44 protein-coding genes are annotated in these 52,561 nt (G+C 68.8%); 12 read left to right on the forward strand and 32 right to left on the reverse strand.

All coding sequences use genetic code 11. The annotated features are described in order from the left end of the window. Positions 1–926: 926 nt before the first annotated feature. Complete coding sequence (locus tag AB0K73_RS20040; RefSeq protein WP_360519259.1) at positions 927–1,973, forward strand: ImmA/IrrE family metallo-endopeptidase; 1,047 nt, start codon at positions 927–929, stop codon at positions 1,971–1,973. Positions 1,974–2,081: 108 nt separating this feature from the next. Here the strand turns inward: AB0K73_RS20040 and nrdF are convergent, their stop codons facing one another. The 4 genes from nrdF to nrdH form a co-directional block, all read right to left on the reverse strand. Beyond that, positions 2,082–3,104, reverse strand: coding sequence for a class 1b ribonucleoside-diphosphate reductase subunit beta (gene nrdF, locus AB0K73_RS20045; RefSeq protein WP_360519256.1), 1,023 nt, complete (start codon positions 3,102–3,104; stop codon positions 2,082–2,084). 45 nt (positions 3,105–3,149) lie between these two features. Beyond that, the gene (gene nrdE / locus AB0K73_RS20050) at positions 3,150–5,282 is read right to left on the reverse strand and encodes a class 1b ribonucleoside-diphosphate reductase subunit alpha (protein WP_360519253.1); all 2,133 of its coding nucleotides are present in this window, start codon (positions 5,280–5,282) and stop codon (positions 3,150–3,152) included. A gap of 5 nt (positions 5,283–5,287) precedes the next feature. Then, positions 5,288–5,719, reverse strand: coding sequence for a class Ib ribonucleoside-diphosphate reductase assembly flavoprotein NrdI (gene nrdI / locus AB0K73_RS20055; protein ID WP_360519250.1), 432 nt, complete (start codon positions 5,717–5,719; stop codon positions 5,288–5,290). Between the two features lie 141 nt (positions 5,720–5,860). Continuing rightward, complete coding sequence (nrdH, locus tag AB0K73_RS20060) at positions 5,861–6,094, reverse strand: glutaredoxin-like protein NrdH (RefSeq protein ID WP_360519247.1); 234 nt, start codon at positions 6,092–6,094, stop codon at positions 5,861–5,863. A gap of 504 nt (positions 6,095–6,598) precedes the next feature. Between nrdH and AB0K73_RS20065 the strand changes: the two genes are divergently transcribed. From AB0K73_RS20065 to AB0K73_RS20080, 4 genes are all read left to right on the forward strand, one after another. Then, a complete protein-coding gene (locus AB0K73_RS20065) occupies positions 6,599–7,396 on the forward strand; it encodes an alpha/beta hydrolase (protein WP_360519244.1) in 798 nt (265 codons plus the stop codon). 85 nt (positions 7,397–7,481) lie between these two features. Next, positions 7,482–7,826, forward strand: a complete 345-nt coding sequence (locus AB0K73_RS20070) for a metalloregulator ArsR/SmtB family transcription factor (protein WP_360519241.1) — start codon at positions 7,482–7,484, stop codon at positions 7,824–7,826. After that, positions 7,826–8,332, forward strand: a complete 507-nt coding sequence (locus AB0K73_RS20075) for an SRPBCC family protein (RefSeq protein ID WP_360519238.1) — start codon at positions 7,826–7,828, stop codon at positions 8,330–8,332. Before AB0K73_RS20070 ends, AB0K73_RS20075 begins: the two co-directional genes overlap by 1 nt. Further along, on the forward strand, positions 8,332–8,952 hold the full coding sequence (locus tag AB0K73_RS20080) for a dihydrofolate reductase family protein (RefSeq protein ID WP_360519235.1): 621 nt from the start codon (positions 8,332–8,334) through the stop codon (positions 8,950–8,952). Before AB0K73_RS20075 ends, AB0K73_RS20080 begins: the two co-directional genes overlap by 1 nt. Before the next feature lie 20 nt (positions 8,953–8,972). On the opposite strand, the gene AB0K73_RS20085 is transcribed toward AB0K73_RS20080, so the two are convergent. From AB0K73_RS20085 to AB0K73_RS20115, 7 genes are all read right to left on the reverse strand, one after another. Next, positions 8,973–10,013 carry a LacI family DNA-binding transcriptional regulator gene (locus tag AB0K73_RS20085; protein WP_360519232.1) on the reverse strand — a complete coding sequence of 347 codons (1,041 nt, stop codon included), beginning with the start codon at positions 10,011–10,013 and terminating at the stop codon, positions 8,973–8,975. Between the two features lie 97 nt (positions 10,014–10,110). After that, positions 10,111–11,061 carry a galactofuranose ABC transporter, permease protein YjfF gene (yjfF, locus tag AB0K73_RS20090; protein ID WP_360519274.1) on the reverse strand — a complete coding sequence of 317 codons (951 nt, stop codon included), beginning with the start codon at positions 11,059–11,061 and terminating at the stop codon, positions 10,111–10,113. A gap of 122 nt (positions 11,062–11,183) precedes the next feature. Beyond that, the gene (locus AB0K73_RS20095) at positions 11,184–12,230 is read right to left on the reverse strand and encodes an ABC transporter permease (protein WP_360519229.1); all 1,047 of its coding nucleotides are present in this window, start codon (positions 12,228–12,230) and stop codon (positions 11,184–11,186) included. Further along, positions 12,227–13,855, reverse strand: coding sequence for a sugar ABC transporter ATP-binding protein (locus AB0K73_RS20100; protein ID WP_360519271.1), 1,629 nt, complete (start codon positions 13,853–13,855; stop codon positions 12,227–12,229). The genes AB0K73_RS20095 and AB0K73_RS20100 overlap by 4 nt, the downstream gene beginning before the upstream one ends. Before the next feature lie 181 nt (positions 13,856–14,036). After that, positions 14,037–15,017, reverse strand: coding sequence for an ABC transporter substrate-binding protein (locus AB0K73_RS20105; protein WP_360519226.1), 981 nt, complete (start codon positions 15,015–15,017; stop codon positions 14,037–14,039). 301 nt (positions 15,018–15,318) lie between these two features. Beyond that, the gene (locus AB0K73_RS20110) at positions 15,319–15,900 is read right to left on the reverse strand and encodes an HhH-GPD-type base excision DNA repair protein (protein ID WP_360519223.1); all 582 of its coding nucleotides are present in this window, start codon (positions 15,898–15,900) and stop codon (positions 15,319–15,321) included. Between the two features lie 23 nt (positions 15,901–15,923). After that, positions 15,924–16,853: an LLM class F420-dependent oxidoreductase gene (locus tag AB0K73_RS20115; RefSeq protein WP_360519220.1), complete on the reverse strand. Its 930-nt coding sequence runs from the start codon at positions 16,851–16,853 to the stop codon at positions 15,924–15,926. A 90-nt stretch (positions 16,854–16,943) separates the two neighbouring features. On the opposite strand from AB0K73_RS20115, the gene AB0K73_RS20120 reads away from it, so the two are divergent. Beyond that, a complete protein-coding gene (locus AB0K73_RS20120) occupies positions 16,944–17,345 on the forward strand; it encodes a VOC family protein (RefSeq protein WP_360519217.1) in 402 nt (133 codons plus the stop codon). 230 nt (positions 17,346–17,575) lie between these two features. Here the strand turns inward: AB0K73_RS20120 and mmsB are convergent, their stop codons facing one another. The 8 genes from mmsB to AB0K73_RS20160 form a co-directional block, all read right to left on the reverse strand. After that, a complete protein-coding gene (gene mmsB / locus AB0K73_RS20125) occupies positions 17,576–18,820 on the reverse strand; it encodes a multiple monosaccharide ABC transporter permease (protein ID WP_360519214.1) in 1,245 nt (414 codons plus the stop codon). Positions 18,821–18,867: 47 nt separating this feature from the next. Beyond that, positions 18,868–20,397, reverse strand: a complete 1,530-nt coding sequence (gene mmsA / locus AB0K73_RS20130; RefSeq protein ID WP_360519211.1) for a multiple monosaccharide ABC transporter ATP-binding protein — start codon at positions 20,395–20,397, stop codon at positions 18,868–18,870. 104 nt (positions 20,398–20,501) lie between these two features. Next, the gene (gene chvE, locus AB0K73_RS20135; protein ID WP_360519268.1) at positions 20,502–21,575 is read right to left on the reverse strand and encodes a multiple monosaccharide ABC transporter substrate-binding protein; all 1,074 of its coding nucleotides are present in this window, start codon (positions 21,573–21,575) and stop codon (positions 20,502–20,504) included. 252 nt (positions 21,576–21,827) lie between these two features. Further along, positions 21,828–23,351 (reverse strand): L-arabinose isomerase, encoded by a 1,524-nt coding sequence (gene araA, locus AB0K73_RS20140; RefSeq protein ID WP_360519208.1) that lies wholly within the window; start codon positions 23,349–23,351, stop codon positions 21,828–21,830. Beyond that, positions 23,348–24,172, reverse strand: a complete 825-nt coding sequence (locus AB0K73_RS20145; protein ID WP_360519205.1) for an L-ribulose-5-phosphate 4-epimerase — start codon at positions 24,170–24,172, stop codon at positions 23,348–23,350. The genes araA and AB0K73_RS20145 overlap by 4 nt, the downstream gene beginning before the upstream one ends. After that, complete coding sequence (gene araB / locus AB0K73_RS20150) at positions 24,169–25,881, reverse strand: ribulokinase (RefSeq protein ID WP_360519265.1); 1,713 nt, start codon at positions 25,879–25,881, stop codon at positions 24,169–24,171. The genes AB0K73_RS20145 and araB overlap by 4 nt, the downstream gene beginning before the upstream one ends. A gap of 313 nt (positions 25,882–26,194) precedes the next feature. Continuing rightward, positions 26,195–27,214, reverse strand: a complete 1,020-nt coding sequence (locus AB0K73_RS20155) for a LacI family DNA-binding transcriptional regulator (protein WP_360519202.1) — start codon at positions 27,212–27,214, stop codon at positions 26,195–26,197. 359 nt (positions 27,215–27,573) lie between these two features. Further along, a complete protein-coding gene (locus tag AB0K73_RS20160; RefSeq protein ID WP_360519200.1) occupies positions 27,574–28,986 on the reverse strand; it encodes an MFS transporter in 1,413 nt (470 codons plus the stop codon). A gap of 99 nt (positions 28,987–29,085) precedes the next feature. Between AB0K73_RS20160 and AB0K73_RS20165 the strand changes: the two genes are divergently transcribed. After that, the gene (locus tag AB0K73_RS20165) at positions 29,086–31,680 is read left to right on the forward strand and encodes a cation-transporting P-type ATPase (RefSeq protein WP_360519198.1); all 2,595 of its coding nucleotides are present in this window, start codon (positions 29,086–29,088) and stop codon (positions 31,678–31,680) included. Between the two features lie 24 nt (positions 31,681–31,704). On the opposite strand, the gene AB0K73_RS20170 is transcribed toward AB0K73_RS20165, so the two are convergent. The 7 genes from AB0K73_RS20170 to AB0K73_RS20200 all read right to left on the reverse strand — a co-directional run bounded on the left by AB0K73_RS20170 (position 31,705) and on the right by AB0K73_RS20200 (position 40,309). After that, entirely contained in the window at positions 31,705–32,535 is an 831-nt protein-coding gene (locus tag AB0K73_RS20170; RefSeq protein ID WP_360519196.1) for an aldo/keto reductase, read from the reverse strand. A 100-nt stretch (positions 32,536–32,635) separates the two neighbouring features. Next, positions 32,636–33,601, reverse strand: a complete 966-nt coding sequence (locus AB0K73_RS20175) for a zinc-binding dehydrogenase (protein ID WP_360519193.1) — start codon at positions 33,599–33,601, stop codon at positions 32,636–32,638. Between the two features lie 49 nt (positions 33,602–33,650). Further along, on the reverse strand, positions 33,651–35,069 hold the full coding sequence (locus AB0K73_RS20180) for an MFS transporter (protein ID WP_360519190.1): 1,419 nt from the start codon (positions 35,067–35,069) through the stop codon (positions 33,651–33,653). Between the two features lie 82 nt (positions 35,070–35,151). Beyond that, a complete protein-coding gene (locus AB0K73_RS20185; RefSeq protein WP_360519187.1) occupies positions 35,152–36,102 on the reverse strand; it encodes a cyclase family protein in 951 nt (316 codons plus the stop codon). Beyond that, positions 36,099–37,472, reverse strand: a complete 1,374-nt coding sequence (locus AB0K73_RS20190; protein WP_360519184.1) for an amino acid permease — start codon at positions 37,470–37,472, stop codon at positions 36,099–36,101. Before AB0K73_RS20190 ends, AB0K73_RS20185 begins: the two co-directional genes overlap by 4 nt. A gap of 191 nt (positions 37,473–37,663) precedes the next feature. Beyond that, positions 37,664–38,824, reverse strand: coding sequence for a cystathionine gamma-synthase (locus AB0K73_RS20195; protein WP_360519262.1), 1,161 nt, complete (start codon positions 38,822–38,824; stop codon positions 37,664–37,666). 117 nt (positions 38,825–38,941) lie between these two features. Next, positions 38,942–40,309 carry a cystathionine beta-synthase gene (locus AB0K73_RS20200; protein ID WP_360519181.1) on the reverse strand — a complete coding sequence of 456 codons (1,368 nt, stop codon included), beginning with the start codon at positions 40,307–40,309 and terminating at the stop codon, positions 38,942–38,944. A 296-nt stretch (positions 40,310–40,605) separates the two neighbouring features. On the opposite strand from AB0K73_RS20200, the gene AB0K73_RS20205 reads away from it, so the two are divergent. Together AB0K73_RS20205 and AB0K73_RS20210 are read left to right on the forward strand one after the other, a co-directional pair. Continuing rightward, a complete protein-coding gene (locus tag AB0K73_RS20205) occupies positions 40,606–41,298 on the forward strand; it encodes a DUF3105 domain-containing protein (RefSeq protein WP_360519178.1) in 693 nt (230 codons plus the stop codon). After that, entirely contained in the window at positions 41,295–42,041 is a 747-nt protein-coding gene (locus AB0K73_RS20210; protein ID WP_360519175.1) for a DUF305 domain-containing protein, read from the forward strand. Before AB0K73_RS20205 ends, AB0K73_RS20210 begins: the two co-directional genes overlap by 4 nt. Here AB0K73_RS20210 and AB0K73_RS20215 read toward each other — a convergent pair. The 3 genes from AB0K73_RS20215 to AB0K73_RS20225 all read right to left on the reverse strand — a co-directional run bounded on the left by AB0K73_RS20215 (position 42,038) and on the right by AB0K73_RS20225 (position 45,367). Then, a complete protein-coding gene (locus AB0K73_RS20215; RefSeq protein WP_360519172.1) occupies positions 42,038–42,886 on the reverse strand; it encodes a BBE domain-containing protein in 849 nt (282 codons plus the stop codon). The two genes, AB0K73_RS20210 and AB0K73_RS20215, sit on opposite strands and share 4 nt — an antisense overlap. Positions 42,887–42,922: 36 nt before the next feature. Next, complete coding sequence (locus tag AB0K73_RS20220; RefSeq protein ID WP_360519169.1) at positions 42,923–43,372, reverse strand: FAD-dependent oxidoreductase; 450 nt, start codon at positions 43,370–43,372, stop codon at positions 42,923–42,925. A 63-nt stretch (positions 43,373–43,435) separates the two neighbouring features. Then, the gene (locus AB0K73_RS20225) at positions 43,436–45,367 is read right to left on the reverse strand and encodes an ABC transporter ATP-binding protein (protein ID WP_360519166.1); all 1,932 of its coding nucleotides are present in this window, start codon (positions 45,365–45,367) and stop codon (positions 43,436–43,438) included. Between the two features lie 130 nt (positions 45,368–45,497). Here AB0K73_RS20225 and AB0K73_RS20230 point away from each other — a divergent pair, with 130 nt between their 5' ends. Continuing rightward, the gene (locus tag AB0K73_RS20230) at positions 45,498–46,697 is read left to right on the forward strand and encodes a hypothetical protein (RefSeq protein WP_360519163.1); all 1,200 of its coding nucleotides are present in this window, start codon (positions 45,498–45,500) and stop codon (positions 46,695–46,697) included. A 37-nt stretch (positions 46,698–46,734) separates the two neighbouring features. Here the strand turns inward: AB0K73_RS20230 and AB0K73_RS20235 are convergent, their stop codons facing one another. From AB0K73_RS20235 to AB0K73_RS20245, 3 genes are read right to left on the reverse strand one after another with little or no spacing between them, the layout of a single operon-like run. Further along, a complete protein-coding gene (locus AB0K73_RS20235) occupies positions 46,735–47,238 on the reverse strand; it encodes a GNAT family N-acetyltransferase (RefSeq protein WP_360519160.1) in 504 nt (167 codons plus the stop codon). Positions 47,239–47,247: 9 nt separating this feature from the next. After that, positions 47,248–47,829, reverse strand: coding sequence for a hypothetical protein (locus AB0K73_RS20240; RefSeq protein ID WP_360519157.1), 582 nt, complete (start codon positions 47,827–47,829; stop codon positions 47,248–47,250). Further along, the gene (locus tag AB0K73_RS20245) at positions 47,826–48,449 is read right to left on the reverse strand and encodes a TetR/AcrR family transcriptional regulator (RefSeq protein ID WP_360519154.1); all 624 of its coding nucleotides are present in this window, start codon (positions 48,447–48,449) and stop codon (positions 47,826–47,828) included. The genes AB0K73_RS20240 and AB0K73_RS20245 overlap by 4 nt, the downstream gene beginning before the upstream one ends. A gap of 141 nt (positions 48,450–48,590) precedes the next feature. On the opposite strand from AB0K73_RS20245, the gene AB0K73_RS20250 reads away from it, so the two are divergent. Together AB0K73_RS20250 and AB0K73_RS20255 are read left to right on the forward strand one after the other, a co-directional pair. Then, positions 48,591–50,114 carry a LuxR C-terminal-related transcriptional regulator gene (locus AB0K73_RS20250; RefSeq protein ID WP_360519151.1) on the forward strand — a complete coding sequence of 508 codons (1,524 nt, stop codon included), beginning with the start codon at positions 48,591–48,593 and terminating at the stop codon, positions 50,112–50,114. A gap of 380 nt (positions 50,115–50,494) precedes the next feature. Continuing rightward, positions 50,495–52,333 (forward strand): hypothetical protein, encoded by a 1,839-nt coding sequence (locus AB0K73_RS20255; RefSeq protein ID WP_360519148.1) that lies wholly within the window; start codon positions 50,495–50,497, stop codon positions 52,331–52,333. The last annotated feature ends 228 nt before the right edge of the window (positions 52,334–52,561 follow it).

Raw genomic sequence — 52,561 nt, forward strand, 5'->3', positions numbered from 1 at the left:
CTCACCCCCGTCGAGTTTGAGATGATCTACGTGACCGCAGAAGCGGCCTAATCACTGCAAACCCCGAGCGTCAACCAGACCGGGGGCCGACCCTCTGAGGCATGGCTCTCGCACGCAGGAGATGACGTGTCTGTCGGCCAACTTTGGCTGCTCTCATGGAACGGCGAAGCTCTCGCTCTCGGCGTTATTGCCGGCGTGGCAGATACATTCGTACTCGTTTGGCCAGCCACGCTGCCATCGGAACCAAGCTTCCCCCCAGCACTTGCTGTGCCAACCTCGCCGTTGGGCATTGAGGTTTCAGTCTGGCCAACGCGCGAGACCGGGGTCGGTCGGCACCTACTTCATCGCAACTTCGGCGCCTTACTACTCCCTGCAGCAGTCCGGGCGGCAGAGCATGCCCTTGAAGCTGGCGGCCAATTGCCCCTGCAATGGGTGAGTTCCAACATCGAACAAGCGGATCTCGAGAGCGCCAGCGACGCGATGGTGGACCGCTGGGAGTCAATCTGCCTCAACGTTTGGCCCGCGCCGCAGGTCGGTTTCTCGCCGTTGGATCCTGAGAGTCTTCGAAGCGTGGGCGTAGGGGTCGGGGACATATCTCGTTTGCTTAACTTGGGGACTCCGGATGCGGTAATGCTCTTCTCAGGAGAAGCAGCCCCGACCGAACAACAGCTCAACTGCATAGCGGACTGGGCTGATGTCGACCCCTCGACGCTCCTTTCGGCAGGAGGCGATGAGGCTACGACGGCTCTCTTGTCACCAAGCGTGAAAGACGACTTGGTGGCGATCTCGTCCATGTATGGCGTCTCCGAAGCAGAGGCGCGCGCACTGGTGCAGCGAGAGTTCGCACTGGCTGCAAGATCGGATGGCACGATTCCTGCGCGGCTGGGAGCCGCAATTCATAGAACGCTAATGGGGCGGGCGGCCCGATGATGGCAGAGGAATCTTGGTTTCGATCGCACCTGGTAGCCCGCAACTACCGCGCAATCGCAGTTGAACTCGTTCGCTGGGAGGCGGAGCGAGGCCTGGTCTCAATTCCGGCGCTGGGCAACGATCCTGAGCGGGCGCTCGAAGAGCACCCGGAGGTTCGGGTCGAATATGACACTTCGCCGAAGGCTGGATGCTCAGTTTTTGGTTATTATCGGCCGAGCCTCGGCGGTCAGGCGATTATCTTCATCCATCCCGCTCTAACAGCAGAGCGGGATGCGTTCACCATCGTTCACGAATATGGGCATCATGTGCAGCGTCAACATGCGCAATGGGCAAGTGTTCGTCACTCTCTGACAACACGCGAGGGCACCAAGGTGGAAGAAAGGGTGGCCGACGCCTTCGCAGCCGAAGTTCTCATTCCCGCGACGGCGATTGGTGAAGGCTCCCTTACCGCCGCAGCGTTGTCGGAACTCTACAGCGCAGTGCGAGCGTCTCGCGCCGCCGTCGCAATGCGTGCAGCCGAGATCGTCGCAAGCGACGAGCAGGCTACGCTAGTCGTCCTCGATCGTCGTGGCGTTGTAACCTTTGCGCGAGCCTGTGGGGACGACGTATTCGTACCTGCGCGCGGTCGGGTACAGCATGACCTTGCGCTAATGGTGTCCGAAGCGGCTTCGCGTGACGGACGCGCGTCAGGAAGGTTGGCGGGCGGGCTGCAGTTCGCGTCGGGGTGGGCGCAACAGGATCTTCGCGCCGAGGTCGCCCTCGACGAGACCGGGACGTATGCGTTCGGCGTAATTCGCCCCGTGCAGCGTTTCGGACGAAAGCCCGTCTGGGAGCGCGTCGAGTGGGAATGCGCGCGGACTGCCTGCGGACTCGTCTTCGTAGTTGACGAGACCATCGAACACTGTGACCGATGCGACGCCCCCAAATGCCCGGACTGTTCAACGTGCCAATGTGAGCCTCCACAAGCTGCTGTGTGCAATGGGTGCTTCATGGAACTCTCATCGGCGGAACGGGACGATCCTTCCCTCCACGACTGCGTGTGATTCCTGCATCGGGGTTGCGATGTGTGGTGCGATGCGAGTTCGTTGCCTCAGGAGACGCCTGATCGCGACCAGGGCGGCCTTTCCGGAGCGCCCCTACATTCTCTCTACCTAGAAGTCCCAGTCCTCGTCCTCCGTGTTCACGGCCTTGCCGATCACGTACGAGCTCCCCGACCCCGAGAAGAAGTCGTGGTTCTCGTCCGCGTTCGGCGAGAGCGCCGAGAGGATCGCCGGGTTCACGTCGGTGACCGACTTCGGGAACATCGGCTCGTACCCCAAATTCATGAGGGCCTTGTTCGCGTTGTAGTGCAGGAACTTTTTCACGTCTTCGGTCAAGCCGACGCCGTCGTAGAGGTCCTGCGTGTACTGCGCCTCGTTGTCGTAGAGCTCGTAGAGCAGCGAGAACGTGTAGTCCTTGATCTCGTCGCGCTTGGCCTGGTCGACGAGCTCGAGCCCCCGCTGGAACTTGTAGCCGATGTAGTAGCCGTGCACGGCCTCGTCGCGGATGATGAGGCGGATGAGGTCGGCCGTGTTGGTGAGCTTCGCGTGCGACGACCAGTACATCGGCAGGTAGAAGCCAGAGTAGAAGAGGAACGACTCGAGCAGCGTCGAGGCGACCTTGCGCTTCAGGGGCTCGTCGCCACGGTAGTACTCCATGACGATCGCGGCCTTCTTCTGCAGGTTCTCGTTCTCGACCGACCAGCGGAAGGCGTCGTCGATCTCCTTCGTCGAGCTCAGCGTCGAGAAGATCGACGAGTAGCTCTTCGCGTGCACCGACTCCATGAACGCGATGTTGGTGTACACCGCCTCCTCGTGCGGGGTCAGCGAGTCGGGAATCAGCGAGACCGCGCCCACCGTGCCCTGGATCGTGTCGAGCAGCGTGAGTCCCGTGAACACCCGCATCGTGAGGGTCCGCTCCTCAGGCGTGAGGGTGGCCCACGACTGCACGTCGTTCGACAGCGGCACCTTCTCGGGCAGCCAGAAGTTGTTCACGAGGCGGTTCCACACCTCGAGGTCCTTGTCGTCCTGGATGCGGTTCCAGTTGATCGCGTTGACGTGATCGACGAGCTTCAGCTTGCCGCCGGTGTGTGCCGGGTCGTTCTGGGCCGAGTTGACCGGGTCAGTGAGGGTCATCCGTCTAATCCTTCGTTCGAGACATCCGAAAGTGAGAAATACTCACTAGAGCGTGCAGCTGACGCACATATCGAGCTCCGTGCCCTCGAGGGCCATCTGCCGGAGGCGGATGTAGTAGATCGTCTTGATCCCCTTCTTCCACGCGTAGATCTGCGCCTTGTTGATGTCGCGGGTCGTCGCCGTGTCCTTGAAGAAGAGCGTGAGCGAGAGGCCCTGGTCGACGTGCTGCGTCGCCGCGGCGTAGGTGTCGATGACCTTCTCGTAGCCGATCTCGTACGCGTCCTGGTAGTACTCGAGGTTGTCGTTCGTCATGAACGCCGCCGGGTAGTAGACGCGGCCGATCTTGCCTTCCTTGCGGATCTCGATCTTCGACGCGATCGGGTGGATCGAGGCCGTCGAGTTGTTGATGTACGAGATCGAGCCGGTGGGCGGCACCGCCTGCAGGTTCTGGTTGTAGATGCCGTGCTCCTGGATGGAGGCCTTGAGCTCCTGCCAGTCGTGCTGCGTGGGGATGTGCACGCCGGCGTCGGCGAAGAGCTCGGTGACCTTCGCCGTGGCGGGCACCCACGGGGCATCCGTGTACTTGTCGAAGAACTCACCCGACGCATACTTGGAGTCTTCGAAGCCCTCGAAGGTCTCACCGCGCTCGATGGCGATGGTGTTCGACGCACGCAGCGCGTGGAACAGCACCGTGTAGAAGTACATGTTCGTGAAGTCGATGCCCTCTTCGCTGCCATAGAAGATGCGCTCGCGGGCGAGGTAGCCGTGCAGGTTCATCTGGCCGAGCCCGATGGCGTGCGACTTGTCGTTGCCGTCTTCGATCGAACGCACCGACGAGATGTGCGACATGTTCGACACCGCGGTGAGTCCGCGGATCGCCGTCTCGACGCTCTTGCCGAAGTCGGGGCCGTCCATCGTCAGCGCGATGTTCAGCGAACCGAGGTTGCAGCTGATGTCCTTGCCGATCTGGTTGTACGACAGGTCTTCGTTGTACGTGGTCGGCGTGTTCACCTGCAGGATCTCGCTGCAGAGGTTCGACATGTTGATGCGGCCCTTGATGGGGTTGGCCTTGTTCACCGTGTCCTCGAACACGATGTAGGGGTATCCGCTCTCGAACTGGATCTCGGCGAGCGTCTGGAAGAACTGGCGCGCGTTGATCTTCGTCTTCTTGATGCGCGGGTCGTCGACCATGGCGCGGTAGTTCTCGGTGAGCGGCACGTCGCCGAACGGCTTGCCGTAGACGCGCTCGACGTCATACGGCGAGAACAGGTACATGTCCTCGTTGTTCTTCGCGAGCTCGAACGTGATGTCGGGGATGACCACACCGAGCGACAGCGTCTTGATGCGGATCTTCTCATCGGCGTTCTCGCGCTTGGTGTCGAGGAACCGCATGATGTCGGGGTGGTGCGCGCTGAGGTACACGGCGCCGGCGCCCTGGCGAGCGCCGAGCTGGTTGGCGTACGAGAACGAGTCCTCGAGGAGCTTCATCACGGGGATGATGCCCGACGACTGGTTCTCGATCTGCTTGATCGGCGCACCCGACTCGCGGATGTTGCTGAGCGAGAGCGCCACGCCGCCGCCGCGCTTCGACAGCTGCAGCGCCGAGTTGATGCCGCGGGCGATCGACTCCATGTTGTCTTCGATACGCAGCAGGAAGCATGAGACGAGCTCGCCGCGCTGCGCCTTGCCCGTGTTGAGGAAGGTGGGCGTGGCCGGCTGGAAACGGCCGCCGATGATCTCTTCCACCAGGTCGACCGCGAGCTGCTCGTCGCCCTGGGCGAGGCCGAGCGCGGTCATCACCACTCGGTCTTCGAAGCGCTCGAGGTATCGCTTGCCATCGAAGGTCTTCAGCGTGTAGCTCGTGTAGTACTTGAACGCGCCGAGGAAGGTCTCGAAGCGGAACTTCTTCGAGTACGCGAGGTCGTTGAGCTTCTGGATGAACTCGAACGAGTACAGGTCGAGGAGTTCCTTCTCGTAGTACTCCTTCTCGACGAGGTAGTCGAGGCGCTCGCGCAGCGAGTGGAAGAAGACGGTGTTCTGGTTGACGTGCTGCAGGAAGTACTCGCGCGCGGCCTCTTTGTCTTTCTCGAACTGGATCTCGCCGTTGGGCCCATAGAGGTTGAGCATCGCGTTGAGCGAGTGGTAATCCATCGCCACGCTCGTGCGCGGTGCCTCCATGAGCGCTACGCCGTCAGTTGCTGCGTCTGCTGCGGTGCTTGTCGTGACCAAAATGCGTCCAATCCATCGTTGACGGCGCGAACGTCGTCGGGTGTTCCGAATACTTCGAAGCGGTACAGGTGCGGCACCCCGGTCTTCCCGGCGATGATGTCGCCGGCGAGTCCGTAGGCCGTACCGAAGTTGGTGTTGCCCGCGGCGATGACGCCACGGATGAGCGAGCGGTTGTGCGGGTCGTTCAGGAACTTGATGACCTGCTTGGGAACCGCGCCCTTGCCGTCGCCGCCACCGTAGGTGGGAACGACAAGCACGTACGGCTCCTCGACGCGCAGCGGCTCGTCACTCGCGTGCAGCGGGATGCGTGCCGCGGGGCGGCCGAGCTTCTCGATGAAGCGCTCGGTGTTGCCCGAGACGCTCGAGAAGTAGACGAGATTCGTCATGATGCATCCTTCGCCGGGATCCCGCAGTGGTGGGGGTGCTGCCGATCGAGGAGGGGTGTGGTGCGGGGATCGTCTGCGCTGGTGTTGTCCGCCGGCCTGATCTCGAGGACGGTGCCGCTCGAGGTCAGGCCGACGTCGTTCTCAGGCGAGACGCGAGGCGAGCTCGGCGATCTTGTCGGGGCGGAAGCCCGACCAGTGGTCTTCGTCGGTGATGACCACCGGCGCCTGGAGGTAGCCAAGCTCCTTGACCTGCGCGAGGGCATGTTCGTCGGACGTGACGTCGAGCACTTCGTACTCGATGCCCTTGCTGTCGAGCGCCCGGTACGTGGCGTTGCACTGGACGCAGGAAGGCTTGGTGTAGACCGTGACCGTCATGGTTTCCCCTCGTTGTTCTCGAGCTCGGAGGAGCCCGCCCCCGGTGTTGCTGATTCGCTTCTTCAATACTACATCTAGTGGCTGCGGAACTGAACGGCCACAACATGATGTAGTTACATCCGTGTAGTTATCCACCGGTCTTTCCACCGGTTGTGGATGACGGATGTCGCGGCGATCGGCGGATTCTCGCGAATGACACCCGTGTTATCCACAGCCTGTGAGATCGCGATCTCGTTGGCCTGTGGACGGATGTCGGGCGTGTCGCGGCGTGTCGCACGGATGCCGCTGCACGAACCCTTGGGGCGAAGCGCCCCACCGACCCCTACATATGGTGTTGTGACCTCAACCCTGCCACCACCCACTGACATCGGCGGGCGGCCGAGCGCGTGTCGGAGCGGCGGGTGGATGCCCCAGATCGGGGGCCGCGGCATCCGCTCGCGAGGCTCGACGTCTGGAGGGATGTCGGGCGACGCGCGTAGCCTGTGGGCGAGGCAAGGGGGCCACATGAGCGAGTTCGTGACATCCGCCGACGGCACGCGCATCGCGTACGACGTCGAGGGCGCGGGGCCGCCGGTGATCCTCGTCGGCGGTGCGATGCAGTTCCGCGGGTTCGACCCCGTGACGGTCGAGATGGCGCACCACCTCGCCGAGCACGGGTTCACCGTCGTCAACTACGACCGCCGCGGGCGCGGCGAGAGCCCGGCGGATGCCCCGATCACCCTCGCCCAGACGATCGACGACCTGCGCGCACTCACCGACGAGCTCACCGAGGGCGCCGACGACGCGGTCGCGCTGTTCGGCAACTCCTCGGGCGGGTCGATCGCGCTCGCGGCCGCGGCGGCGGGACTGCCGGTGTCGAAGCTCGTGTTCTTCGAGGTGCCGCTCGACCCCGAGGAAGGCCACGAGGGCGGCGTGTTCCTCGAGGAGCTCCGCGAACGCATCGCAGCCGGCGACCGTGAGGGCACGCTCGAGGTCTACATGGCCGACATGCCGCCCGAGTGGCTCGAGGGCGCAAAGCAGAGCCCGGCCTGGCAGACGATGCTCGACATCGCACCGAGCCTCGAGCCCGACGCCGAATCGCTCGCCTGGACGCAGTCCGCGCCGCGCGCCGAGCTCTTCGCGGGCATCGTGCAGCCGACGCTCGCGCTGGTGGGCGACGAGACGCTGCCCATCATGACGTCGGCCGCGGCATCCCTCGTCGACACCATGCCGAACGCCGAGACCCGCACCATCGCGGCCGCCGAGCATCGGTGGGAGCCGCGCACCATGGCGCTCGCGATCGCCGGGTTCCTCGTCGACTGAGCAACTGAGCGGATGCCACGGAGACGGGCCACCCGGCGATCAACCATTACTTGACGCGTGCCCATATGGGTATATGATCGTCACCATGGCACGAGCAGCGACGACGTCGGACGTCTTCAACGCGATCGCCGAGCCGCGGCGCCGGGAGATCCTGGTGCTGCTGCGGGCGGGTGAGCGGCCGGTGACCGAGTTGGCCCAGGAGTTGGGGATACCCCAGCCGGGGGCGTCCAAGCACCTGCGTGTGCTTCGGGAGGTCGGGCTGGTGCGAGACCGCAAGGCAGGCAAGCAGCGGCTGTACGGCCTCGACGCCCGCGGGCTGCGAGCGGTTCACGAGTGGACCGGCGGGTTCGAGCGGTTCTGGAGCGAGAGCTTCGACCGGCTCGACGCGTATGTGCAAGAGCTGAAGCAGGAACGACAAGAGGAGAACTGATGGGTACGACGGAACGAGGAGCACTGGCGCAGCCCGCCACGGCCGACCGGGAGATCGTCATCTCTCGAGTCATCGACGCCCCACGTGAGCTGGTGTTCGAGGCGTTCACGGAGGTACGGCACCTGTCGCAGTGGTGGGGGCCGGAGGGATTCACCACGACCACGCGGTCGTTCGAGTTCCGCGTCGGCGGCGACTGGGACTTCGTGATGCACGGACCCGACGGGACGGACTACCAGGAGTGGATCACCTGGACTGAGATCACCCCACCCGAGCGGATCGCGATGCTGCACGGTGAGTCACGGGACGACCCGGACGCCTTCGAGTCGGTCTTGACGTTCGAGCGCGACGGCGCGACGACCCGGCTCGAGATGCGCACGCTGTTCCCCACGAAGGAACTGCGCGACGAGGCGGTCGAGAAGTACCACGCGATCGAGGGCGGCCGGCAGACCCTGGCCAACCTGGCTGCGTACGTCGCCGAGCTCGCTCGGACGGGAGCGGACGACTGATGGCCGGCAAGGTGTTCTTCAGCGTGACGATGTCGCTCGACGGGTTCATCGCGCCGGGCTCTGCCGGGGAACTGATGGGGCAGCAGTGGATGGAACTGCAGCGGTGGGCATTCCGGCAGCGCTTCTTCCGCGAGAACCTGAAGCTCGGCACGGGCGGCGAGGACGGGCGCGACAACGACATCGCGAGAGAGACGTTCGAGCGCACCGGCGCGAGCGTCATGGGCAAGCGCATGTTCGACGCCGGAGAGCAGATGTGGCCCGAGGAGGCGCCGTTCCACACGCCGGTCTTCGTCGTCACGCACGAACAGCGTGACCCCTGGGAGCGGCCGGGCGGGACCACCTTCCACTTCGTCAACGATGGCATCGAGTCGGCGCTCGACCAGGCCCGCGAGGCCGCCGGCGACCGCGACGTCCGCATCGCGGGCGGCGGGGCGACGATCCTGGAGTACGTGAACGCCGGCCTGGTCGACGAGTTCTCGATCGCGCTCTCACCCGTGCTGTTCGGCGCCGGAATCCGCCTGTTCGAGGGCGTGGACGCGGGCCGCGTGGCACTGGAGCAGGTCCGCGCGGAACCTTCGCCGATGGTGACGCACGTCACGTACGCCGTGCGGCAGCGGTAGCCGCGGAGGCGGCGCACGCCTCAGCGCCCGAGCGCCACCCGGTCGCGGCTCGGCGCCGCCGTGCTCGTGCGCACCACGAGGTCGGGCACCCGCGGCGGCGGCATCAGCCGCTCGTCGTCGCCGAGCACGGCGAGCACGCCGGCCATCGCGTCACGGCCGAGCGCGTCGAAGTCCTGGCGCACGGTCGTGAGCGGCGGGGCGAAGTACTCCGCCTCGGGGATGTCGTCGAAGCCGACCACGCTCACGTCGCCGGGCACCGAGAGCCCCGCCTCGGTGAGCGCATGCATGACGCCCAGCGCCATCTGGTCGTTCGACACGAACACGGCGGTCATCTCGGCGTCGCGAGCCAGGGCGCGGCCGTGCACGTAGCCGCTCCCGGGCGACCAGTCCCCCACGAGTGGTTGGCCGGCGGGCAGGTCGAGCTCGGCGAGCGCGGCCGTCCAACCTCGCACGCGTTCCGCACCGTCCATCGAGTTGGCGGGGCCGCTGACATGGCGGATCTCGCGATGCCCGAGCCCGATGAGGTGCTCGACGGCGAGTCGGGCCCCCGCGTACTGGTCGAGCCAGACGCGGTGCATCTCGCCGCGATCCTCGGACGCGACGGCCACGATCGGCACGCCGAGCTCGATCCCGTCGAGCGCGTCGAGCGCCTCCCGTTGCGCGGCGATGAGCACGATGGCCTCGACGTTCTGGCGCACGAGGAGCTCGGCCGCCGAACGCAGGCTCGGGGCATCCGTCTCGAGCATGCTCGCCGTGATGACCGCATAGCGAGCGTCACGCGCGGCCTCGTTGAAGTGCAGGGCCGTCGACGACGGGCCGTAGTCGGGGGCGCCGGTGACGATGAGGCCGAGCGTGCGGGTGCGGCGGGTGACGAGGGCCCGGGCCGCGGGCGACGGCACGTACCGCAGCTGCTTGATCGCCTGCTCGACGCGCGCACGCGTCGCGGGCCGCACGTTCGGCAGGTCGTTGAGCACGCGCGAGACGGTCTGGTGCGACACGCCGGCCAACCTTGCGACGTCGAAGATCGTCGCGACCCGCGCCTTGTCGTCTCGGTCGCCCACTCGCGCCGCGCTCCTGTCTCGCGCCGCCGGCGCGATCGTTCCCCGTCGATTATCCCGCCCGGCGATGCTCCGGCCCGGCAGGCTCAGCTCCGAAGCCTCAGCGCCGCCTGGCCGTGAGCACCTTCTGCAGGATGATGAAGACGAGCAGCAGCACGCCGATGAAGATCCTCGTCCACCACGACGACAGCGTGCCCTCGAACGTGATGATCGTCTGGATCACGCCGAGCACCAGCACGCCGAGCACCGACCCGAGCACGAACCCGTAGCCGCCGGTGAGCAGCGTGCCGCCGATGACGACCGCGGCGATCGCGTCGAGCTCGGTGCCGATCGCCGTGAGCGGGTAGCCCGAGAGCGTGTAGAAGGTGAACAGCACGCCCGCGAGGCCCGAGCAGAAGCCCGAGATCACGTAGACGAGCACCTTCGTGCGTGCCACCGGCAGGCCCATCAGCAGACCGGATGTCTCGCCGCCGCCGATCGCGTACACGGTGCGCCCGAAGCGCGTCGCGTGCAGCACCCACACGGCGAGCGCGACGACGACGAGCGCGATGATGACGCTCGGCGTGATCGACAGGCCGCCGCCGAGCGGGATGCGCGCGACGGCGAGCTGCACGAACGTCGGATCGGTGATCGAGATCGAGCTCTGGCTGATCACGTAGCAGAGGCCGCGCGCGAGGAACATCGCCGCGAGCGTCGCGATGAACGGCTGCACCTTGAACACGTGGATCATGAGGCCCACGAGCAGGCCGAGCACGCTCGTGAGCACCAGGATGAGCGGGATGACCGTCGCCGGCGACCAGCCCGACTGCAGCAGGCTCGCCGCGATCATGCCGCTCAGCGCCACGACCGCACCCACCGAGAGGTCGATGCCGCCCGTGAGGATCACGAACGTCATGCCCACCGCGAGCACGATGAGGTACGAGTTGTCGACGAGCAGGTTGAGGAACACCTGCCCCGAGAAGAACCCGCGGTAGCGCACGCCGCCGATGACGAACACGGCGACGAAGAGCACCGCGGTCACCATGACCGGGCCGTACTTCGGGCTGGTCATCAGGTTCCGGATGCCGCTGCCGAGGTTGCGGCCGGATGCCCCGGGGCCGGTGCCGCTGCCGCGCCGACCCCTGCCCGGGCCCGCGGGCTGCTCCGGCCTGGCCGGAGCCTCGATGAGCTTCGTCATGACGCCGCCACCCCCTTGCCGGCGCGCACGGCGAGCCTTCGTCGGAACCCGCTGAACGCGTCGGCCGTGGTCGGCGACTGCAGCAGGCACACGACGGTCACGACCGCGGCCTTGAACACCATCGTCGCGATCGGCGGGATGCCGACCGTGTACACCGTGGTCACGAGCGTCTGGATCACGAGCGCTCCGACGAGCGTGCCGAGCAGCGAGTACCGGCCGCCGGCGAGCGAGGTGCCACCGATCACGACCGCGAGGATCGCGTCGAGCTCGATGAACAGGCCCGTGTTGTTCGCATCCGCAGCGGCCGTATTGGCGGTGAGGATGAGCCCGGCGATCGCCGCGCAGAACGCGCAGAACGTGTACACGACGAAGAGCAACCCTCGCGCCCGCACGCCCGACTGGCGGCTCGCCTCGGGGTTGATGCCGACCGACTCGATGAACATGCCGAGTGCCGTGCGCCGGGTGATGAGCGCGGCCACGCCGAAGACCACCGCGGCGATGATCACCGCGATCGGCACGCCGAGCCAGAAGCCCGAGCCGAGGAACTTGAACGGCGGACTGTTCACGGTGAGGATCTGCCCCTCGGTGATGAGCATCGCCACGCCCCGGCCCGCCGTCATCAGGATGAGGGTCGCGATGATCGGCTGGATGCCGATGACCGCCACGAGGAATCCGTTCCACACGCCGAGCACGAGCGAGATGAGGAGCGCGACCGTCACCGCCGTGGCGACCGTGGCGAGGCTGCCGGGCTCGGGCGATCCGAGGATGATCGAGCACGCCACCGCCCCCGAGATCGCCGCGACCGCGCCGACCGAGAGGTCGATGCCGCGCGTGGCGATCACGAGCGTCATGCCCACCGCGATGATGAGCGTCGGCGCGCCGTTGCGCAGGATGTCGATGAGGCTGCCGAACAGATGCCCGTCGCGCACGCTGACCGTGAAGAATCCGGGGAACGCGACCAGGTTGATCACGAGCAGCACCACGAGCATCACGACCGGCCAGAACAGCCGGTGCGCGACGATGCGGGCGAGCAGGGCGCTCATCGGGCGCCTCCTTCGATGGTGGGGTTGGTGGGGTCGGTGGGTGGTTGCGAGCGATCGTGCCCTGAGCCCGTCGAAGGGCCGGCTGCCGCGACGGATGCCCCGGCTGCGACATCCGGAACCGGCTCGTCGCTCTCGACCGAGCCGTCGGCGATGAGCGCGAGGAGCGAGTCGACGGTGAGCCCGTCGTTCTCGAGGTCGGCGACCACGTGCCGATCGCGGAGCACCACGATGCGATGGCTGAGGCGCAGCACCTCCTCGAGCTCGGCCGAGATGAACAGCACGCTCATGCCGTTCTCGGCGAGGTTGAAGACGAGCTTCTGGATCTCGGCCTTCGCGCCGATGTCGATGCCGCGCGTCGGCTCGTCGAGGATGAGGAGCCGGGGTGCGATGGCCAGCCACCGGGCGAGCAGCACCTTCTGCTGGTTGCCGCCCGACAGGTTGCGCACGAGCGCGTCGGGATTGCCCGGGCGGATGTTGAGGGCCTGGATGTAGCTCTGCGCGAGCTCGTCCTGCCGCTTCTTCGGGATCGGCCGGAACCAGCCGCGGTCGGCCTGCAGGGCGAGCACGATGTTGTCGCGCACCGTGAGGTCGCCGACGACGCCCTCGTCGCGGCGGTTCTCCGACGAGAATGCGATGCGATGCGAGATGGCCTGGCGCGGGGTGCGGAGCTTCGTCGGCGTGCCGCCGATGGTGAGCTCGCCCGTGTCGGCCCGGTCGATGCCGCCGAGGAGCCGGGCGAACTCGGTGCGGCCCGATCCGAGCAGGCCCGCGAGGCCCACGACCTCGCCCGCCGCGATCGGCAGGTCGGCCGGATTGATGGCACCGCGACGCCCGAGCCCTGCCGCATTCACGAACACCGCGGCATCCGAGTCGTCGACGACGACCGAGCGGGCGCGCTGCTCGAGGTCGTCGAGTGTGGTGAGCTCCTTGCCGATCATCTTCTGCACGAGGTCGATGCGCAGCAGCTCGTCGACGAGGTACTCCCCCACGAGCTTGCCGTTGCGCAGCACCGTGAGGCGGTCGCAGATCTCGTAGACCTGGTCGAGGAAGTGCGAGACGAAGAGGATCGCGACGCCCTGCTCCTTGAGCGAGCGGATGACGCGGAAGAGTTCGGCGACCTCGTCGGCGTCGAGGCTCGAGGTGGGTTCGTCGAGGATGAGCACCTTCGCCTGCACGTCGATCGCACGCGCGATGGCGACCAGCTGCTGCACGGCGAGCGAATGGTCGCCGAGGAGCGAGCCCGGATCGATGTCGAGGTTGAGGCCCGCGAGCAGCTCGGTCGCGCGTCGGCGCATCGCGCGCCAGTCGATCGAGCCGAACCGGCGCGGCTCACGGCCGAGCATGATGTTCTCGGCGACCGACAGGTTCGGCAGGAGGTTCACCTCCTGGTACACCGTCGAGATCCCGGCGGCCTGCGCCTGCGCCGGCCCCGAGAACGACACCCGGTCGCCCGCGAGCGTGATCGTGCCGGCGTCGATGCCGTAGACGCCCGTGAGCGCCTTGATGAGCGTGGACTTGCCGGCGCCGTTCTCGCCCATGAGCGAGTGCACCTCGCCGGGGAACATCCGGAAGTCGACGCCGTCGAGCGCCTTCACGCCCGGGAAGCTGATCGAGATGTCTCGCATCTCGACGACCGGGGTTGGGGGTGCCTGGTTCACGTGTCTCTCCATCGAGCTGGTGGTGCTGCGTATCGCGGGTGGAGCCCGGGTTCGGACCTCGGAGGCGGGTGCGCGGCATGGACGACCGCGCACCCGCCGAGGCGTTCGGTAAGCGGATGCCGCAGCCGCGACATCCGCTCACCGGAACTCAGTACTGGCGGTCGGGAAGCGCCTCGATCGCCTGCTCCTGCGTGAAGGTGGTCTCCTCGGTGATGATGCGCTTCTGGGGAGTCTCACCGTCGTTGACCTGCTTGATGATCTCGATCAGCTGCTTGCCGAGCAAGGGCGAGCACTCGACGATGAAGTTGATCTTGCCATCGGCGAGGGCCTGCATGCCGTCCTTCACCGCGTCGACCGTGACGATCTTGATGTCGACGCCGGGCTTCAGGCCCGCCGCCTCGATCGCCTCGATCGCGCCGAGGCCCATGTCGTCGTTGTGGGCGTAGATCAGGTCGACGCCCGGGTTCGACTTCAGGAGCGCCTCGGTGACCTGCTTGCCGCCGGCGCGAGTGAAGTCGCCGGTCTGGCTGGCGACCACCTCGAGGTTCGGGTTGTCGGCGATGACCTCGGCGAAGCCCTCGGCACGGTCGATCGCGGGAGCCGCACCCGTGGTGCCCTCGAGCTGGATGATCTCGACCGGCTCGGTGGTGTCGGCGTACTCGTCGAGCACCCACTGACCGGCCTTCTTGCCCTCCTCCACGAAGTCGGAGCCGAGGAACGACACGTAGAGCGATTCGTCCTTCGAGTCGACCGCGCGGTCGGTGAGCACCACGGGGATGCCCGCGGCCTTCGCCTCGTTGAGCACGGCGTCCCACCCGGTCTCGACGACCGGCGAGAAGGCGATCACATCGACCTGCTGCTGGATGTACGAGCGGATCGCCTTGATCTGGTTCTCCTGCTTCTGCTGGGCGTCGGAGAACTTCAGCTCGATGCCGGCGTCCTTGAACGCGGCCTGGATGTCCTTCGTGTTGGCGGTGCGCCAGCCGCTCTCCGCGCCGACCTGCGCGAATCCGACGACGAGTTCGTCGAGGGGCTTGGGGCCCTCGGCGGCACCGCCGCCCTCGCTTGCGCAACCGGCCAGGGCGACGAGCATCGCGCCGGCCGCGGCGAGTCCGATGAGCTTCTTCATCAGGGGTGAACCTCCTTGTTCAGTGGGGCCGGCGGAGTGCTGCTTGCTGGGATTCCTGGTGCGCCGGGCAGTCAGTTCGTCGTGGCTGCACTCGGATGTTAGCGCTCACTTGTGAGCGCTCACAAGTGTGAATTCCGAGCCAGTCGTCCCGATTCTGCCGACGCTTCGCTGCGCCACATCGGCGCCCTCCGCGCCAGTCGAAGTGGCGCAGCGGGCGCGCTCGCGGCGCGCAGCCGAGGGGGTCGACTGCACCGGCGTCCGCATACGGCGCCGCCCCCGACTCGGCGGCTGCGGCGCGAGCTCAGCCCTTGGCGGCCTTCGCGGCGGCCTTCGCCGCCTGCTTCGTGGCCCGCACCTTGGCGAGCGATTCGGGGTCGACGATGTCGGCGACCGAGCGGAACCCCTCTTCGCCGTAATGCCCGGCGGCCTCGCGCCATCCGGGCGCCTCGAGTCCGCACTGCTTGCCGAGCAGCGCCAGGAAGATCTTCGCCTTCTGCTCGCCGAAGCCCGGCAGCGCCTTGAGTCGCTTGAGCACCTCGGCGCCGTCGGGGTCGCCCTGCGTCCAGATGGCGGATGCCTCGCCACCCCACTCGTCGCGCACGGCCGCGGCGAGCGCCTGCACGCGACCGGCCATCGAGCCGGGGTATCGATGCACCGCCGGCGTCTGCTTGAACACCTCGACGAACGCGTCAGGGTCGTGCGCCGCGATCGCCGCGGGCTCGATCGATCCCGTGCGCTCGCGGATCTTCTCGGGACCCGCGAATGCGGTCTCCATCGCGACCTGCTGGTCGAGCAGCATGCCGACGAGCAGCGCGAACGCGTCGTCGCTCAGGAGCTGATCGGCTGCGGGGTCCCCGGTGATGTGCAGTGCCATGCGTCCCATCCTCGCACCCGGGGACGCCCCTGCTACAGGGCGACGGGCCGGATCTCCCGCAGCCGAGGCAGCACGTCGTCGGCAATGCGACCGACGAAGCCGACGGGATCGGGCTGCTGTACCCGGACCTGGATGTGCTGGATGCCCAACTCGGCGAGGATTTCGGCGTGGCGCAGGAATCCGTCGGGATCCGCCGCCGGGTCGAGCGGCCCGCCCTGGGCGGTGATGCGGATGTCCCGGATGTCACGCCCCTCGCGCTCGCAGTGCGCGCGCAGCACGTCGATCTTGTGCCGGATCTCGTCGGGCTCGGTCACGTTGACGTTCCACACGTCCGCGTACTTCGCGACGAGGCGGAGCGTCTTCCGTTCCCCGGTCCCGCCGATGAGGACGGGCGGATGCGGCCGGCCGAGGGCACGGGGGCGATTGAGGGTCTCGGCGAGCCGGTAGTGGGTGCCTTCGAACACGCCGTCGTCGTCGCTCCACATCTGCAGGCAGATGCGCAGCGTCTCCTCGAGGCGTTCGAACCGCTCTGCCAGCGACGGGAACGGCACGCCGAGGCCGAGGTGCTCGCGCTCGTACCAGGCCGCACCGATGCCGAGCCAGGCCCGCCCGCCCGACAGCACATCGAGCGTGGTGACTGCCTTCGCGAGCAGCGCCGGATGCCGGTACGTGACCCCGGTGACGACCGTCGCGAGCGGGATGTGCATCGTGTGCCCGGCGACGAACCCGAGCGCGGTGTACGCGTCGAGCATCGGGTCCTCCGCTTCGAGCATCTGGTCGATCTGGAAGAAGTGGTCCATGACCGAGAACAGCGCGAGGCCCGCGTCATCCGCCGCCTTGGCCGTCGCCGCGAGGTGCGGAGCGATGGCGGTGTCGCCATCGGGGTGGGTGAAGTTCCAGTAGTGGATGCCGAGGTCCATTGGCGCCTCCGTGTGCGTCGGGTAGGTCGATGCGCGTGGCATCCGGACATGAACTGACCGGATGCTGCGAGATGCTGTCGGTATGCGATCCAGCCGAACGGATCGCCCCGCACACTGTATCGAGGAGCAACTATGGACTGGAAGATCGAGCTCATCTTCGTGCCCGTCACCGACGTCGACCGCGCGAAGGAGTTCTACGTCGAGAAGCTCGGCTTCAACGCCGACCACGACACCACGGTGCACGAGGGCCTGCGCTTCGTGCAGCTCACGCCGCCCGGGTCGGCGTGCTCGATCGCCATCGGCGTGGGACTCGGCAGCATGGTCGAGCCCGGGACGCTCGACGTGATCCAGGTCGTGATCCCCGACGCCGACGCCGCGCTGGCAGAACTTCGCGCCAAGGGCGTGGAAGCCGAGGGCGTCGACGAGCAGGAATGGGGCCGGTTCGTCACGCTGAAGGACCCCGACGGCAACCGCTGGACCCTGCAGCAGTTGCCTGCGTGGGCCGCGGGCGCGCAGGCGAGTTCGGCCGGCTGAGTTGATGCCGCGGCGACTCGCGCCGGTTCGGTAACCGAGCCGCCGCGGCATCCGTCGAATCCTGCGGCGACTCGCGCCGGTTCGGTAACCGAGCCGCCGCGGCATCCGTCGAATCCTGCGGATATACGATCCGACACCCCGGCGTATTCACGCCGCGCGCGGCGCGCCGGATCGTATATCCGCGGTAACGGACGCACCGCGAGCGGATACCGCGGCCCCGCGGGCGGGCCCTACTGCCCGCCCGACCGCCGCTTGTTGTACACGTCGAACGCCACCGCGAGGAGCAGCACGAGACCCTTCACGGCCTGTTGCCACTCGATGCCGATGCCGAGGATCGACATGCCGTTGTTCAGCACGCCGATGATGAGGCCACCGATGATCGCGCCGCCGATGGTGCCGACGCCGCCCTGCACGGCCGCGCCGCCGATGAACGCCGCCGAGATCGCCTCGAGCTCGAAGCCGTCACCGGCCTTCGGCCCGGCGAGGTTCAGGCGCGCGGTGAAGATGAGGCCGGCGAGCGCGGCGAGCACGCCCATGTTGACGAACAGCCAGAAGTCGACACGACGTGTCTTGATGCCCGACAGCTCGGCCGCGTGGCGGTTGCCGCCGATCGCGTAGATGTGGCGGCCGAACACCGTGCGGTTCATCACGATGCCGTACACGAGCACGAGCACGGCGAGGATGATGAGCGTCACCGGGATGCCCTTGTACGACGCGAGCGAGTAGGCGAAGAAGGCGATCGCGGCCGACACGAGCACGAGCTTCGTGACGAACCACACGATGGGCTCGACGTCCTGGCCGTACTTCTGGCGACCCCGGCGGGTGCGGACCTGCTGCACGGCGAGCGCGATGATCGCCAGTGCGCCGACGCCGAGCGTGAGCGGGTCGATATCGAGATCGCCGAACACATCGGAGAGGAAGCCGTTGCCGAGTGCGCGGTACTCGGCGGGGAACGAGCCGATGTTCGCGTTGCCGAGCACGACGAGGGCGAGGCCCCGGAAGATGAGCATGCCGGCCAGCGTCACGATGAACGCGGGTATGCCGACGAAGGCGATCCAGAAGCCCTGCCACACCCCGACGAGCGCACCGACCCCGAGTGAGAGGATGACGGCGAGCCACCACGGCAGCCCCCATTGCACCGCGAACACGCCCGACACGGCTCCGACGAATGCGGCGACCGACCCGACCGAGAGGTCGATGTGGCCGGCGATGATGACCATCACCATGCCGATCGCGAGCACGAGGATGTAGCCGTTCTGCACGACGAGGTTCGAGATGTTCTGCGGGCGCAGCAGGATGCCGTTGGTGAGGAACGAGAACAGCACCACCACCGCGATGAGGGCGATGAAGATGCCGTTCTTGCCGAGGTCGGCGAGCATGTGGCTCAGGCGATCGGTGAACCGGTTCTCGACGGGGTTGATGTTCGCCCCGACGGCCTGCGACTCCGGTGTCTGGGTCGTGTTGGGATTCGACATGATGTCTCCTGGGAATGTGGGTATCCGCGTGGGTCCGCGTGCGCGGGCTAGCGGGGCTTTTCCATGGTCATGAGCTTGAGCATCGCCTCGGGCGTGGCTTCCTCGACGGGGAGCTCACCCGTGATGCGCCCCTCGGAGAGGGCGTAGACGCGGTCGCAGATGCCGAGGAGCTCGGGCAGCTCGGAGGAGATGACGATGATGCCCTTCCCCTGCGCGGCGAGCCGGTTGATGATCGAGTAGATCTCGTACTTCGCACCCACGTCGATGCCGCGGGTGGGCTCATCCAGGATGAGCACGTCGGGGTCGGAGTAGATCCACTTCGACAGCACGACCTTCTGCTGGTTGCCGCCCGAGAGCTTGCCCGTCTTCACCATGACGCTCGGCGCCTTGATGTTCATCGACTTGCGGTACTCGTTGGCGACCGCGTACTCCTCGTTGTCGTGCACGAGGCCGTACTTCTCGAGCTTCTTCAGCGATGCCATCGAGATGTTGCGCTTGATGTCCTCGATGAGGTTGAGGCCGTACGTCTTGCGATCCTCGGTGGCGTAGGCGATGCCGTGCTCGATGGCCTCGGCGACCGTGCGGGTCCTGATCTCCTTGCCCCGGAGGAACACGCGGCCCGAGATTCGGGAGCCGTAGGACTGACCGAACAGGCTCATCGCGAACTCGGTGCGCCCGGCCCCCATGAGCCCGGCGATGCCGACGATCTCACCGGCCCGCACGTTGAGGTTCACGCGGTCGACCATGACCCGCGTCGTGTCCTGCGGATGGTGCGCGGTCCAGTCCTCGACGCGGAGCAGCTCCTCGCCGATGTTCGGCGTGTGGTCGGGGTAGCGGTGCTCGAGGTCGCGACCCACCATGTCCTTGATGATGCGGTCCTCCGTGACATCCTGCTTCGCGATCGTCTCGATCGTCTTGCCGTCGCGGAGCACGGTCACGGAGTCGGCGACCTTCTTGATCTCATTCAGCTTGTGGCTGATGATGATCGACGTGATGCCCTGCCCCTTGAGGTGCAGGATGAGGTCGAGCAAGTGGTCGGAGTCCTCGTCGTTGAGGGCGGCGGTGGGCTCGTCGAGGATGAGGAGCTTCACCTCCTTCGAGAGCGCCTTCGCGATCTCGACCAGCTGCTGCTTGCCCACGCCGATCTCCATGATCTTCGTCGTGGGGTTCTCGCGCAGGCCGACGCGGGCGAGGAGCTTCGCGGCCTCGAAGTTGGTCTTGTTCCAATCGATCAGGCCGCCGCGGCCCCGCTGCTCGTTGTTGAGGAAGATGTTCTCGGCGATCGACAGGTACGGGCTGAGCGCCAGCTCCTGGTGGATGATGACGATGCCCTTGGCCTCGCTGTCGGTGAGGTCCTTGAACTCCACCGTCTCGTTCTCGAAGACGATGTCGCCGTTGTAGGTGCCGTGCGGGTAGACGCCCGAGAGCACCTTCATGAGGGTCGACTTGCCGGCGCCGTTCTCACCGCAGATCGCGTGCACCTCACCGCGCTCGACCGACAGGGTGACGTTCGCGAGCGCCTTGACACCCGGGAACGTCTTCGTGATGCCGCGCATCTCGAGAATGTTGGTGGTCATCCTTGCTCCTGCTTCGTTGCCGGACCGGCCGGACCAGCCGGTGACGGGACCCGCCGGTGGGGGAATCGTAGTCCCCCCACCGGCCGGTCGCGACGATCGACTGGCTAGCCGATCTCCTCTTCGGTCCAGTAGCCGCTGTCGACGAGGACCTGGGTGACGTTGTCCTTGACGACGATCTGCGACTCGAGGAGGTACGAGGGAACGACCTTCACGCCGTTGTCGTAGTCCTCGGTGTTGTTGACCTCGGGCTCCTCATCGTTCAGGATCGCCGTGGCCATGTCGACGGCGACCTCGGCGAGGTTGCGCGTGTCCTTGAAGATGGTGGCGAACTGCTCACCCGAGTTGATCGCCTTGACCGAGTCGAGCTCGGCGTCCTGGCCGGAGATGATCGGCCAGCCCTCGCCGACCGAGTAGCCCGCGTCGGTGAGCGCCGAGATGATGCCGCGCGACAGGCCGTCGTACGGCGAGAGCACCGCGTTGACCGTCGACCCGTCGGAGTACGACGAGGTGAGGAGGTTCTCCATGCGGCTCTGCGCGACCTGGCCGTCCCAGCGGAGGGTTGCGGCCTGCTCGAAGTCGGTCTGGCCCGACTTCACGACGAGGGTGCCCTCGTCGATGTACGGCTGCAGGGTGTCGATCGCGCCGTTCCAGAAGAAGGTGGCGTTGTTGTCGTCGGGCGAACCGGCGAACAGCTCGATGTTGAACGGCCCGGCCGGGGCATCCGCCGCCTTCTCACCCTCGAGGTCGGTGAGCCCGAGCCCGTTGAGGAGCGAGGTGGCCTGCTGCACGCCCACCTTGTAGTTGTCGAACGACGCGTAGTAGTCGACGTTCTCCGACTCGCGGATGAGCCGGTCGTACGCGATGACGGGGATCTCGGCGTCGGCCGCGTCCTGCAGCACCTGCGAGAGCGTGGTGCCGTCGATCGAGGCGATGATGAGCGCCTCGGCACCCTTGGTGATCATGTTCTCGATCTGCGAGACCTGGGTGGGGATGTCGTCCTCGGCGTACTGCAGGTCGACGGTGAAGCCCTGCTCCTCGAGCTGCTCCTTGACGGCGTTGCCGTCCTGGATCCAGCGCTCCGAGCTCTTGGTGGGCATCGCGACGCCGATGAGGCCGCCGTCGCCGCCGCCGTCGCCGCCGCCGCCGGTCGTACCGGCGCACGCGCTGAGCGCGAGCATGGAGCCGGCCGCGAGCGTGGCGAGCAGCACCTTCTTCGTGTTCTTCACGGTGTGTCCTTTCACTGTGTCCATCTGTGTCCGTCAGGACTGTGTCCGTCTGGACGTCGTTGTCTTGGTGACCGTCGGATGGGCGTCGTCCATGAACGCCGATCCCCCGCGGCATCCGAGGGGGTACGGATGCCGCAAGCTGTTGAGTTGTGGTGTGGTCGGCCATTCGGCCGGCCGGGGTGGCGGGCCTCTCGGCCGGCCGGGCTACAGGCCCTGCGCGAGGCGGTGGTAGGCCTGGTTCCAGCGCACCTCGCGCTGGAAGTCGGGGAGGGTGGTCGACTCGTCGATGACGAGGAGCTCCACCTTCGCCATCTCGGCGAAGTCGCGGAACACGTCGACGCCGACCGCGGTCGACATGACGGTGTGGTGGGCGGCGCCGGCCGTGAGCCACGCCGCGGCACTGGTCTGGAAGTCGGGGGCGGGTTTCCAGACCGCGCGGCCGACGGGGAGGTTCGGCAGCGGATGCCGCGGCGCGACGTTCTCGACGACGTTCGCGGTGAGGCGGAACCGGTCGCGCAGGTCGCTCATCGCGACCACGACGGCCGGACCCGGGTCGGCCGTGAAGACGAGCCGCACGGGGTCCTCCTTGCCGCCGATGCCGAGCGGATGGATCTCGAGGCTCGGCTTGGCGGTGGTCAGCGACGGCGACACCTCGAGCATGTGCGCACCGAGGATGAGCTCGTCGCCGGGCGTGAGGTCGTAGGTGTAGTCCTCCATGAGGCTCGCGCCGCCGGGGAGGCCGGCGCCCATGACGTTGGCGATGCGCACGAGCACGGCGGTCTTCCAGTCGCCCTCGGCGCCGAAGCCGTAGCCGTCGGCCATGAGCCGCTGCACCGCGAGGCCGGGCAGCTGCCGCAGCGCCCCGAGGTCTTCGAAGCTCGTGGTGAACGCGCCGAAGCCGCCCTCCTCGAGGAACGATCGCAGGCCGAGCTCGATCGCGGCGCCGTAGCGGAGGCTCTCGTGCCGGTCGCCGCCCTTCCGCAGTTCGGGCACGACGTCGTAGAGGTCTGCGTACTCGGCAACTAGCGCGTCGATGTCGGCGTCGGATGTCGCGTGCACAGCGTCGGCGAGCTGGTTCACGCCCCACGTGTTCACCTGCACACCGAACCGCAGCTCGGCCTCGGTCTTGTCGCCCTCGGTGACCGCGACGTAGCGCATGTTGTCGCCGAAGCGCGCGAGCTTCAGGGTGCGGGATGCCGCGAGGCCGGCCGCGGCGCGCTGCCACGTGCCGAGCTCGCGCTGCACGCGCGGGTCGGACGCGTGGCCGACGATCGTCTTGCGCGGCACGCCGAGGCGGGTCTGGATGTACCCGAACTCGCGGTCGCCGTGCGCGGCCTGGTTGAGGTTCATGAAGTCGAAGTCGATCTCGCCCCACGGCAGCTCGACGTTCGCCTGGGTGTGCAGGTGCGCGAGCGGCTTGCGCAACGCGTCGAGTCCGGCGATCCACATCTTCGCGGGGCTGAACGTGTGCATCCACGCGACGACGCCGATGACCCCATCGGCCGCGTTGGCCTCGAGCATGCTGCGGCGGATCGAGTCCGAGTCCTTGAGCACCGGCTTCCAGACGACCTTCACGGGCACGTCGGATGCCGCGTCGAGCTGCTGCGCGATCGCCTGCGACTGCTCGGCGACCTGTCGCAGGGTCTCGTCGCCGTAGAGGTTCTGGCTGCCCGTGAGGAACCAGACCTCGGCCGTGTCGAGGCTCGTCTGCAGCGGGGTGCGGCTCATCGTGCGGTCGTCTCCTCGGTGGCGGGGGCGGGGGTCGGGGCTGTGGCGGGAGCGGCGGGTGCGGAGGCGGCGGGTGTGGAGGCGGCGGGTGCAGGGGTGGCGGGTGCAGGGGTGCTTCGGCGGGTGTCAGAGGCCTGCCCGTACACGTTCTGGTACCGGTCGTAGAGGCGATCGATCGCGTCCTGCGGCATCTCCACGAGTGGCCCGGCCTCGCGAGCGAGATGCACGGTGCGCGCGACATCCTCGACCATGACCGCGGCCTTCACGGCGTCACGTGCGCTGGCGCCGATCGTGAACGGCCCGTGGTTCTGCATGAGCACGGCGCGTGAGCGGTGGCCGGTGAGGGTCTCGACGATGCCACGTCCGATCGAGTCGTCGCCGATGATCGCGAACGGTCCGATGGGGATCGGTCCGCCGAACTCGTCGGCCATCGCGGTGATCACGCAGGGAATCTCCTCGCCGCGCGCGGCCCACGCCGTCGCGTACGTCGAATGCGTGTGCACCACCCCCCCGACCTCGGGCATATTCCGGTACACGTACGCGTGCGCCGCGGTGTCGCTCGAGGGGGCGCGTTCGCTGCCCGGCGTGCCCGGGATCACGTTGCCATCGAGGTCGCAGAGGATCATGTTCTCGGGCGCCAGCTCGTCATAGCTCACGCCCGACGGCTTGATCACGAACAGGTCGGCGCCGGGCACGCGGCCCGACACGTTTCCGCCCGTCCACACGACGAGCCCGTAGCGGGTGAGCTCGGCGTGCAGCTTCGCGACGTCGGCACGCACGCGGGCGATGGCGACTTCGATCTGGGGTCCGTAGCTGCTCACGCCGAGACCTCCGCGGCGAGCTGCTCGGGCTCCGTCGGCGCGGGCTCGCGAGTGCCGTGCGCTTCGCGCTTCAGGGCGCGCAGGCGCCGCATGACGTCGTTGCCGCCACGGCCGAACTGGTCGTGCAGAAGCTGGTACTCGGCGAACAGCCGGTCGTAGGCGCGAGCGGATGCCTCGTCGGGCATGTACCGGTTGCGGTTCACGCCGCCCATGGCCGCACCCGCGGCACGCACGTCGGGGTACGCGCCTGCGGCGACCGCCGCGTGGATCGCCGACCCGAGCGCCGGACCCTGGTCGCTCACGATCGTGGAGATCGGCAGGCGCAGCACGTCGGCGTACGTCTGCATGAGCTGCGGGTTCTTCAGCAGCCCGCCGGCGACGATGAACTCGGTCACGGGGACGCCCGCCTCGGCGAACGTCTCGACGATCACGCGCGTGCCGAAGGCCGTGGCCTCGAGGAGAGCCCGGTAGACCTCCTCGGGGCGGGTGGTGAGCGTCGTGCCGAGCACGAGGCCCGAGAGCTCGTGGTCGACGAGCACCGAGCGGTTGCCCGACTGCCAGTCGAGGGCGATGAGGCCGTGCGCGCCGACAGGCTCGGCGTAGGCGAGGTTCGTGAGGTGCTGGTGGATCGACAGGCCCGCGGCATCCGCTGCCTCGAAGCACCGGGCGGGCACCTGATTGTCGACGTACCAGGCGAAGATGTCGCCGACGCCCGACTGGCCGGCCTCGTAGCCGTAGAGCCCAGAGACGATGCCGCCGTCGACGACGCCGCACATGCCGGGAACCTCGACGAGGCGGTCGTCGTTCATGACGTGACAGGTCGACGTGCCCATGATCGCGACCATCTGGCCGGGCTGCGTCGCCTGGGCGGCCGGAGCGGTGACGTGGGCGTCGACGTTGCCGACTGCGACCGCGATGCCCTCGGGAAGGCCGGTCCAGGCGGCGGCCTCGGCGGTGAGGCGACCGGCCGTGTCGCCGAGCTCGCCGATGGGCTGGTCGAGCTTCTCGTCGACGAAGCCGCCGAACGCGGGGTTCAGGGCCTCGAGGAACTCGCGGCTCGGGTAGACGCCGTCCTGGCGGATGCCCTTGTAGCCCGCGGTGCAGGCGTTGCGCACGTACTCGCCGGTGAGCTGCCAGACGATCCAGTCGGCGGCCTCGACCCAACGGTGCATCCGGGCGTAGACGTCGGGCGCCTCTTCGAAGAGCTGCAGGCCCTTCGCGAACTCCCACTCGCTCGAGATCAGGCCGCCGTAGCGGTTGATCCACGGCTCCTGACGCTCGTGCGCGAGCTCGTTGATGCGGTCGGCGTGCGGCTGGGCGGCGTGGTGCTTCCAGAGCTTCACGTAGGCGTGCGGGGTGTCGGCGAACTCGTCGAGGGCGCTGAGCGGCGTGCCGTCGGCGAGCGCCGGCACCATCGTGCAGGCGGTGAAGTCGGTGCCGATGCCGATCACCTGCGCCGGGTCGATGCCGGCGGCCGCGACGGCGGCGGGAACCGCGTGCTTGAGCACGCTGACGTAGTCGGCCGGGTCCTGCAGCGCCCAGTCGGGTGCCAGCCTGACGGGGGTTCCGGATGCCGCGGCCGGCCCCGAGGCGAGGGTCGTGTCCATGACGGCGTGCTCGTACTCGTGCACCGCGTTGCCGAGCTCGGCGCCGTCGCTCACGCGCACCACGAGGGCGCGACCCGAGAGCGTGCCGTAGTCGACGCCGATGACGTAGCGCTCGCCGTCGCCGGGCGTGGCACCGGGCGCGTCGCCTGACGCGTGCTCGGTGCGCTGGCTCTGTTCGGCGGGCGGGACGCTCACGGCGTGGACTCCTTCGTCAGGGCGTGCGTGCTGCTGGCGGGCTGTCGATCATGTGACGCTCCCAATGTGACCGTTCACACGAGTCCTCATGTTAGCCACACGTTTCCGGCGGCTGTCAACTCGCCGAGGTCACGGAACGATAACGGCACCGGGTGCCACGGCGTCGGGGTCGGGGCATCCGCTCCCTTGCCGCGAGCTCTCCGCCCGCAGAGCCACGGCCTCAGAACGCGGCCGGACCCGTCGACGCCCGCACGATGAGTTCGGGAACGATCGTGCCGCGGTAGTCGGGCGCCGCCGGGTCGAGGTCGCCGAGCAGCAGCGCGACGCAGCGGCGTCCGAGTTCGGCGAAGTCCTGCCGCACGGTCGTGAGCGGCGGCCAGAAGTGCGCGGCCTCGGGGATGTCGTCGAATCCGACGATCGAGATGTCGCGTGGGATCTCGAGGCCCGCGTCGCGGATGGCGTGCATGAGGCCGAGGGCCATCTGGTCGTTCGACGAGAAGATCGCCGTGAAGTCGCGAACGGTGAGCAGCTCGCGGCCGGCGTAGTAGCCGAACTCGGCCGTCCAGTCGCCGAGGATCGGCGCCGTCGTGGGCACGTCGTGGGCGCCCATCTCGTCGAGGAATCCGCGCATCCGCGCCTCGGCCTCGATCCAGTCCTGCGGCCCGGCGAGGTGGTAGATGCTGCGATGACCGAGCTGGATGAGATGCCTGGTGGCGAGGCGCGCGCCGGCCATCTGGTCGACCGACATCGCGTGGTCGGGATCGCGGCCGGTGGACTGCAGCGTCACGTACGGCACGTCGATCGACAGCTGCGCGAGCGTGTCGAACACGCGCACCTGCGGCGCGATGACGACGAGGCCCTCGATGCCCTGGGCGGCCAGGTGTGCGAGACCATCGGCGATCGAGCCGGCGTCGGATGACTCGATGTTCGCGGTGCTCACCCAGTAGCCGGCAGCCCGAGCGGCCGCTTCGATCGCCGCGATGCTCGACGCCGGACCGTACTGCGTGCTCGACGCCGACAGGATGCCGATGGTGCGGGAGCGGCTCGTCACGAGGGCCCGCGCGGCCCGGTTGGGCTTGTACTGGAGCTCGGCCATGACGTCGAGCACCCGTTGCTTGGTCTCAGGACGGATGCTCGGATGGTGGTTCAGCACGCGCGACACCGTCTGGTGAGAGACGCCCGCGAGGCGCGCGACATCGCGGATGCTCGGGGCTCGGCCCCGCTGCGGCTCCACTGACACGACGGCCTCGTTCGAAGTTGGGCATGTTCACGGTCACACATGCCGGCGCCTCCATTATGCACGCCGTCGTGGGAATGTGACTGTCACAGATGTGACGTCACATCGCTGCGGAGCCCGCTCGCGCCCGGTTGGCGGGTGACGTCACACATCGACGCCGAGGCATCCGCTCGGGGCATCCGCTCGGGGCATCCGCTCGCTGCATCCGCTCGCTCGTAGGCCGCTCGCGTCGATTTCTGCGGATATACGATCCGGCGCGCCGGCTGCCCGGGCCGAACCCCGGCGAGCCGGATCGTATATCCGCCGATGTGGACGCGAGGCGTGGCGAGCAGCCCCCTGGGGCGCACTGGCTCCGGCGAGCGTCAGGGGCGAGCGGATGCCTCGACGCGAGGCCGCACGCGCGGCGCGAGCACGACGGCCACCACGCCGATCGCGAGCGTCACGGCGAACTCCGCCGCGAACGGCGCGCCCACGACGGCGCCCGCGACGAGCGCCGTGAACGCGAGCGCGACGGCGGCGCCGAGCGAGTCGCCGATCGACAGTGCCGCGCTGTTGAAGCCCTGCGCCGATTTCGGCGACAGCTGCAGCACCGCGACCGAGAAGCCCGGGTACATGAACCCCATCCCGGCGCCGGCGAGCGTCCACGCGACGAAGGCGAGCACGGGCGGCAACGTGAACACCGCCACGAGGAGCACCACGACGAGCGACGCCGCGAGGAGGACGGTGCCGAGCTGCACGGATTGCGTGGTCGTGACCCGGTTGCCGAGACGTCCCTGGAGCCACGAGGCGACCGCCCAGCTGATCCCCGCACCCGTGAGCGCGAGGCCCGCGAGGCTCGGCGAGAACTCGTAGCGCTCGATGAGCAGGTACGGCAGGTAGATCTCGGCGCCGTAGAACGCCCCCGCGACGATGAGCTTCAGGAGCACGGTCGCCGGCAGCCCCCACGCCGCGCGGAGGGTGCCGGGCGGCGTGAGCGGCCGCACCGCGATGGCCGCGAGCGCGATCGCCACCGCCGCAACGAGCCAGCGCCACGGCTCGGGCAGCTCCTTGGCGAGCGAGAGCGCCAGCGCTGCGCCCGCGGTGACCACCGACCATCCGGCGCGGCCGAGGCTCCACGGCACCGTCGTGTCGCCGCCCACCCGGTCGCGCACCCGCAGGATGGGCGGCAGCATCATGCCAGCCGCCGGCAGCATGAGCACGATGACACCGAGGAAGACCCAGCGCCAACTCGAGGCCTCGGCGACCGCCCCGGCGAGTGCGGGGCCCACGATCGACGGGATGACCCATGCCGCCGCGAACCCGGCGAACACACGGGCGCGCAGCACCTCGGGGTACACCCGGGCGACGATCACGTACAGCGGCACGATGACGGCGGCCCCGGCGAGCCCGTGCACGAAGCGCCCGAGGATGAAGACCACCATGTTCGGGGCGGCGCCGGCGATGAGCAGGCCGGCCGCGAACAGCACCGCCGACGTGACGAGCGACGGGAGCGGCCCGGCCCGATCGGTCCAATTGCCGGCGAGCACCATGCCCACGACTCCGGCCGCGAACGGCACCGCGAACGCCATCGCGAACAGTGCCACGCCGTCGAGGTCGCGAGCGACCAGCGGCATGATCGTCGTGACGGCCATGGTCTCGAATGCCGCGAGGAAGATGAGCGAGAACATGCCGATGGAAAGCCACCGATACGGCTTCGACAGGGGCCCCGTCGCGCCATCGGCGAGCACCGGGTGAGCGGATGCCTCCGCAGCCTCGTTCATCGTCGGATCGCTCACTCATCGACCCTAGCGCCGACGGTCGACAGTCGGATGGGCGCTGCCGGCGGCGCCGGCGTCACGGCTCCCTCTACGCTGGATGGCACGTGAGGAGGGGTGATGTCGGGGACCGTGGCGCCCGGGCTGACCTCAGCGGAGGCCGGGGAGCGGCACAAGCAGGGCGGAGCGAATCGGCTGCCTGCCGCCCGGCGCCCTTCCGCGGTTCGGCGGCTGCTCGGCGAACTCACGCACTTCTTCGCGATCATGCTCTGGGTCGCCGCCATCCTGGCGTTCTTCGCGGGACTGCCCGAGCTCTCCATCGCCATCGTGGCCGTCATCGTGCTCAACGCGGTGTTCTCAGCGGTGCAGCAGGCGCGCGCCGATCGGGCCGCGGATCGGCTGCAGGCCCTCCTCCCGACGCGCGTCTCGGTCTGGCGCGACGAACGCCGGCAGGTCATCGAAGCCGAGGACGTGGTGGTCGGCGATCTCCTGCTGCTCGAAGCCGGCGACCGGATCCCGGCGGATGCAACGGCGGTCACGGCGAATCGGCTGCTCGTCGACACGTCGCTGCTCACCGGCGAGAGCGTTGCGACCGCCGTCCGAACGGGCGAGCGACTCTTCGCCGGCACCTTCGTCGTCGAGGGCGATGCACGCGCCGTGACCACGGGCATCGGCGCCGCCACTCGACTCGCCGGCATCGCCCGCCTCACGACGTCGACCACAAAGCCCGACACGCCCCTCACGAGAGGACTCCACAGCGTCGTGCGTGTCACCGCCGCCATCGCCGTGGCGGTCGGTGCGGGGTTCCTCCTCATCTCGGTGCTCATCGGCAATCCGATCCAGTCCGCCCTCGTCTTCGCGATCGGCGTGACGGTGGCCCTCGTTCCCGAGGCGTTGCTTCCGACCGTCACGCTGTCGCTCGCGTGGGGCTCGGAGCAGATGGCGAAGCGTCAGATCCTGGTGCGCAACCTCGAGGCCGTGGAGACCCTCGGCTCGACGACCTTCATCTGCACCGACAAGACGGGCACGCTCACCCGCAACCAGATGGCCGTGGTCGAGGCGTGGTCACCTGCCGGCGCGGTGACGGTCGACGGCGTCGGTTACGACCCAACTGCAGACCTGCGGTGGTCGGATGCGGATGTCTCGGAGCCGCTCCATGCCCTCGCCATCGCCGGCGCCCGGTGTTCGACCGGGTACGCCGAGGAGGTCGCCGGGCAGTGGCGCGCCCACGGCGACCCCATGGAGGCCGCGCTCGACACGTTCGCCCGACGCCTCGGGTTCGACACCCGGTACCACCGCGCCGATGTGTCGGCCGAGCTGCGTTTCCCGTTCGACCCGCGGCGGCGGCGCATGGCCGTGGTGCTCGCGGACGAGGTCGTGGTCAAGGGATCGCCCGACGGTGTGCTCCCGCTGTGCGTCGACGACCCCGACGCGCACCGGGCGTTGGAGCGGCTCACGGCACGAGGGCTGCGCGTCCTCGCGGTGGCATCCGCCCCACGTGGCGACCGGACCCCACGATCACTCGAGGAGTGCGAGGACGGCCTGCGCCTGCTCGGACTCGTCGGGCTCGAGGATCCTCCGCGCGACGATGTGCGCGAGTCGATCGAGGCGTGCCGTCGGGCGGGGGTCAAGGTGGCGATGGTCACGGGCGACCACCCGGTGACCGCGGCGGCCATCGCGGAGGAGGTCGGGCTGCGCCTGCCTGGCGCACCGGTGCTCCTGGGCGACGCGTTGCCGCTCGATGACCAGCACCTGGCGGCGCTGCTCGATCATGACGGCGCCGTGATCGCACGCGTCTCGCCCGAGGACAAGCTCCGCATCGCCCGGGCGCTCCGGTCGCGCGGCCACGTGGTGGCGATGACGGGTGACGGTGTGAACGACGCGCCCGCCCTGCACGAGGCCGACATCGGCGTCGCGATGGGACGTTCGGGCACCGACGTGGCGCGCGAGGCGGCCGACCTCGTGCTGCTCGACGACTCGTTCGCCGGCATCGTGGCGGGCATCGAGCACGGGCGGGCGACGTTCGTGAACATCCGCCGCTTCCTCACCTACCACCTCACCGACAATGTCGCCGAGCTTGCGCCGTTCCTCGTGTGGGCTCTCTCGGGTGGCCAGTTCCCGCTTGCGCTCGGCGTGCTGCAGATCATCGCCCTCGACCTCGGCACGGACACCCTCTCGGCCGTGGCGCTCGGAGCCGAGCCGCCTGCCAAGCACCTGCTCGACGGCCCACCCGTGCGCGGCCGGCTCATGAACGCCACCGTGCTGCGGCGCGCGTTCGGTGTGCTCGGTCCCTTGGAGGCGGCCCTCACCATGGTGGCGTTCCTGGTGTCGCTGGTCTCGCTGGGGTGGCGACCGGGCGAGGCGTTCCCCACGGGGGCCGACCTCATGGCCGCTTCGGGTGCCGCGTTCATGACGGTGGTGGCCGCGCAGACGGCGAACGCGTTCGCCTGCCGGTCCTCCACGAAGTGGCCGGGAGCTCTCGGCTGGACGACGAACCGGCTCCTCATCCCGGCCACCTCGGTCGAGGTCGTCTTCTCGCTCGTGGTGCTCTGGGTCCCGCCGATCGCGATGACCATCGGTCACCAGAGCCCGCCGTTCTGGGGCTGGGTGGTCGCGATCGCGTCGATGCCGATCCTCATCGCCGTCGACGCGTTCGACAAGGCCCTGCGTGCGCGTGCCGGTGCGCCGCGTCGTCCGCACGCAGGTCGAGCCTGACGGCTGCGGCGACGCACCAGACGCCTAGAACTCCTCGTGCGATTCGGGGTCGCCGCCCCACAACCGACCCCGTGAGAGCGCCGAGATCGACGCGACCTCGGCGTTCGAGAGGCTGAACGAGAACACGTCGAAGTTCTCGCGCCGTCGCTCGGCGTGAGCCGACTTCGGGATCGGCACCGAGCCGAGCTCGACGTGCCAGCGCAGCACCACCTGCGCAGGCGAGACGCCGTGCTCGGCGGCGATGGCGGTGATCGCGGGTTCCTTCAGGAGCTCGGTGCGCTTGGCGAGGGGGCTCCAGCTCTCGGTGCGGATCTCGTGTTCGACGTGGTACGCGCGAAGCTCCTCCTGCGGGAAGTACGGATGCAGCTCCACCTGGTTGACGACGGGCACCACGCTCGTCTCGCGCTCGAGCCGGTCGAGCATCGCGGGCGTGAAGTTCGAGACGCCGATCGAGCGGACGAGCCCCTTCTCGCGAAGTCGGATCATCGCGCGCCAGCTGTCGACGTACTTGTCGATGCGCGGGTTCGGCCAGTGGATGAGGTAGAGATCGACCCAGTCGAGCCCGAGGCGATGCCGGGACTCGTCGAGGCTCGCGAGCGTCTCCTCGAAGCCGTGGTGACGGCCGGGAAGCTTCGTGGTGATCATGAGGTCGCTGCGATCGACGCCGCAGCGCCTGATGGCCTCGCCGACGACATCCTCGTTGCCGTAGTTGTACGCCGTGTCGATGAGCCGATACCCGTCGGCGATCCCCGAGACGATCGCCTCCACCCCGGCCTGCTCGTTGAGCCCGTAGGTGCCGAGACCGATCGCGGGAATCCGGTTGCCGTCACGGAGGGAGTGCGCGGGAGCGGTCATTCCTCCATCCTCACCCACGGCGGCGACGGATGCCACTGCACCGCGCCCTTGGGCGACGCGACGCAGCGGCATCCGATCCCGGCCCTCGCGGGGCATCCGCTCAGGGCAGGAGCAGCGTCTTGCCCACGGTCGTGCGCGCCTCGATTGCGGCGTGCGCCTCGGCGGCCTGTTCGAGCGGGAACGTCTGCCCGATGACGGGTCGGAGTTCGCCGCGGGCGCCGAGCTCGAGGGCCCGCTCGACCAGCCGGAAGAGCTCTTCCGGCGTGCTGCCGATCTCGCTCAACGAGATCACCGCGACACCTCGCTCCGTGAGCGCCGGGGCATCCAGCTCGCCCCAGCGCCCGCCCGAGGCGCCGTGCTGCAGGTAGCGTCCACCGCCGCGCACGCGAGCGGCGAGGGCGGCGGTCAGGTCGGCGCCGACGCCGTCGTAGACGATGTCGAGTCCATCGGGCGCCGCGGCGTCGAGTCGGTCGAGCCAGTCGGGCTCGCGGTAGTTCAGCGTGACCGCCGCGCCGAGCGCGCGTGCCCGTTCGAGCTTCGTGTCACTGCCCGCGAGGGCGATCACCCGGGCCCCGCTCGCGGTCGCGAGCTGCACGAGGAGACTGCCGACGCCACCCGCCGCAGCCGACACGACCACCACGTCGCCGGGACGCACCGCCGCCGCCTCGTGCAGGCCCACGGCGGTGCGCCCGTCGGCGAGCAGGGCCGTTGCCGCTCGTACGTCGAGTCCGTCGGGAATGCGGTGCAGGTCGGCCACGTCGGCGAGCGCCGCACTCGCATAGCCGCCAGCGCCGCCCGTCGCGGTGACGACGAGTGCACCGAGCCATCCGGGGTCGACGCCGTCGCCCACGGCATCGACGACACCGCCCACGCCGTTGCCCAGTACCGCAGGGAACGTCACGGGTGGACCGAAACCGTTGCCGGCGCGCACCATCGTGTCGACGAACGTGATGGCGGATGCCTCGACGGCGACCCGCACCTGCCGCGCACCCGGCTCGGGGTCGGGCAGGGTCGTGAGGCGGAGGACGCCCGGTGGGCCCGGCCGGTCGGCGAGGACGGCGCGCATGAAGGCTCCTTCGTTGAGGTGTGGCATCCGCTCGATCCGCGGATGATGCTCAGTCGATCTCGATCGCCGCCGCTTCGGGCGCTTCGACGTGCGCGCGGAGCCCTGTGAAGAGGCCGATCGCCCACACCGCGAGGGCCACCGCGATGCCTCCCGCCACGGCGGTGACGGCGCCGAGTGGCAGCAGCATCGCGAAGACGATGGCCGAGAGCGCGATCGTCACGGCGGCGCCGAGCGCGTCGGCGACCGTCATGGCGGAGCTGATGAAGCCCTGGTTCTCGAGGCTCGAGGACTGCAGGCCCATGACGGTGGTTCGCGGATACATGATGCCCATGCCTGCACCCGCGAACGCCCACGTGATCATGAAGACGTACGGCGGCAGGCCCAGCACGGTGGCGAGCAGCGAACCCGCGATCGCGGCACCGAGCAGGCTGAGCCCGATGCGCAGGCACAGCTCGTGGCTGAGTCGCTCGGGGTTGCGTCCCTGCACCTGCGAGGCGATCGCCCAGGCCACACCGCTGAGCGTGAGCACGAGTCCCGCCATGGCGGTGCTCAGGAGGTACGGCTCACCGGTGAGGAGGAGCGGCAGGTACACCTGAGAACCGAAGAACGCGCCCGACAGGGTGGCGCGGACCAGCACGGTGGCGGGCAGCCCGCGCGCGGCGCGGAGCGTGCCGCGCGGCACCATGGGCCGCACGGCGACGGCGATGACCACGACGGCGGCGAGCGGCAGCGCCCAGCCCGCCCATCCGGTGGCCTCGGTCGAGAGGTTCAGCACGAGCACGGCGACACCCGCGAGCGTCGCCCACGCGATGCGCGAGATGCGCCACGGCGGCCGCTGCTCGGCGGCGTCCATGTTCATGCGACGAAGGCTCGGCACGACCATGGCGAGCGCCGGGACCACGAGTCCGACGACGCCGAGGAAGACCCACTCCCAGCCGACGCTGTCGGCCACGACACCCGAGATGAAGGGCCCCACAAGCGACGGCACCACCCATGCGGCCGCGAACCCGGCGAACAGGCTCGGCTGCAGCGCCGACGGGATGACCCGGGCGACGATCACGTAGAGGGCGACCGTGAGTCCACCGCCGCCGAGTCCGTGCACGAGCCGGCCGATGACGAGCTGCCACATGTCGGTCGCGGTGCCGGCGATGAGGAGCCCGACGACGAAGAGCGCGACCGAGGTGTAGAGGGCGAGCCGTGGGCCTCCGCGGTCGGCGGCGTTGCCCGCGACGATCATGCCGATCACGCTCACGGCCAATGGTCCGGCGAAGGCGAGCGCATAGAGGGCCTGCCCATCGAGGTCGGCGGCGACCGCCGGCATCACCGCGGTCACGGCCATCGACTCGAAGGCGGCGAGGAAGACCAGGGTGCACATTCCGATGCTGATCCACCGGTAGGTCGGACCCAGCACACGTTCTCGAACGATCACCGGGATCTGGCCGGTGACGTTCGCTTCGTCAACACTCATGCGCTCGAGCGTATGACCTCAAGCGCACTTGAGGTCAAGAATCTGCTCTGGCGCGGTCTGCCGGGCACGCTGCCGGGGGCGTTCATCGTGCCGGCAGCTCCGCGAACGCGCGCACTGGGAAGGTGCCGAATCGCTCGACGCGCGGTGGCGCCGCGGTGAAGCGCGCTCCGCGGGGCGGCAGCCGGTCGAGCCCGGTGAGGTGCTCGACCACGTGCACCCCGGCGCCGAGCAGGATGGTATGCGCCGGCCGGGCGCCGCCCGACTCGGCGTCGTCGATGTTGAGGGAGTCGATGCCCACGAGCACCACGCCGGCCTCCACGAGGTGATGGGCGCCCGCCTCCGTGAGGAACGGCGCCCCGTGCGCGTACTCAGCCGTGCCGAAGTGACGGCTCCATCCGGTGTGCAGAAGCACCGCCGCACCCGCGAGTTCGCGATCGAGGAAGACCTCGGCGGGGATGCCTCGACTCGAGACATCCGTGAGGTGGAACACCTCGGCCGGCAGCCCCACGAGGCCGTCGAGCGAGAGGCTCGCGAGGTCTCCGCCCTCGGCGTGCCGGTGGTATGGGCTGTCGAGGTACGTGCCCGTGTTGCCCGCCATGGTGATGAGGTCGATCGCGAACTCGGTGCCGGGCGCGTAGTGCTCGCGCGACGCCTCACGAGTGAGGTGCGGCGTGATGGTCGGCGCCGGAATGCCGGGGTAGGTGACGAGCCCGGCCCGGATGGGGTGGCTGAGGTCGACGAGTTCGCCGCGAAACGTGCCCGGTGCAGCGGATGCCGCATGGCCGGCCGCCTCGCCGTCGGTGCCGACGTCGTCCATGCCGCGCGACCCCCGGTGCGGCTCCTCGACGATCACGAGGTTCGACAACGCGACTCGGCCCACGAGCGCGAGCCCGAGATGCCGCACGAAGAGCCTGCCGATCGCATCCTCGTCGAGGTCGGCCGACGGCAGGTCGAGCCGGAACCCCTCGGCCCGCAGCCCACCTCCGTTCGCGAAGTCGATCTCGGCGTCGAAGTGGGCGCGGTAGTCGGTCACTCGGGTTCCTGTCGCTGGGCGCTCGTGACGATCAGAGCCGGCTCGGGTTCGAGGTCGACCGGATGTGCCGGAGCATCCGCCCGGCGATTCCGCAGTCGGCGCACGACCGTGACGAGCACCGCAGCGAGGGCTAGCACGAGCGGCACGAGGAGGTTCGCCCAGGCGAGCACCAGCAGGCCGGCCGTCATGATCGTCGCGACGACCGCGAGCCACCATCCGAAGCTCCAGCGCTTCAACAGCAGGGTCGCGGCGACCATGCCGAGGGCGTAGATCGCGACCATGTTGCTCGTGTGGATGAGGATGAACCCCGTGAGATCGAGGTTGTTGAGGAGCATGAGGCCGAAGTACACGACGATGAGCACCCCGGTGAGCGCGAGCGAGCGCCGCGGGATCTCACCGTCGGCGGCGCCATTCGCGAAGAACCGGGGCAGGTCGCCGTCGCGGCCGAGTGCCGCACCGAGCTTGCCGAACGCCGGGAGGTAGGCGTTCATCACGCCGAAGGTGACGATCGCGGCGATGATCGCGACGAACACGGGCCCGATGCCGGGCAGCGTCGTCTCGACGAGATCGACCAGGGGCGCCTGCCCGTCGCCGGCCCGATCGCCGAGCACCGCGACGGTGACGAACTGGAGCGCGAGGTAGCCGGCGCCGACGAGCACGATGGCGATGCCCGTGGCGATCGGGATCGTGCGCCGCGGGTTCTTGAACTCCCCCGCGACATGGGTGCCGACCTCCCAGCCGGCGAACGCCCACACGAAGAGGCTGATCGCGAGGCCCACGCCGCCCCATCCGTTCGGCAGGAACGGTTCGAAGTTCGAGGCGTCGACCGCGGGGAACGTGACGGCCACCACGCCCACGACCACAGCGAGGAGGAGGCCGGTGAGCGCGAACTGCACCCAGCCGGCGACACGCACACCGAACCAGTTGGCGATGAACGGCGGCACGAAGACGGCGAAGCCGATGATCGGCACCGCGGCGCGGTCGACGCCGAGCACGGCGACGACGTACTCGCCGCCGAGGATCGCGAGCACGGGAGCGCCCACGCAGACGCCGAAGTAGAACCAGTATCCGGTCATGCGTGCGGCCGTGCCGCCGAGGGCGCGCCGCACGAAGCTCGCCACTCCCCCGGCGTCGGGGTAACGTGCGGCGAGCGCGGCGAACGTGCCGGCGAGCGGGATGGAGAGCACGAGCACGGCGGCAACCGCGAGGATGGACGCGGGGCCTGCCGCGGCCGCGGCAAGGCCGGGCAGCACGAGGATGCCGGTGCCGAGCACGCTGCCGATGTAGAGCGCCGTGCCCTGCCCGAGCCCGAGGGTACCGCCGTGGTGCTGCTGCGCGACGACTGGTGCGCCGGTGTCGTTCGTGGTCACCCGTTCATTCTGGAGGTTGCGACCGACACGCGCCGTGGCAGGCTTGACAGGTTTCGACAACATCCTGCCACGAGCGGAATTCCTACTCCACGCGACGCCCCATTGACGGGCGACGACCCTTTGCCGGCGTCCTCCACCGCGCGAAACGTCGTCACGCCGCGAACGAGCGAGCACGCCGCGAACGGATGCCGCTACAGGCGCTCGAGCGTCTGGTCGATGTCGTCGAGCAGGTCGTCGACGTCCTCGATGCCCACCGACAGGCGCACGATCGACTCGGGCACCTCCGCCTCGGTGCCCTTCACCGACGCGTGCGTCATCTCCGACGGGTAGTTCACGAGCGACTCGACCCCGCCGAGCGATTCGGCCAGCTGGAACAGCGACGTCGACTCCGCGAATCGACGAGCTGCTGCCGCCCCTCCCGCGAGCGAGATCGAGAGCATGCCGCCGTAGCCCGACATCTGGCGCGCGGCGAGCTCGTGTCCGGGGTGCGACTCGAGCCCCGGGTAGAACACGCGCTCGACCGCCGCGTGCTCGTCGAGCCGTCGCGCGATGGCCAGGGCGTTCTGGCTGTGCCGCTGCATCCGGATGCCCAGCGTCTTGATGCCGCGCGAGGTGAGGAACGCGTCGAACGGACCCGACACCGCACCCGCGGCGAACTGCGTGAAGGTCACGCTCTCGGCGAGCTCCTCCTGCCCGGCCGCGAAGACGAGACCTCCGCCCACGACATCGGAGTGCCCGCCGAGGTACTTCGTCGTGGAGTGCACGACCACCGCGGCGCCGAGCGCGAGCGGCTGCTGCAGCGCGGGTGACGCGAACGTGTTGTCGACCACCACGAGCACGCCGGCCTCGTCGCCGAGCTCGGCGAGCGCCGCGATGTCGCTGATCTTCATGAGCGGGTTCGACGGCGTCTCGATCCAGAGCACCTTGGTGGTGCCGAGCTCGACGGCGTCGCGCACGGCGTCGAGGTCGCTCGTGTCCACGGTCGTGTGACGGATGCCCCAGGCGCCGTGGATGCGGCGCACGAGCCGGTGCGTGCCCCCGTACACGTCGTTGCCGATCACCACGTGGTCGCCCGGCGTCAGCACGGTGCGCAGCAGTGCGTCCTCCGCGGCGAGGCCGGAGGCGAACGAGAGGCCGCGGATGCCGCCCTCGATCGCCGCGAGCTGCGTCTCGAGCGCCGTGCGCGTCGGGTTGCCGCCGCGCGAGTATTCGTAGCCGCCGCGCAGGCCCCCGATGCCGTCCTGCACGAAGGTGGAGGTCTGGTAGATCGGCGGGATGACCGCGCCGGTGGTCGGGTCGAAGTCCTGACCCGCGTGGATGGCGCGGGTGTCGAAGCGTGCGTCGTCGTGCATATTCATCGTCTGTTCCTCTTTTCCACAGGACTTCATTCGATATACAGGACCGGCTCCGCGGATGCCTCCTGCAAAACGTCCGATCTCCTGCAAACAAGTGCTGGCGAGGGGAGGCCGTCAGGCCGAGAGGTAGCTGAGCAGGTCGGAGCGGCTGATGACGCCGAGCGCCTTGCCGCCGCCGGTGACGAGCATCGCGGGGGCGGTGGCGAAGGCGGCGCGAGCGGATGCCACGGGCTCGTTCACGCCGATCTGGGGCAGCGGGTCGCCGATGACGGTCGTGACCTTGTCGGTGAGCTTCGCCTTGCCCGAGAACACGAGGTCGAGCAGCTCCTCCTCGTGCAGCGCGCCCACGACCTCACCGAGCACCACGGGCGGCTCGGTGGTGAGCACGAGCAGCTGCGACACTCCGGCGTCGGTCATGCGGTCGATCGCGTCGCGAATCGTGTCGTTCGGGTGCACGTATAGCATCGGCGGCGTGCGGTCGGCCTTGGCGGCCAGCAGCTCGGCGACCGTGTCGCCCTCGGGCGCGTTCGAGAACCCGTAGGCGCGCATCCACTTGTCGTTGAAGATCTTGCCGAGGTAGCCGCGCCCACCGTCGGGCAGCAGCACCACGATCACGTCGTCGGGGCCTGCGGATGCCGCGGCCTTCAGCGCCGCGACCACGGCCATGCCGCTCGAGCCGCCGACGAGGATGCCCTCCTCGCGGGCCAGGCGCCGCGTCATGTCGAACGACTCAGCGTCGCTGACGGCGATGATCTCGTGCGGAACGCTGGGGTCGTACGCCGTGGGCCAGAAGTCCTCGCCGACGCCCTCGACGAGGTAGGGGCGGCCGGTGCCACCCGAGTACACCGAGCCCTCGGGATCGGCGCCGATGATGCGCACCTGATCACCCGACACCTCGCGCAGGTAGCGGCCGGTACCGGTGATGGTGCCGCCCGTGCCGACGCCGGCGACGAAGTGCGTGACCCTGCCGTCGGTGTCGCGCCAGATCTCGGGGCCTGTGGTCTCGTAGTGCGAGCGGGGGCCGTTCGGGTTGGAGTACTGGTCGGGCTTGTAGGCGCCGGGAATCTCGCGCGCGAGGCGGTCGGACACGCCGTAGTAGGACTCGGGGCTGTCGGGAGCGACCGCGGTGGGCGTCACGACGACCTCGGCGCCGTACGCCGTGAGCACGTTGCGCTTGTCTTCACCGACCTTGTCGGGGCACACGAAGATGCAGCGATAGCCGCGCTGCTGGGCGACGAGTGCGAGCCCGACGCCGGTGTTGCCCGACGTGGGCTCCACGATCGTGCCGCCCGGCTTGAGCTTGCCCTCGGCCTCGGCCGCATCGATGATGCGGCCGGCGATGCGGTCCTTCGAGGAGCCGCCCGGGTTCAGGTACTCGAGCTTCACCAGCACCGTGGCATCCGTCACCCCCTCGGTGACGCGGTGCAGCTTGACGAGCGGGGTGTTGCCCACGAGATCGACGATGGTCTCTGCATACTTCATGCCGGTGTTCATTCCTTGTGTGGAGTGCGTCTGATGCCCCGGGTGCGGTGCGCGACGCTGGAAAGGGGTCGCCTGTCTCAGCGACGACAACACAGCATGGATGAGAGCACGCGCTCAGCCTAGCCGCGCGGATGCCGCAGGCGCGACGATCGGGAAATGCAGTACGTGCGATTGAGGCCGCCAACGTCGCAGATGCTGCATTTCCGGTCGGATGCCGCATCCGGAGGGTTCTCCCAGCCCATGCGTTCGTATGATTCGTATGATTGAAGCGACAACCTTGCGAGAGAGGCCACCGCGTGAGTGCGACCCCGCCCGTTCCCCCGAAGGCGAAGCAGCAGCAGAAGCAGCTGACGATCAAGCAGCAGAGAGCCGAGGACCGCGCGCGCAAGCTCGAGGAGCACCGCCGTCGCGAGGCGCGGTCGAAGCGCAACCGCCGCATCGGCATCGGCGCGGCCATCGTCGGCGCGGTCGCGATCGTCGCACTGATCGTGGCGAGCGTGGTGCTGACGCCGCAGCCGCCGTCGTACTCCGCCGGTGGCGATGGCACCGAGGTCGAGGGCGTGGAGACGTTCGAGAACGAGTCGACGCACGTGGAGACGGCGGTCGACTACGAGCAGACCCCGCCCGCCGGCGGCCCCCACAATCCCGCCTGGCTCAACTGCGGCGTGTACACCGAGCAGGTGCCGATCGAGAACGCGGTGCACTCGCTCGAGCACGGCGCGCTCTGGATCACCTATGACCCGGCCCTCCCCGACGACGACGTGTCGGCGCTGCGCGCGAAACTGCCGTCGACCTACGTGATCCTCTCCCCCTTCGACGGACTGCCGTCGCCCATCGTGCTGAGCGGCTGGAACACGCAGCTCCAGGTCGACGAGGTCGATGATCCCCGCATCGGCGCGTTCATCGAGGAGTACTGGCAGAGCGAGAGCGTGCCCGAGCCCGGCGCCTTCTGCACGGGCGCCGTGGACGGCCCCGGCAAGGTCTCGTGACCGCGTCGGGCGACGGCGTGGCCGTTCGCGACGGCCGAACCGGTCCCGTCCGCGGAGGCGGCGCCGGCCGCGCCGCGGCGATCGTCGCGGCATCCGTCGCCCTCATCGTCGTGGCCGTGGTGGCGTTCGCGGTCGGCCGCCTGTCGACGCTCGGCGAGGCACCGCCCGCGACGACGAGCGCCGAGGCCGGCTTCGCCCGCGACATGCAGACCCACCACCAGCAGGGCGTCGAGCTCGCCATGATCGTTCGCGACGCCACCGACGATCCCGACGTGCGCCTGCTCGCCTACGACATCGCGACGACCCAGGCCCAGCAGGCGGGCCAGCTGTACGGATGGCTCCGGCAGTGGGGGCTCTCGCAGGCGGGCTCCGAGCCGTCGATGACGTGGATGACCCGGCCGGCCGACGACGGCAGCGGTGGCGACGGCGACGGTGAGGGTGACGGTGACGGTGACGGACACGCCGCGCATGCCGCCGACGCCGGTACCCACGCGCCCGGCGCACCGATGCCGGGACTCGCAACGGCCGAGCAGATCGACGCGCTGCGCGCCTCGTCGGGCGTCGAGGCCGAGCGACGGTTCCTCGAACTCATGATCGCCCACCACGACGGCGCGCTCGAGATGGCCGAGGCTGTGCTCGCGCGGTCGACCGACGACGTGGTGGTGCCGTTCGCGACCTCCGTCGTCGCCAGCCAGACGTCCGAGATCGCGCTCATGGAGGAGATGCTCGCCGCACGCTCCTAGAGGGACTGCGGGAAATCGAAGAGCCGGTCGGGATCGTAGTCGTTCTTGACCGTCGCGAGCCGGGTGAAATTGCCGCCGTGATACGCCCTGGGCCAGTCGTCCAGCTGCGGGTCGGGGAAGTTGGGGTAGACGCGTCCTGACCCGTCGGCATGCGCGATCTTCCAGGAGCGGTCGACCCAGCCGCTGCCGGCCATCGGCTCGATGTGCTCGAGGAGGAAGCGCTCATCGCGGTGGGCGAACGCGGTCGCGGACTCGGCCACGCGGTTGTAGGCGCCACCCATCGCCGTGAAGTTGAGCTGTCGTCGCGCGGTGCTCGTGCCGTCCGTGAGTTCGGCCAAGAGGCTCTCGATCGTGTTCGGCCGCATCAAGCGGGAGAAGGACTCCGACCTGATGCAGAGCCCCACCGCGTCGTCCTCCCTGGGGTCCTGGTGTGCGGCGAGTGTGCTCTTCAACCGGGAGTAGGACTCGGCGGGGTGGATGTCGTTCACACGGGCGACACCGGCGGCGGCGCTGAACTCCTCCAGGACATCTCGGGTGACGGCGTGACCGAGCAACGAGGCGCCCATGAGTGCGATGGTGGTCGGTTCGCCCGGTTCTGCCACGACGCTCAGGTTCGCCGTGATGCCGGCCGGAGCATCCGGAGCCCACTCCTGCCATGCCGACATCACGTCTCCGGGTGCAACGGCCGACCAGACGGCCTCAATGTGGCTGGCAATCGGCTCGTCGACGGTGTCGAAACGCAGCGAGGTGACCACGCCGAACTGGCCACCACCCGCCCCGCGGAGCGCCCAGAAGAGGTCGGGCTCGTGGTCGCCGTCGCACTCCACGATGCGCCCGTCCGCCAAGACGATCTCCGCGCCGACGAGGCGGTCGCACGTGAGTCAGTGCGTACGCCCGAGCAGGCCGATCCCACCGCCGAGCGTGAGGCCCGCGATGCCGACCGTCTCGCCGCAACCGGCCGGGATGGTTCGCCCATGCGCGTGCAGGGCGGCGTACACCTCTGCCAGGCGCGCGCCTGCCTCGACCGTTGCGAGCCCACCGTCGGCCACGGAGACACCGTTCATCGCACTCATGTCCAGCACGATTCCGTCGGTGGTCGATCGACCCGCGAAGCAGTGGCCGCCGCCGCGTGGGACGATGCGCATGCCGGTGGCTCTCGCGTGGTCGATGGCGACGACGACGTCAGAGGTGGAGCGGCACCGCACGACGAGCTGCGGATGCGCGTCCCCGTAGTTGGGATTGACCGGGCGACGTACCTCTTCATAGCCGGGCGAGTCGGGGCTGAACACCTCGCCTTCGAGCGCTTCCCGGAGCATGGCCACGTCGATCACACCCGGGAGTATACGAATCCCGCGCGTCGGCGGCCATCACTGGCGGCCGACGGCCGACGGTCATCACGCCTCGACGACCGGGCGCTCCTCCTGCTGACGGTACAGCGACGCGTACACGCCGCCGGCGTTGATGAGATCGGCGTGCGTGCCCTGCTCGACCACACGACCGCCGACGATCACGAAGATCACGTCGGCCGAGACCACGGTCGAGAGGCGGTGCGCGATGGCGATGGTCGTGCGACCGCGCGAGGCGTCGTCGAGCGCCTGCTGCACGACCCGCTCGCTGATCGTGTCGAGCGCGCTCGTCGCCTCGTCGAGCACGAGCACCGCCGGGTCCTTCAACAGCACGCGGGCGATGGCGATGCGCTGCTTCTCACCGCCGGAGAGGCGGTAGCCGCGCTCCCCCACGACGGTGTCGTACGCCTCGGGGAACGACGCGATGGTCTCGTGGATGTTCGCGGCACGCGCCGCGGCCTCGAGCTCGGCATCCGTGGCATCGGGCTTGGCGTATCGCAGGTTCTCGGCGATCGACGCATGGAAGAGGTAGGTCTCCTGACTGACGATGCCGATGTTCGAGATCAGCGACTCCTGCCGGAGGTCTCGAACGTCGTCTCCGGCGAACCGCACGACACCGCCCGCCGCCTCGTAGAGCCTCGGCACGAGGTACGACACCGTCGTCTTGCCCGCACCCGACGGCCCGACGAACGCCGCGTACTGGCCCGGCTCGATCCTGAAGCTCACGCGGTCGAGCGTTGGCCGCGAGTCGTCGTCGGCGTCGGGGTAGCGGAAGGTCACGTCCTCGAATTCCACGCGGCCGAGGGCGGCTCCGGATGCCACGTCGCGGGCGCCGGGGGCATCCGTGATCGCCGGTCTCAGATCGAGGTACTCGAAGATGCGCGCGAACAACGCGCTCGAGGTCTGCAGGTCGAGCGCCACGCGCATGAGCCCCATGAGCGGGAACAGCAGGCGTGCCTGCACGGTGGTGAACGCGACGATCGTGCCGGCCGTGATGTCGGCGAGCCCGCCCCCGATGAGCCACCCGGCCACGAGGTAGACGATCGCCGGGATCGAGGACATGAAGATCGACACCATGGCGAAGAACCACTGCCCGGTCATCTGCTGCTTCACCTGGAGGCGGATCTGGTTGCCGTTCTCGTCGGCGTAGCGCTCGATCTCGCTCTGCTGCCGCGTGAAGCTCTTCGAGAGCAGGATGCCCGAGACGCTCAGCGTCTCCTGCGTGATCGCCGTCATCTCCGACAGCGACTCCTGCGTCTTGCCGGCGATGCGTGCGCGCACCTGGCCGACCCGGCGCTGCGCGATGACCATGAACGGCATGAGCACGAGCGCGATGGCCGTGAGCTGCCAGTTGAGCAGGAGCATGGCGACGAACGCCGCGAGCACGGTGACGGTGTTGCCGAGCACGCTCGAGACGGTATTGGTGAGCACGGATGCCACGCCGCCCACGTCGTTCTGCAGGCGCGACTGGATGACGCCGGTCTTGGTGCGGGTGAAGAAGCTGAGCTCCATCGCCTGCAGGTGCGTGAAGAGGCGCACCCGGAGTGCGCCCATGACCTTGTTGCCGATGGTCGCGGTGAGCCACGTCTGCCAGACACCGAGCAGCGCCGAGATGAGGAAGACGAGGATCATCGCCGCGACCACGGTGCTGAGCACCGGCAGGTTCGGGCCCGTCGCGTCACCGTCGGGCCCGGTGGGGAACAGTCCGTCGTCGAATGCGCGCTGGGTCAGGAGCGGCGGGATGACACTGAGGGCCGCGCCCACGAGCACGAGCGCCACGGTCGTGATGAGCGCCGCCTTGTGCGGCGCGAACAGGTCGGCGACGCGACGCAGCAGGTGCGGGATCTTCGGCGCGTCGGCGTTCTCTGCGCGCTGCGCCTCGACATCGCCGCTGGAGATGCGGGAGCGCGGCCCGCCTCCGCGACCACCGGCGGGCCGGGCCCCGGGCGGCGGCATCCCCCCACCACCGTGCATGCTCATGCATTCACCCTAAGCGGCGGGTGCGACGCCACTGCCGCGGGCGGCGCCCCGAACTGGGGACGTTCGCGCAGGGCGTGACACCCCTAGTTTGAGAGACGCTCGGATTCCCCGCGCCCGAAGGGAGTGCTCCATGCGTCATCCCACGTTCCGCCCTCCGTCCTCGGTCGCGCGGTGGCGCGCCGGCCTCGCGGGGATGCTCGTCGCCGGACTGGCGATGATCGGTGCAGCGGTCGGCATCGCCACGCCCGCGGCGGCTGAGGAGGAGCCGGGCTTCGACTCGACGCTCGAGATCGAGATCACCGACTGCGCCGGGCACTACGGCCAGGGCTCGCTGCACTACCTCGTCCGCGACATGTACCCCTATTACCAGGACTTCATCACGATCACGGATGCCGCCGCCGCCGTCGTCTACGAGGCCACATATCTCGACGGCACCCAGTTCGAGGCGGATGTGGCGCTCGACCCGGGCGAGTACACCATCTTCTACACCGTGGAACGCGAGACCGGTGGACGCAACATCGACGAAAAGGCCTTCACGATCGGCGCCTGCCCCGACCTCGATGTCAACGAGCCCGTGATGACCTGCAGCACCGGCGCCGACGGAACGGCGACGTTCGGCTTCACGAACCTGGTCGAGGGCGAGCTGTACGGCTATTGGGTGGAGGGCATCGGCGTCTCCCTGTTCGAAGAGTTCACGGCGGGCGGCACGAGCGAGCAGGCCGTCAGCGAGGGCCTCCCCCCGGGCAACTACTACGTGTATGCGCAATGGCAGAACGTGCCGATTCCCGTCTACGACTGGCGCGGCTTCGCCGTGGAACCCTGCCAGCCCGAGGTCACTGTCGAGGTCACGGAGTGCACGGTGCCCGGCGGCACCGGCTCGGCGCTCGTGACCCTCTCGAACCTCGTCGCGGGCGTCGAGGTCGACGTGCGGGTCACCGACCGCGGCGACGCCGACGGCACTCCCTACGGCGGGGTCCATCTCGTGACGGCCGACGAGCACGGTACGTCGCAGCTCTCCGTCTCGAAGCTCCCGCCCGGTCAGGACTTCACCATCGGGGTCGCCGGCGTCTGGACGACGACACCGTGGGAGGAGCCGCCGTTCTTGGGCGGTGGTGGCGGTAGCTTCACGCCCATCGAATCGCTCGACCTCGTCGCGCAGGCCGACTTCACCGTGAAGCCATGCCCCGTTGCGACAACGACCAAGCCAGCACTCGCTGCCACCGGTGTCGACGGCATCGCTCCGCTCGTCACGGGAGCGCTCGTGCTGCTGGGCCTCGGCGGCGCACTCCTTCTCCGCCGACGTCGCGCAGACTCCCGCGACCTGATCTGATCCGCGCGACCGATCGGTGAGTGCCGGGCTCCGGCACTCACCGGCCGCGGAGGTGCTTCTCGTAGCGGCGGCACGGCACGAGCACGAATCCTGCCGCCGTCTCGGCCTCGTAATCGAACGCGCCCGCGTCGCGCCAACCCGATCGTTCGTAGAACGCCCGCGCCCGGGCATTACCGGCCACGACGGCGAGCCACGCACGCTCGCGGCCGGTCTCGGCGACCACGCACTCGGCCTTCTCGAGCAGCATGGTCGCGACGCCGGTGCCGCGTGCGGCCCCATCCACGTAGACCTGCTCCACCTCATCGTCGATCACCACGACGAAGCCGAGCGCGACGCCGTCGCGTTCAGCCAGCCACGTCTGCCCGATCCGCTCGAGCACCCGCGGCGGATACGTCTCGGCGGTCCGGTGCCGGTACAGCTCCTCTGGAACGTGTCCGGCATGACCGTCGGCCCATCCCTCGTGCCAGATACGTGCGATCGCAGGGACATCCGCCGGCGTCGCGGTTCGAATCCGCGGTCCAATGAGGGATGAGCCAGCCACCGGGCGACCCTATCCCAGGAGGGCCGCGGCCAGGATCCCGACGGCCAGGAGCGAGTCGAGGACGGCGCAGAATTCGGCGAGCGACCGCACGACCACCCGGCCCGTTCGATGGTGGAACACATCCCACGCTGCGTGCGCCAGCAGCCCTGCGGCGACCAGCATGGCCGCCCACGGCTGGCCGAGCAGCGACGCGACGATCGCGATGGCAGCGATGAGCGCCATGGCGCCGAACGCGAGCGGCATTCCCCACAACGGTCGCCACGATCCGCGCGCGAGCCCGACGGCGACCAGTACGCCCGCGATTCCCAGCATCCACCAGAACGGGTCGAACGCTCGCATGAAGAATCCGACCGTGATCAGCACGATGGTGAGCGCGAACAACGGCCACGCCGACGTTCTCAGCCCCAGGGCCGCCGCTCCGAGGTAGATGAAGCCCGCCGCGGTGAGCACCTGCGACATCCGCTCGGTGTCGGCGAACCCGAACCAGTACGCCGCAATGAGGGATGCCGCGAAGACGACGCCGAATGCCGTGGGCCAGCGCCGAAGCATCCGGCTGCCCTGGACGGAGCGAGCCGGCTCTGCGACGGTCACGGCCGCGCCCACGTGTCCACCGGCGGGACGGGCTCGCCCGGCGGGGTGTACGCGGCCAGCACGGTCGCCGCGATCACGGAGGCCGCGTCGTCAGGAGCGAGGCGCCCGGCCTCGATCTCCGCGGCAGCGCCGTGCATCACGCGGTGAAGGGTGCCGACCAGCCACGACCTGGGCAGGTCGATGCGGAAGGCCCCCTCGGCCTGGCCACGCTCCACCAGCATCTCGACGCGCGACGCCGGTCGCTGGTGAAGCTCGTGCATCCGCTCCTCGGAGAGCGCAGTCTCGGCCGCCGTGACGAGCGCCCCGATCTGCACGAGCGTCAGCCAACTGCGCCCGATGAGTCGCACGAGCGCTGCCCGGGGGTCGCCGCTCAGGTCGAGCGCCCCGAGTGCCACGTCGCCCTCGTCGATCGCCCGCGCCACCACCGCGTCGATGAGCGCGGCACGTGAGGGGAAGTGGCCGTAGAGCGTGACGCGGCCAACACCCGCAGTCTGGGCGATCTCGGCGATGCTGGCGTCGGCATCGCGACTCAGGCACATCGCGGCGGCATCCAGGATGGCCTCGATGTTCCGTCGAGCGTCGGCGCGTTTGGCCGACGCCTGGGGTGCGCTGTTCGCCACGACATCCTCCTTTATTGAACATCAATGTACGACTTACATCTCCGGGGATCAAGGCGAACCCGACGCGCGTCAACCCCTCGGCATTGAATCGGGCCCCGCCCATAGACTGGCGACGGGTTCGCGACGGAGCGGGGGTGAGTCATGGCCTCGATACGGGACACGTGGGGACGCCCCGCGCCCCTCACGTGGCGCGATGTGATGCGCGCCGAGCCGTCTCGATTGCGTGCCGACGTCGCGCGGATGCCCGAAGAGGAATGGTCGCGTGATCCGGCTGCACTCCTCGGCCTGGCCACGAGCTTCCGGATACCCGGAGCGAGCAATCCCTACGCGGCCGAGCCGTACCTCGATGCCGCCGACGAACTGCTCGCCGCAGATGCATCCGACCCCGCTCTTCGGGTCCTGGCGCCGGTGGTGCGATCGCTGCCGCTCCGGGAACTCGGCCGCTTCACACGCGCTCGAGAGTTGCTCGCCTCGGCAAGCCGGGAGCTCGTGACCGCGAGACTGCCGTTCGCCGCTCGGATCGAGCTGAAAGCGCTGATCCTCCTCAACGACGGGGTGTGCGCGACGCTCGGCGGGAGGCTCGACGACGGACGAGGCATCCTGCTCCGCGCGCTCCACGTCGCCGGCACTCGCACGTCGCCCGAACTCCGAGCGGAGGCGAGCGGATGCCTCGCGCTGATCGATCTTCGCGCCGGCAGCCTCCGCAGCGCCGAGGCCTTCATCGAGAACGCACGCGCAGCGGGCGTGGAGTCGCAGGCGCGCGGCCTCGCCGCCGCTCCGCTGAGGCTGGCCGCCATCGCGATGGCGATCGAGCACGGTGGGGTCGACGGATTCGAGCAGCGGCTCGCAGCCCTCATCGCAGAGACCGTCGGCACGGAATACCAACCGATCGCCTTGGCCGAGCTCGCCGCGCTGCGCGGCGCCGACGATGACGAGGTGGCGGAGATCCTGCAGGAGTTGCAGCTCATCACGAAGGAATGGGAGCAACCCAACCTTCCCGGCATGATGCACGACGACGCCCGCATCGCGCTCCTCGTGCGCCGACAGGAAGCGGTCGCCGCCCGAGCCGAGATCACGCGGATCTCGTCGGATCCGAGACACATCCAGTGCCCTGCCACCTGGTCGGCGCGGCTGGCACTCGATGCGGGCGAGCCCGCGAACGCGATCGAGCTGCTCGAGCCGTGCCTGGAGATGGGCGACGGCCACGCGCCCCGCACGGGGACACTCGCGTTGCTCATCGTCGCCTGCGCGCATGACATGGTGGGCGACCGCACCACGGCCGACACCCTCTTCGAGCGGTCCCTCGCGCTGGCCGCGCCCGTGGGGTCCGTCCGGCCGTTCGGCGTCCTGCCCCGTGCCCACCTCTCGGCGCTCCACAACCGATCGACGCACCGACCCCACCCCGGGGCGGTTCAGATGTTGCTCGATGCGATCATCAGCCGCTTCCCGAACGGCGAGGACGGACCGCCGCACACGCTCAGCCCGCGCGAACGCATCGTGCTCACGAGGCTCGCGGCGGGCGACACGCAGCAGCGCATCTCGTTCGAGCTCTCGGTCTCACCGAACACCATCAAGACGCAGGCGCGGAGCATCTACCGGAAGCTCGGCGTGACGACCCGTGAAGGTGCCGTACAGCGAGCGCGGACCCTCGGGATCCTCGACTGAGACCCCCGAATGAGGGGCGGATCGGCATTTTTCATACCCGTTTCACCCTCCACTCACCCGCTCATGCCCCTTCCAGTCATCCGCGCCCCGGTGCTTGCATCGAAGGCATGGCGGCCACCGTTGACCGTCGACGCGCGGACCCGAGCCGTGCGAGTTCCGATCAAGGGGGACCAGTGAACACACCAAGTCGCGACGCCTGGCGTCGCGCGGGGGGACGAGACCCGTCCGGACCCGCAGGGGACACGATCGAGGCCCGTCGCAGTTGGCGGACGACACTGGCTGGTGCCGTCGTCGCAGCGATGGCCTTGGGGGGCATGACGGCTCTGGCTGCCGTACCCGCCGCCGCTGACGAATTGCCACCCGCTGCCTCGGAGCAGGCAGTGGCGGAGCAGTCGGAATCGGTTCCGGTCGAGGAGCCCGCGCCCGCACCCGTCGAGGAGCCGGCACCGGCGCCTGTCGAGGAGCCCACGCCCGCACCCGTCGAGGAGCCCGCGGCTTCACCTGCCGTGGAAGCCGCCGTGCCCGCCGAGGCGCCTGTCGATGCGGCCGCCGCCGAAGCCGCGCTTCCCGCGGCTGAAGTCGAGGCTCCGGTCGTCGCACTCCTCGTGCCACCGGGTGAAGAGGTCGTCGACAAGGTGGAGATCTGTCACGCCACCGCGTCGTACCGCAACCCCTACGTGATCAACGAGCCTGCCGCAGATGGCGACGTCTCGGGTCACGCCGATCACACCGGCCCGATCTTCTACCCGGAGATCGAGGAGCAGTGGGGCGACATCATCCCGCCGTTCTACTACGACGACGGCGGCGAGGAGCCCGCATACTTCCCGGGCCTGAACTGGGATGCCGAGGGTCAGGCGATCTACGAGAACGACTGCGTCATGCCGACCGTCGTGCCCGACCTGATGATCACGGTGACCTCGTGCATCGACTTCTACGGGCCCGATGGGGAGATCGAATGGACGCTCGGGCCGCTGCAGGCGAACCTCGACTACCGCGTGATCATCTGGGACTCCGAGGACAACGACGTCGCGACCTGGACCTTCTCCGGCACGGCCGGGCCGGTCAACGGGAGCGCCTCGCTGCCACCGGGCGACTACACGATCACGGTCGAGCAATCGACCATCGGAGACGGCTGGGAGCTGATCGACGAGCAGTCGTTCACGATCGACGAGTGCCCCGTGCTTGATGTCGACGCCGTGGCGACCGGCTGCAGCTTTGGTGACGACGGCACCGCCTTGGTGAGCCTGTCCGGCCTCGTCGTCGGCGAGGACTACGACTGGAGCCTCGTGGGCGGCGACGTCCTCATCGAGGACACGCTCACCGCTCCGTCCGAGTCGCTCGACGTGCCGTTCGGTGACCTTCCTCCTGGAATGTACACGTTCACGATCACCTGGACCGAGGACGAAGATGTGACGGCGACCGCGACATTCACGGTCGAGGAGTGCGTCAGCGAACTGGATGTCACGGCCGCGGCCACGGGCTGCAGCCTCGGTGACGACGGAACGGCCTTGGTGAGCCTGTTCGGCCTCATCGTCGACGAGGACTACGACTGGAGCCTCGCTGGCGGCGACGTCCTCATCGAGGACACGCTCACGGCGCCGTCCGAGTCCCTCGACGTGCCGTTCGGCGACCTTCCGCCGGGAACGTACACGTTCACCATCACCTGGACGGAACACGAGGACGTGACGGCGATGGCCGAGTTCGTCGTCGAACCGTGCCAGCCCGTGATCTCCGTGGTGGTCACTGAGTGCCCGGCCTACGGTGAGGAAGGGTCGGCGCTCGTGCGTCTCTCCGACCTCGTCGAGGGCGTCGAGTACGACGTGTGGGTGACCGCGAGTGGTGACATGAACGGAACCGCCTACGACGGCATCCGGACCATCACCGCCGGCGCGTCGCACATGGCCGAGATCGAGTTCGCGCCGTTGCCTCCGGGCATGGACTACACGGCATGGGTGCATGGCGTGTGGGCCGATGAGGACGACGAGTTCGAGCTCCACGCCAGCGTGGACTTCACGCTCGAGCCGTGCCCGGCCAAGCCGGCCAAGCCCGCCAAGCACGACAAGCCGGCCAAGCCGGTGAAGCCGAGCGGCGGACTCGCCGACACCGGTGTGAACGACCCGACCGGTCCGATCGCAGCCGCACTGCTGCTGCTCGGCCTGGGCGGCGCCGCGCTCATCGCCCGCGCTCGTCGTGAGGGGAGGACCAACCACAGCGAGTGATCGCTGACCACAGCGGCGGCGGGCGTCCCCTGGTGGGGCGCCCGCCGCTCGTGTGCCTAACGCGGGGAGCATTTTCGTACACACCCCGCAACGCACCGAATGGTGCCGCCTCGCCGGATGTCCGCAAGCGGATCCTTGGGTTCTCGCGGTGGTCGCAACACTTAGCGGGTGGAGAGTGTTGTGGCGAGGTTGGCGTTGGCGTACCGGCCGGAGCTGGTGCAGGAGTGT

Origin of the sequence: Agromyces sp. NPDC052230 (assembly GCF_040679595.1) — a bacterium.
Lineage (GTDB): Bacteria > Actinomycetota > Actinomycetes > Actinomycetales > Microbacteriaceae > Agromyces.

Excerpts from the sequence above, each read along its gene's own strand:
- AB0K73_RS20040 (WP_360519259.1), top strand. The coding sequence starts at position 927 with ATGATGGCAGAGGAATCTTGGTTTCGATCGCACCTGGTAGCCCGCAAC.
- nrdF (WP_360519256.1), bottom strand. The coding sequence starts at position 3,104 with ATGACCCTCACTGACCCGGTCAACTCGGCCCAGAACGACCCGGCACAC.
- nrdE (WP_360519253.1), bottom strand. The coding sequence starts at position 5,282 with ATGGAGGCACCGCGCACGAGCGTGGCGATGGATTACCACTCGCTCAAC.
- nrdI (WP_360519250.1), bottom strand. The coding sequence starts at position 5,719 with ATGACGAATCTCGTCTACTTCTCGAGCGTCTCGGGCAACACCGAGCGC.
- nrdH (WP_360519247.1), bottom strand. The coding sequence starts at position 6,094 with ATGACGGTCACGGTCTACACCAAGCCTTCCTGCGTCCAGTGCAACGCC.
- AB0K73_RS20065 (WP_360519244.1), top strand. The coding sequence starts at position 6,599 with ATGAGCGAGTTCGTGACATCCGCCGACGGCACGCGCATCGCGTACGAC.
- AB0K73_RS20070 (WP_360519241.1), top strand. The coding sequence starts at position 7,482 with ATGGCACGAGCAGCGACGACGTCGGACGTCTTCAACGCGATCGCCGAG.
- AB0K73_RS20075 (WP_360519238.1), top strand. The coding sequence starts at position 7,826 with ATGGGTACGACGGAACGAGGAGCACTGGCGCAGCCCGCCACGGCCGAC.
- AB0K73_RS20080 (WP_360519235.1), top strand. The coding sequence starts at position 8,332 with ATGGCCGGCAAGGTGTTCTTCAGCGTGACGATGTCGCTCGACGGGTTC.
- yjfF (WP_360519274.1), bottom strand. The coding sequence starts at position 11,061 with ATGACCAGCCCGAAGTACGGCCCGGTCATGGTGACCGCGGTGCTCTTC.
- AB0K73_RS20095 (WP_360519229.1), bottom strand. The coding sequence starts at position 12,230 with ATGAGCGCCCTGCTCGCCCGCATCGTCGCGCACCGGCTGTTCTGGCCG.
- AB0K73_RS20100 (WP_360519271.1), bottom strand. The coding sequence starts at position 13,855 with ATGCGAGACATCTCGATCAGCTTCCCGGGCGTGAAGGCGCTCGACGGC.
- AB0K73_RS20105 (WP_360519226.1), bottom strand. The coding sequence starts at position 15,017 with ATGAAGAAGCTCATCGGACTCGCCGCGGCCGGCGCGATGCTCGTCGCC.
- AB0K73_RS20110 (WP_360519223.1), bottom strand. The coding sequence starts at position 15,900 with ATGGGACGCATGGCACTGCACATCACCGGGGACCCCGCAGCCGATCAG.
- AB0K73_RS20115 (WP_360519220.1), bottom strand. The coding sequence starts at position 16,853 with ATGCCACGCGCATCGACCTACCCGACGCACACGGAGGCGCCAATGGAC.
- AB0K73_RS20120 (WP_360519217.1), top strand. The coding sequence starts at position 16,944 with ATGGACTGGAAGATCGAGCTCATCTTCGTGCCCGTCACCGACGTCGAC.
- mmsB (WP_360519214.1), bottom strand. The coding sequence starts at position 18,820 with ATGTCGAATCCCAACACGACCCAGACACCGGAGTCGCAGGCCGTCGGG.
- mmsA (WP_360519211.1), bottom strand. The coding sequence starts at position 20,397 with ATGACCACCAACATTCTCGAGATGCGCGGCATCACGAAGACGTTCCCG.
- chvE (WP_360519268.1), bottom strand. The coding sequence starts at position 21,575 with ATGCTCGCGCTCAGCGCGTGCGCCGGTACGACCGGCGGCGGCGGCGAC.
- araA (WP_360519208.1), bottom strand. The coding sequence starts at position 23,351 with ATGAGCCGCACCCCGCTGCAGACGAGCCTCGACACGGCCGAGGTCTGG.
- AB0K73_RS20165 (WP_360519198.1), top strand. The coding sequence starts at position 29,086 with ATGTCGGGGACCGTGGCGCCCGGGCTGACCTCAGCGGAGGCCGGGGAG.
- AB0K73_RS20170 (WP_360519196.1), bottom strand. The coding sequence starts at position 32,535 with ATGACCGCTCCCGCGCACTCCCTCCGTGACGGCAACCGGATTCCCGCG.
- AB0K73_RS20175 (WP_360519193.1), bottom strand. The coding sequence starts at position 33,601 with ATGCGCGCCGTCCTCGCCGACCGGCCGGGCCCACCGGGCGTCCTCCGC.
- AB0K73_RS20180 (WP_360519190.1), bottom strand. The coding sequence starts at position 35,069 with ATGAGTGTTGACGAAGCGAACGTCACCGGCCAGATCCCGGTGATCGTT.
- AB0K73_RS20195 (WP_360519262.1), bottom strand. The coding sequence starts at position 38,824 with ATGCACGACGACGCACGCTTCGACACCCGCGCCATCCACGCGGGTCAG.
- AB0K73_RS20200 (WP_360519181.1), bottom strand. The coding sequence starts at position 40,309 with ATGAAGTATGCAGAGACCATCGTCGATCTCGTGGGCAACACCCCGCTC.
- AB0K73_RS20225 (WP_360519166.1), bottom strand. The coding sequence starts at position 45,367 with ATGAGCATGCACGGTGGTGGGGGGATGCCGCCGCCCGGGGCCCGGCCC.
- AB0K73_RS20230 (WP_360519163.1), top strand. The coding sequence starts at position 45,498 with ATGCGTCATCCCACGTTCCGCCCTCCGTCCTCGGTCGCGCGGTGGCGC.
- AB0K73_RS20250 (WP_360519151.1), top strand. The coding sequence starts at position 48,591 with ATGGCCTCGATACGGGACACGTGGGGACGCCCCGCGCCCCTCACGTGG.